This is a genomic window from Mycobacterium sp. NGS41 (assembly GCF_059812725.1).
In genome coordinates this window covers 1-57,671 of sequence record NZ_JCALDF010000001.1, presented here as the reverse complement: position 1 = coordinate 57,671, position 57,671 = coordinate 1, and the positions used below count along the sequence as shown (strand labels likewise).

General features: G+C 65.5%; 52 protein-coding genes, 2 tRNA genes and 1 pseudogene (1 of these 55 running past the window's edge). 24 read left to right on the top strand and 31 right to left on the bottom strand.

Annotated elements, in window-relative coordinates:
* Positions 1-291, bottom strand: partial view of a rhodanese-like domain-containing protein gene (locus AC5Y21_RS00275; RefSeq protein WP_499908268.1) — the 5' portion only. 120 nt of this gene lie to the left of the window's left edge; 291 of the gene's 411 nt are visible here — the first part of the coding sequence; it begins with the start codon at positions 289-291; its stop codon lies beyond the left edge, outside the window.
* Entirely contained in the window at positions 291-851 is a 561-nt protein-coding gene (locus tag AC5Y21_RS00270) for a cysteine dioxygenase (RefSeq protein ID WP_499908266.1), read from the bottom strand. The genes AC5Y21_RS00275 and AC5Y21_RS00270 overlap by 1 nt, the downstream gene beginning before the upstream one ends.
* A 110-nt stretch (positions 852-961) precedes the next feature.
* Here AC5Y21_RS00270 and AC5Y21_RS00265 point away from each other — a divergent pair, with 110 nt between their 5' ends.
* Both AC5Y21_RS00265 and AC5Y21_RS00260 read left to right on the top strand, forming a co-directional pair.
* Entirely contained in the window at positions 962-1,405 is a 444-nt protein-coding gene (locus AC5Y21_RS00265; RefSeq protein ID WP_499908264.1) for a lipoprotein LpqV, read from the top strand.
* A 108-nt stretch (positions 1,406-1,513) separates the two neighbouring features.
* Positions 1,514-2,587: a patatin-like phospholipase family protein gene (locus tag AC5Y21_RS00260; protein WP_499908262.1), complete on the top strand. Its 1,074-nt coding sequence runs from the start codon at positions 1,514-1,516 to the stop codon at positions 2,585-2,587.
* A gap of 1 nt (position 2,588) precedes the next feature.
* Here AC5Y21_RS00260 and AC5Y21_RS00255 read toward each other — a convergent pair whose 3' ends face one another.
* From AC5Y21_RS00255 to AC5Y21_RS00230, 6 genes are all read right to left on the bottom strand, one after another.
* On the bottom strand, positions 2,589-3,470 hold the full coding sequence (locus AC5Y21_RS00255) for a patatin-like phospholipase family protein (RefSeq protein ID WP_499908260.1): 882 nt from the start codon (positions 3,468-3,470) through the stop codon (positions 2,589-2,591).
* A 9-nt stretch (positions 3,471-3,479) separates the two neighbouring features.
* Positions 3,480-4,349, bottom strand: a complete 870-nt coding sequence (locus AC5Y21_RS00250; RefSeq protein ID WP_499908259.1) for a class II glutamine amidotransferase — start codon at positions 4,347-4,349, stop codon at positions 3,480-3,482.
* Positions 4,350-4,361: 12 nt separating this feature from the next.
* Positions 4,362-4,835, bottom strand: a complete 474-nt coding sequence (locus AC5Y21_RS00245) for an SRPBCC family protein (protein WP_499908257.1) — start codon at positions 4,833-4,835, stop codon at positions 4,362-4,364.
* Between the two features lie 84 nt (positions 4,836-4,919).
* Complete coding sequence (locus AC5Y21_RS00240) at positions 4,920-6,551, bottom strand: long-chain fatty acid--CoA ligase (protein WP_499908255.1); 1,632 nt, start codon at positions 6,549-6,551, stop codon at positions 4,920-4,922.
* 126 nt (positions 6,552-6,677) lie between these two features.
* Positions 6,678-7,829, bottom strand: coding sequence for a YncE family protein (locus AC5Y21_RS00235; RefSeq protein WP_499908253.1), 1,152 nt, complete (start codon positions 7,827-7,829; stop codon positions 6,678-6,680).
* A gap of 422 nt (positions 7,830-8,251) precedes the next feature.
* Positions 8,252-9,007, bottom strand: coding sequence for a DUF427 domain-containing protein (locus AC5Y21_RS00230; RefSeq protein WP_499908251.1), 756 nt, complete (start codon positions 9,005-9,007; stop codon positions 8,252-8,254).
* A 145-nt stretch (positions 9,008-9,152) separates the two neighbouring features.
* Here AC5Y21_RS00230 and AC5Y21_RS00225 point away from each other — a divergent pair, with 145 nt between their 5' ends.
* Together AC5Y21_RS00225 and AC5Y21_RS00220 are read left to right on the top strand one after the other, a co-directional pair.
* Positions 9,153-10,847: an IS200/IS605 family accessory protein TnpB-related protein gene (locus tag AC5Y21_RS00225; RefSeq protein ID WP_499908250.1), complete on the top strand. Its 1,695-nt coding sequence runs from the start codon at positions 9,153-9,155 to the stop codon at positions 10,845-10,847.
* A 16-nt stretch (positions 10,848-10,863) separates the two neighbouring features.
* Positions 10,864-11,373 (top strand): nitroreductase family deazaflavin-dependent oxidoreductase, encoded by a 510-nt coding sequence (locus tag AC5Y21_RS00220; RefSeq protein WP_499908248.1) that lies wholly within the window; start codon positions 10,864-10,866, stop codon positions 11,371-11,373.
* A gap of 72 nt (positions 11,374-11,445) precedes the next feature.
* Here the strand turns inward: AC5Y21_RS00220 and AC5Y21_RS00215 are convergent, their stop codons facing one another.
* From AC5Y21_RS00215 to AC5Y21_RS00170, 10 genes are all read right to left on the bottom strand, one after another.
* A complete protein-coding gene (locus AC5Y21_RS00215) occupies positions 11,446-13,047 on the bottom strand; it encodes an esterase-like activity of phytase family protein (protein WP_499908247.1) in 1,602 nt (533 codons plus the stop codon).
* Positions 13,048-13,059: 12 nt separating this feature from the next.
* The gene (locus AC5Y21_RS00210; RefSeq protein ID WP_499908245.1) at positions 13,060-13,842 is read right to left on the bottom strand and encodes a hypothetical protein; all 783 of its coding nucleotides are present in this window, start codon (positions 13,840-13,842) and stop codon (positions 13,060-13,062) included.
* 378 nt (positions 13,843-14,220) lie between these two features.
* Positions 14,221-14,847, bottom strand: coding sequence for a hypothetical protein (locus tag AC5Y21_RS00205; RefSeq protein ID WP_499908243.1), 627 nt, complete (start codon positions 14,845-14,847; stop codon positions 14,221-14,223).
* 74 nt (positions 14,848-14,921) lie between these two features.
* Positions 14,922-15,659 carry an alpha/beta fold hydrolase gene (locus AC5Y21_RS00200; RefSeq protein ID WP_499908242.1) on the bottom strand — a complete coding sequence of 246 codons (738 nt, stop codon included), beginning with the start codon at positions 15,657-15,659 and terminating at the stop codon, positions 14,922-14,924.
* A 5-nt stretch (positions 15,660-15,664) separates the two neighbouring features.
* Positions 15,665-16,906, bottom strand: coding sequence for a methyltransferase (locus AC5Y21_RS00195; protein WP_499908240.1), 1,242 nt, complete (start codon positions 16,904-16,906; stop codon positions 15,665-15,667).
* A 641-nt stretch (positions 16,907-17,547) separates the two neighbouring features.
* Positions 17,548-17,847 (bottom strand): PE family protein, encoded by a 300-nt coding sequence (locus AC5Y21_RS00190; protein WP_499908238.1) that lies wholly within the window; start codon positions 17,845-17,847, stop codon positions 17,548-17,550.
* 18 nt (positions 17,848-17,865) lie between these two features.
* Complete coding sequence (locus tag AC5Y21_RS00185) at positions 17,866-19,257, bottom strand: PPE family protein (RefSeq protein ID WP_499908236.1); 1,392 nt, start codon at positions 19,255-19,257, stop codon at positions 17,866-17,868.
* A gap of 82 nt (positions 19,258-19,339) precedes the next feature.
* A complete protein-coding gene (locus AC5Y21_RS00180; protein WP_499908235.1) occupies positions 19,340-19,498 on the bottom strand; it encodes a hypothetical protein in 159 nt (52 codons plus the stop codon).
* A gap of 51 nt (positions 19,499-19,549) precedes the next feature.
* On the bottom strand, positions 19,550-20,770 hold the full coding sequence (locus tag AC5Y21_RS00175; RefSeq protein WP_499908233.1) for a PPE family protein: 1,221 nt from the start codon (positions 20,768-20,770) through the stop codon (positions 19,550-19,552).
* Between the two features lie 152 nt (positions 20,771-20,922).
* Positions 20,923-21,408, bottom strand: a complete 486-nt coding sequence (locus tag AC5Y21_RS00170) for a MarR family transcriptional regulator (protein WP_499908232.1) — start codon at positions 21,406-21,408, stop codon at positions 20,923-20,925.
* 210 nt (positions 21,409-21,618) lie between these two features.
* On the opposite strand from AC5Y21_RS00170, the gene AC5Y21_RS00165 reads away from it, so the two are divergent.
* On the top strand, positions 21,619-22,443 hold the full coding sequence (locus AC5Y21_RS00165) for a class I SAM-dependent methyltransferase (protein WP_499908231.1): 825 nt from the start codon (positions 21,619-21,621) through the stop codon (positions 22,441-22,443).
* Between the two features lie 88 nt (positions 22,444-22,531).
* Positions 22,532-23,902: an MFS transporter gene (locus AC5Y21_RS00160; protein ID WP_499908229.1), complete on the top strand. Its 1,371-nt coding sequence runs from the start codon at positions 22,532-22,534 to the stop codon at positions 23,900-23,902.
* Between the two features lie 378 nt (positions 23,903-24,280).
* On the opposite strand, the gene AC5Y21_RS00155 is transcribed toward AC5Y21_RS00160, so the two are convergent.
* The 3 genes from AC5Y21_RS00155 to AC5Y21_RS00145 form a co-directional block, all read right to left on the bottom strand.
* Positions 24,281-26,314 carry a chloride channel protein gene (locus tag AC5Y21_RS00155; RefSeq protein WP_499908228.1) on the bottom strand — a complete coding sequence of 678 codons (2,034 nt, stop codon included), beginning with the start codon at positions 26,312-26,314 and terminating at the stop codon, positions 24,281-24,283.
* Between the two features lie 225 nt (positions 26,315-26,539).
* Positions 26,540-26,794 (bottom strand): SDR family NAD(P)-dependent oxidoreductase, encoded by a 255-nt coding sequence (locus AC5Y21_RS00150; protein WP_499908227.1) that lies wholly within the window; start codon positions 26,792-26,794, stop codon positions 26,540-26,542.
* A gap of 496 nt (positions 26,795-27,290) precedes the next feature.
* Positions 27,291-27,364 (bottom strand) — tRNA-Leu (locus tag AC5Y21_RS00145).
* A gap of 356 nt (positions 27,365-27,720) precedes the next feature.
* Here AC5Y21_RS00145 and AC5Y21_RS00140 point away from each other — a divergent pair.
* The 12 genes from AC5Y21_RS00140 to AC5Y21_RS00085 all read left to right on the top strand — a co-directional run bounded on the left by AC5Y21_RS00140 (position 27,721) and on the right by AC5Y21_RS00085 (position 41,505).
* Positions 27,721-28,563, top strand: coding sequence for a PPE family protein, SVP subgroup (locus tag AC5Y21_RS00140; RefSeq protein WP_499908225.1), 843 nt, complete (start codon positions 27,721-27,723; stop codon positions 28,561-28,563).
* A 70-nt stretch (positions 28,564-28,633) separates the two neighbouring features.
* Positions 28,634-29,791: a PPE family protein gene (locus AC5Y21_RS00135; protein ID WP_499908223.1), complete on the top strand. Its 1,158-nt coding sequence runs from the start codon at positions 28,634-28,636 to the stop codon at positions 29,789-29,791.
* A 50-nt stretch (positions 29,792-29,841) separates the two neighbouring features.
* Positions 29,842-30,138, top strand: coding sequence for a WXG100 family type VII secretion target (locus AC5Y21_RS00130; protein WP_499908221.1), 297 nt, complete (start codon positions 29,842-29,844; stop codon positions 30,136-30,138).
* A gap of 37 nt (positions 30,139-30,175) precedes the next feature.
* On the top strand, positions 30,176-30,460 hold the full coding sequence (locus tag AC5Y21_RS00125) for a WXG100 family type VII secretion target (protein ID WP_499908220.1): 285 nt from the start codon (positions 30,176-30,178) through the stop codon (positions 30,458-30,460).
* 298 nt (positions 30,461-30,758) lie between these two features.
* Entirely contained in the window at positions 30,759-31,532 is a 774-nt protein-coding gene (locus AC5Y21_RS00120) for a response regulator transcription factor (RefSeq protein WP_499908218.1), read from the top strand.
* An 8-nt stretch (positions 31,533-31,540) separates the two neighbouring features.
* Positions 31,541-33,109: a sensor histidine kinase gene (locus AC5Y21_RS00115; RefSeq protein WP_499908216.1), complete on the top strand. Its 1,569-nt coding sequence runs from the start codon at positions 31,541-31,543 to the stop codon at positions 33,107-33,109.
* A gap of 203 nt (positions 33,110-33,312) precedes the next feature.
* Entirely contained in the window at positions 33,313-33,402 is a 90-nt protein-coding gene (locus tag AC5Y21_RS00110) for a potassium-transporting ATPase subunit F (protein ID WP_499908215.1), read from the top strand.
* Entirely contained in the window at positions 33,402-35,072 is a 1,671-nt protein-coding gene (gene kdpA / locus AC5Y21_RS00105; RefSeq protein ID WP_499908213.1) for a potassium-transporting ATPase subunit KdpA, read from the top strand. Before AC5Y21_RS00110 ends, kdpA begins: the two co-directional genes overlap by 1 nt.
* A 28-nt stretch (positions 35,073-35,100) precedes the next feature.
* Positions 35,101-37,293 carry a potassium-transporting ATPase subunit KdpB gene (gene kdpB / locus AC5Y21_RS00100; protein ID WP_499908897.1) on the top strand — a complete coding sequence of 731 codons (2,193 nt, stop codon included), beginning with the start codon at positions 35,101-35,103 and terminating at the stop codon, positions 37,291-37,293.
* Position 37,294: 1 nt separating this feature from the next.
* On the top strand, positions 37,295-38,233 hold the full coding sequence (locus tag AC5Y21_RS00095) for a potassium-transporting ATPase subunit C (protein WP_499908211.1): 939 nt from the start codon (positions 37,295-37,297) through the stop codon (positions 38,231-38,233).
* A gap of 12 nt (positions 38,234-38,245) precedes the next feature.
* Positions 38,246-40,828 (top strand): DUF4118 domain-containing protein, encoded by a 2,583-nt coding sequence (locus AC5Y21_RS00090; RefSeq protein ID WP_499908209.1) that lies wholly within the window; start codon positions 38,246-38,248, stop codon positions 40,826-40,828.
* Positions 40,825-41,505 carry a response regulator gene (locus AC5Y21_RS00085; RefSeq protein ID WP_499908207.1) on the top strand — a complete coding sequence of 227 codons (681 nt, stop codon included), beginning with the start codon at positions 40,825-40,827 and terminating at the stop codon, positions 41,503-41,505. Before AC5Y21_RS00090 ends, AC5Y21_RS00085 begins: the two co-directional genes overlap by 4 nt.
* Before the next feature lie 78 nt (positions 41,506-41,583).
* Here AC5Y21_RS00085 and AC5Y21_RS00080 read toward each other — a convergent pair.
* The 8 genes and pseudogenes from AC5Y21_RS00080 to mfd form a co-directional block, all read right to left on the bottom strand.
* Positions 41,584-41,861: pseudogene (locus tag AC5Y21_RS00080) on the bottom strand (hypothetical protein); the annotation flags it as partial.
* A 224-nt stretch (positions 41,862-42,085) separates the two neighbouring features.
* Positions 42,086-43,033: a Ppx/GppA phosphatase family protein gene (locus AC5Y21_RS00075; protein WP_499908205.1), complete on the bottom strand. Its 948-nt coding sequence runs from the start codon at positions 43,031-43,033 to the stop codon at positions 42,086-42,088.
* A complete protein-coding gene (locus AC5Y21_RS00070; RefSeq protein WP_499908203.1) occupies positions 43,024-43,506 on the bottom strand; it encodes a DUF501 domain-containing protein in 483 nt (160 codons plus the stop codon). Before AC5Y21_RS00070 ends, AC5Y21_RS00075 begins: the two co-directional genes overlap by 10 nt.
* On the bottom strand, positions 43,499-44,161 hold the full coding sequence (locus tag AC5Y21_RS00065) for an FtsB family cell division protein (protein ID WP_499908202.1): 663 nt from the start codon (positions 44,159-44,161) through the stop codon (positions 43,499-43,501). Before AC5Y21_RS00065 ends, AC5Y21_RS00070 begins: the two co-directional genes overlap by 8 nt.
* A 20-nt stretch (positions 44,162-44,181) precedes the next feature.
* Complete coding sequence (gene eno / locus AC5Y21_RS00060; protein WP_499908201.1) at positions 44,182-45,471, bottom strand: phosphopyruvate hydratase; 1,290 nt, start codon at positions 45,469-45,471, stop codon at positions 44,182-44,184.
* 80 nt (positions 45,472-45,551) lie between these two features.
* Positions 45,552-46,280: a lytic transglycosylase domain-containing protein gene (locus tag AC5Y21_RS00055; RefSeq protein ID WP_499908199.1), complete on the bottom strand. Its 729-nt coding sequence runs from the start codon at positions 46,278-46,280 to the stop codon at positions 45,552-45,554.
* Positions 46,281-46,538: 258 nt separating this feature from the next.
* Positions 46,539-47,558 carry a nucleoside triphosphate pyrophosphohydrolase gene (locus tag AC5Y21_RS00050; RefSeq protein WP_499908197.1) on the bottom strand — a complete coding sequence of 340 codons (1,020 nt, stop codon included), beginning with the start codon at positions 47,556-47,558 and terminating at the stop codon, positions 46,539-46,541.
* 46 nt (positions 47,559-47,604) lie between these two features.
* Positions 47,605-51,297, bottom strand: a complete 3,693-nt coding sequence (gene mfd, locus AC5Y21_RS00045) for a transcription-repair coupling factor (protein WP_499908195.1) — start codon at positions 51,295-51,297, stop codon at positions 47,605-47,607.
* Positions 51,298-51,459: 162 nt separating this feature from the next.
* Between mfd and lysA the strand changes: the two genes are divergently transcribed.
* Complete coding sequence (gene lysA, locus AC5Y21_RS00040; protein ID WP_499908193.1) at positions 51,460-52,800, top strand: diaminopimelate decarboxylase; 1,341 nt, start codon at positions 51,460-51,462, stop codon at positions 52,798-52,800.
* Between the two features lie 4 nt (positions 52,801-52,804).
* Here lysA and AC5Y21_RS00035 read toward each other — a convergent pair whose 3' ends face one another.
* Both AC5Y21_RS00035 and AC5Y21_RS00030 read right to left on the bottom strand, forming a co-directional pair.
* Positions 52,805-53,398 (bottom strand): TetR/AcrR family transcriptional regulator, encoded by a 594-nt coding sequence (locus AC5Y21_RS00035; protein WP_499908895.1) that lies wholly within the window; start codon positions 53,396-53,398, stop codon positions 52,805-52,807.
* 93 nt (positions 53,399-53,491) lie between these two features.
* Positions 53,492-53,734, bottom strand: coding sequence for a hypothetical protein (locus AC5Y21_RS00030; RefSeq protein ID WP_499908192.1), 243 nt, complete (start codon positions 53,732-53,734; stop codon positions 53,492-53,494).
* A 214-nt stretch (positions 53,735-53,948) separates the two neighbouring features.
* Here AC5Y21_RS00030 and AC5Y21_RS00025 point away from each other — a divergent pair.
* The 5 genes from AC5Y21_RS00025 to AC5Y21_RS00005 all read left to right on the top strand — a co-directional run.
* Positions 53,949-54,020: transfer RNA gene (locus AC5Y21_RS00025), tRNA-Gln, on the top strand.
* 103 nt (positions 54,021-54,123) lie between these two features.
* Positions 54,124-55,599 carry a bifunctional UDP-N-acetylglucosamine diphosphorylase/glucosamine-1-phosphate N-acetyltransferase GlmU gene (gene glmU / locus AC5Y21_RS00020; RefSeq protein ID WP_499908190.1) on the top strand — a complete coding sequence of 492 codons (1,476 nt, stop codon included), beginning with the start codon at positions 54,124-54,126 and terminating at the stop codon, positions 55,597-55,599.
* A 103-nt stretch (positions 55,600-55,702) separates the two neighbouring features.
* Positions 55,703-56,683 (top strand): ribose-phosphate diphosphokinase, encoded by a 981-nt coding sequence (locus tag AC5Y21_RS00015; RefSeq protein ID WP_499908188.1) that lies wholly within the window; start codon positions 55,703-55,705, stop codon positions 56,681-56,683.
* Positions 56,684-57,040 (top strand): arsenate reductase (glutaredoxin), encoded by a 357-nt coding sequence (arsC, locus tag AC5Y21_RS00010; RefSeq protein WP_499908187.1) that lies wholly within the window; start codon positions 56,684-56,686, stop codon positions 57,038-57,040.
* Positions 57,041-57,075: 35 nt separating this feature from the next.
* Positions 57,076-57,671 (top strand): LpqN/LpqT family lipoprotein (locus tag AC5Y21_RS00005; protein ID WP_499908893.1); only part of this gene is annotated, 596 nt, incomplete at its 3' end.

Sequence of the window (57,671 nt, the reverse complement as noted above, 5' to 3'; positions counted from 1 at the left end):
CGCCGCGGCGGCCAGGCTGGAGGTGTAGCCCTCCGAGCACAGGATCACCCATTCGACGTCGTCGCCGACGGCCTCAGGCAGCCGGGCGTCGCTGGTCGGGTCGCACCGCCATTCCAGGACGTTGCGCTCGATCACCAGGGCCCCGGGCACCTCGCCCTCGCGGACTCGCTGGGCCTGCGGCCGGATGTCGACGAGCACGGCGCCACGCCGCAGCGCGTCGGGCACCTCGGCGGCGGTGACGCGGCGGTACCGGCGGCGGGCAGCGGCCAGCACCCGGTCGATCCGGCTCATCAGGGCCCTTCCGGTTGGTCGGTCAATACCGTGCGCTGACGGCGCAGCGTGTCCTGTTCGGTGACCTCGTAGTAGGACATCGCGGTCAGCGGCGGCGAGTAGGCGTGCACGCTCAGCGTCGGCTGCACGGCCGCGACGGGCCGGGGCGCCCACACCACGTCGTGCACCCAGCCCAGCGGGAACCCGGCCTGATCGCCGGCATCCAGGCGGCGACGCCGCAGCCGTCGGCCGTCCCAGCGAAATTCGTTGAGCGACCCGGACAGCACGGTCAGCGCGCCGAGCGACCCGCCGTGGTCGTGCAGCTCAGTCGAGTGGCCCGGAACCCAGCTGATCAGCCAGATGTCGAGTTCGTCGTCCCCGCGGATGCGGGTGAACCAGCGCTCGTCCACCGGCACGCCACCCGCTGGCAGCAGGTGGTCGCAGCGTCCGCTCAGCACGTCGTCGGCCGCCTGGTCGGTGGCGTTCAGCAGGTCGGGCACGCGCAGCCGGGTAGGTCCCGACGACGGGACCGAGGTGGTCAGTGCGTGCAGCGGAACTGGCGTAGCAAGGGGTAAAGACATCGGAGCTCCAGGGTGGACGGATCGGGCAAGCGGCGGCGCGTCAGGGCCGACAACACTCGCAAAATCCGAACTGCTCCATCACGCCCGACAGTGTTGCATAGATTGGCAGCGTGCGCTGGTGCCGTTACCGCCCCCTGCTGTGGGGCACGGTGGTGGTGGCTACCGGCATGGCGGTGACCATCGCGGGCTGCACGCACGACGTGAGCGGCCGGGCCGTATCGGCTCCGGCCCGGTCGTCGGCGGTGGCGGGCGGCGCGGGTTCGGTGCCGCCGGAAGCCATCGGCGTCTCCCCAGCTGGCGTGACGACCAGGGTCGACGTCCCCGCGGATTCGACCGAGGAAGAGTACTTCCAGGCCTGTCACGCCGCAAAACAGTGGATGGAGACCCGGCCCAAGAACGGCGAGTCACCATTCGAGCCGTACCTGGCGATGCTTCAGAAGTCGCCATCCGGCACCGCCGGAAGCTGGAACACGAAGTGGGCAGATCTGTCGCCGGCGCGGCAGGCGGCGGTGATCACCGCCGCGCGGGCAGCCGCCAACGACGAATGCGGATAAGGCCCGCTTGCCGGGCCCGAAGGCAGGCCCAACGCATTTGCGATCACGGCTGTGCGAAATTGCCGACCCGGGCCGATGATGGCAACTTTCGCCGCGCAAACTGAGTAGATGTCTGGCGGACCTGGCGCGGCTGTCGCCCGCACACGCGGGTCGTCGCCTATTCGGGTCGCACTGGCGCTCGGCAGCGGCGGCGCCCGCGGCTACGCCCACATCGGGGTGATCGAGGCGCTGCGGGAACGCGGCTACGACATCGTGGGGATCGCCGGCTCGTCGATGGGCGCGCTGGTTGGCGGTGTGCAGGCCGCCGGACGGCTGGACGAACTCGCCGACTGGGCGAAGTCGCTGACTCAGCGCACCATCCTGCGGCTGCTGGACCCGTCGATCACCGCCGCCGGCGTGCTGCGCGCCGAGAAGATCCTGGACGCGGTTCGCGACATCCTGGGCCCGATCAGCATCGAGGACCTCGACGTTCCCTACACCGCGGTGGCCACCGACCTGTTGGCGGGCAAATCGGTGTGGTTTCAGCGCGGCCCCCTCGACGTGGCGATCCGCGCGTCGATCGCGATACCGGGAGTCATCGCCCCGCACGAGGTCGACGGGCGACTACTCGCCGACGGCGGCATCCTGGATCCGCTGCCGATGGCGCCGATCGCGGCCGCCAACGCCGACCTGACCATCGCGGTGAGCCTCAACGGCAGCGAGCCCGGCGCCAGCCACGATGCGGAGCCCGGCGCCACCGTCGAGTGGTTGAACCGCATGATGCGCAGCACCACCGCGCTGCTCGACACCAGCGCGGTGAAGTCGCTGTTGGACCGGCCCACGGCCCGGGCGGTGCTCGGTCGGCTTGGTGCGGCGCTGCCGGAATCGGAAACGTGGTCCGCGCACTCCGACGACAAGCAAGTCCCCGAAGTTGCCGACGAGTCCGATGAGGTGCCCGAAATTCCCAAACTGGGCAGCTTCGAGGTGATGAATCGAACCATCGACATCGCCCAGTCCGCGCTGGCACGCCATACGCTGGCGGCCTATCCGCCCGACTTGCTGATCGAGGTGCCACGGTCGACCTGCCGAAGCCTGGAGTTCCATCGGGCGGTGGAGGTCATCGAGGCGGGCCGCGCGCTGGCCTCCAGTGCCCTGGACGCGCTGGAGGACGAGACCGACAGCGCGCCCGCGATCGAGGGCTGAGCTAAAGCGTGTCTAGGAACCGCGCGATCGCGGCCGCTTCTCGGCGGCCCTGCCGGCGTCCGGCCGACGCCGACCTGCCGCGGCAGCGTGGATCGAGGGCATTCGGGCCGAAAGCCGCCAACGAGTCGTCGTCGGCGAAGACGGTCAACGTCTTGCCAGGGAATTCTGCGATCTCGGCGGCCGGCCCAGGACCGAACGGCGACGGAGTGTCCACGCCGGACGGCACCAAGACCACCGCCACATCGCAATCGTCGGCGACGGGCAGATTGACCGAACTGCCCACCCCGCCGTCCATGTAGCGCCGTCCCCCGATGCTCACCGGTGGCCACGCTCCCGGCACCGCGCAACTGGCCGCGACGGCGTCCACCAGCGCGACACCGGAGTCCCGATCGAAAACGACCAGTTCGCCGGTTGCGACGTCGAGCGCGGTGATCCGCAGCTCCCGGTCCGGCCAGTCGTGTGACGGCAACCGCTGCGCGATCACCTGCAGGCGGACGGCCTCGGGAACGGTCTCGGTCGTCAGCGCCACCGACCCGATTTGCTGCATCCGGGTCCGCAGCCTGTCCTGCGGCTTGTCGCCCGAGGGTGGCGAATCGCGTAGCGCCGCAAGGAAAAGCTCCGTGATGACGTCGACGTCGACCCCCGGGTCCAATTCCGCCGAAGCCTCGGCGACTTGCCGCTCGAACAACTCGTCGAGCGCGCAACCGCTGCTGATCTGCGCGGCAACCGCCGAACCGGCCGATGTCCCGACCAGCACATCCGATTCCAGCAGCAGGTGTGCAGCCGCTGGGGCCTCGTCGGCAATGCCGAGCAAAATACCTGTCTCCCAGGCGATTCCCGCTAAACCTCCGCCGGCCAGGACGAGCGCTTGTCTGGTTGTCACCCCTCGAACCTAGTGTTGCGCCTGCTGCACCGCGTCGCTCAGATCCTCGCGGCGCAGCAGCTGCCTGGGCGGGTCGGGCAGCACCAAGGTTCGGGTGACCTGCAGCGCGGCTTGCGCTTCGGAGACATGGACCAGCTCGCCGGGGGCGAGCAGGCACCAGCCTGGGTCGTCGTCCATCCGTTCGGTGGCGAACACCACCGACTGGCGTGCATACAGATGCTCAGACCTCGCGCGGATTCGCTTGGTACGCAAGTCGAATTCGGTGTCGCGCGTAGCCGTCGGGCGGCGTTCCAGGAGGTACAGCTCGTGGGTGTCCGGGTAGCGCAGCGCCCACATGTCGGTGGCCGTGCTCAGCAATATGTTGACCGCATAGATCGGCACGTTCGCCGCCAGCCACCTCATCGCGTCGACCAAACCCGCTGTCACATCACCGGCCCGGGCGCGGATCGACCCGGTGATCAAGGCGAACACCCGCTCGGAATCGGTCTGCCCCAAGACCAGGTCGTCGGTGCCAACCTGGCGCAGCCGTTCGTCGATGGCGTCGAGGCCTTCCAGCACGCCATTGTGCGCGAAGATCCGCCCGTCCTGCAGGAACGGGTGGGTGTTGCGGACGTCGAGCGACCCCGTCGTCGCATAGCGAACGTGTGCCACGAACGTGGTGCCCGTCAGCTCGTGGGCCTCGGTAGCGAAGTCGGCGTCCTGCCATGCCGCTATCGGCTCCTTGTGCAGCTGGGGTTGGCCGCGTTCGTCGAAGATGCCAAGCCCCGTGCCGTCGGGGTTTCTGCGGCTCTGCTGGGAAAGGCTGTCCGGGGCATCCAGCAGCCAAAATGTCGCGGTACAAGCATGCCTGCCGGCGTGCAGGCCAAAGAGTCGGCACATAGGCTTCGGCGGTCAGCCGACCAGCCCCGCGGAGAGTTTTTCCAGCGTCACGCGGGCATAGCCCTTCCACATCTTGCCGAGCACCGGCAGCAGGTGCGCGGCCAGATCCGACTTGGCATGGATAGTCCATTGCCAGGTGACATTCGTTCCGGTCCCCGCGGGGGTGAAGCTCCACTGGCCGTCGATAGTGCTGACCAGCGGCGCCATCGGGCCGGTAATGCCGGACAGGGTGCAGCCGAAGGACCGCGGCGGGTCGACGCTGGTCAGCTGCTCCTGCAGGCTGCCACCACCGACCATGGTGATGACACGGGTCTGCCCTGCGGCATCCCAGTCACCGCTTTGCTCCCGGACTTCCTTGATCGGCGGGAAAAGCCCGTACCACTGCGAACAGATATCCGTCAGGGGTATGGGCATCGTTCTGGCGAACGCGTCTTCGACGGTGACCGGTATTGCCCGCGATTGCTCGACGACGACGGACCTTGCCATAAGAACCTCACCTTCCTCGTGAGCAGACACAGAGTCGCATGGTCCGGGGCGGATTTATGCGACTCTGCGTCTGCTCGCCAATACTCAGTCGCGGACTTCGGCGACGTCGTAGCCATTGTCGGCGTAGCGGGACCGGATGGTCTTCTTGTCGTACTTGCCCACGCTGGTGCGCGGAATCTCGTCGGCGAACGCCCAGCGCTCGGGCAGCCACCAGCGAACGACCTTGTCCGCGAGGAACTTTCGCAGATCGGCGGCGGTCACCGAACCGCCCTCGTTGAGCACGACGACGGCGAGCGGCCGTTCCTGCCAGCGCTCGTCGGGAACCCCGACGACGGCGGCCTCCAGCACGTCGGGATGCGCGATCAGGCAGTTCTCCAACTCGACCGACGAGATCCACTCCCCGCCGGACTTGATGACGTCCTTGGCGCGGTCGGTCAGCGTGATGAAGCCGCGTTCGTCGACCCGGCCGACGTCGCCGGTGCGCAACCAGCCCGACGCGAACTTGGACTCGTCGCGTCCCAGGTAGTAGGACCCGGCGATCCATGGGCCGCGAACCTCCACCTCGCCGACGGCTTTGCCGTCGTTAGGCAGTACCTGGCCTTCGTCGTCGACGATCCGGGCTTCCACGCCGCAGACGGGTTGGCCCTGGGTGCCGCGGTAGGCCCAGTGCTGGTCGGCCGGCGTTCCAGGCGGCGGCCAGGCCATGGTCGCCAGCGGCGACGTCTCCGTCATGCCCCACAGCTGCCGGATCTCGACGCCGTGTTTGTCCTCGAAGGTGCGCATCAGCGATACCGGCACCGCCGAGCCGCCGCAGACCACCAGCCGCAGCGACGACATGTCGTGGTCGGGGTCTTTCTCCAGGTAGTGCATGACGTCGTTCCAGATCGTCGGTACCGCGGCCGCCACCGTGGGCCGCAGCTTTTCGACCATGTCGATCAGCGATCGGGCGTCCAGGTGGGAATCCGGCAACACCAAGTCCGCGCCCGCCATCAGCGCGGCGTAGGGCACGCCCCACCCGTTGGCGTGGAACATCGGCACGATCGGCAGCGCGCTGTCGCTGGAACCGAGGCCCATGCCGTCGGCGGTACAAGCCGCCATCGTGTGCAGAAAGCTCGAACGATGGCTGTACACAACGCCTTTGGGGTTACCGGTGGTACCGCTGGTGTAGCACATCGCGGCGGCGGAATTCTCGTCGAGGTCTGGCCAGTCGAACTCGGTCGGCTCACCGCTGATCGCCTCGCTGTAGCGCAGCACGTTCTTGCCGGACTCCTGCAGTGGCGCCAGATCTCCCTCGCCGACCGCGATCACGGTGTGCACGGTGTCGAGGGTGGGCAGGATCGGTCCGAGCAATTTCGCCAGCGACATGTCGAGGAGCACCACCTGGTCCTCGGCCTCGTTGGCGACGTAGGTGATCTGCTCGGGAAAGAGCCGAATGTTGAGGGTGTGCAACACCGCGCCCATGGTGGGCACCGCCAGGTAAGCCGCCAGATGTTCGGCGTTGTTCCACATGAACGTGGCGACACGCTGGTCGCCGGTGATCCCGATGCCGCGCAAGGCATTTGCCAGCTGAGCGGCTTGCTGACCCACTTCGCGGTAGCTGGTCTCCCGGTATCCCGTGCCGGTTGCGGTGGTGACGGTGCGTGCCCCGTGCACAGTGCAGCCGTGCCGCATCACGGCGGTCAGTGTCAACGGAAAGTCCTGCATCGTGCTGTACATCGATGTACCGCCTTATGAATCTCGGCGCAGCACCGCCGCCTGATGTTCAGTCGGGCGAATGCTATCGCCGCAGCGCGCGATGAGGAACGGGTTCCCCCGAGAAGCGTGTTTTACCCAGGCAGTGGGTTAGACGAGTGCCGCCTCGTACTGCATCAGCTCGGGCATGGCCCACTCGCCCGAAGCATCGCTTGCGACGCTCGTGACAGTCGACACGACGGGCGCAACGGTGACTGCGCCCTCGTAGTCGGCGATGTACAGGTGCTTGCCGTCCGGGCTTTCCGCCAGGCACGACGGCTGCGTCGCCACTTTGACCGTGCCGATGACGTCGTGGGTGAGCGTGCACAGCACGGCGATGCCGTCGTCGCTGACCAGGTAGGCGCGGTCGCCATCGCCGCTGATGGTCAGGCCGGTGAGCAGACCGCCGATCTCGGCGATCTTGCGGGTGCCGGTGATCTTGTTGGTGCGGGTGTCGACAACATCGACCACCGAGCCGGCATCGAAACCGCAACTGGCCACATAGGCGATGGCCCCGTCGGGGCTGAGCGCGACGTCGCGCATGGGCAGACCGATCTCGACGGTGTCGATGACGCGCCAGCCGTTGGGGCTGATTCTGCTCTTGCGACGCCGGTGCGAGCCCCTTTCGGCACGGCCCGAGTCGCCGTCGGCGCGGGCGGCGAGCACCACAAGCCGGCCGCCGCGCGGGCCGTTGGTTCCGACGTAGAGGCGAGACCCGTCGGCGCTGACCCGCACGCATTGCGTGCTGGTGCCCGGAATATCAGCGACGTCGATCACCTCGACCTTGTCCGTCGTGGTGTCGATGACCGCGACGTCAGCGGCGCGAGCACCATTGCGGCTGGCGTAGAGGTACTTTCCGTCGGAACTAACCGCCAGGTCACTGACGCTCAGCGCCAGCCGATGGGTCGCGACGACGGTGTTGCTGGACATGTCGATGACAGCGATCGAGTCGTACGCCGGCGACGCGGTGCTGATGTAGGCCCGACGGCCGTGCTGGCCGCCGATGACGATTCCGTACGGCTCGTTGACGCCCTCGACGGTGTGCACGGTCCGGCAGACGTCGGCGTCGATGACAGAGACGCTGTTGCGGCCGTAGTTGCTCACCATCAGCCGGCTGCCGTCGGGGCTGACGGCGATGCCGCTGATCGGGCCGTTGCGCACCGCGATCTCGACAACGTTCGCGTCGCCTGGTGCCACCTTGAGCTCCGGTATCCGGTCATTGTGGCCATAACGGGCGACCTGTCGGTCGTTCCTGCGAGTCACGCTGGCACCGCCTTTGCTCTGTTGTCGGACGTGCACATGGGCAGTCAGACGTCGCGACAATGCCTGTGCGACATCGGTAGCCCTTGATCAACCGAATTTCAGCGCCGAAAAATGAAGCGCTGGTACGACTGCTTTGAATTACGACCCTACCGGTTGGATTTTGGCCGAAAAGAATTCAATTTCTATCGTGTAACTCGCGTCACTCGGCCAACTCAGACTCCGCTTAGAATTCAGCAATCGGGTATTTCGCAGCCAACTTGCTAGCAAGCCGAAAACACGCTGCTCAGCAGTCGCCCTGCTGGTTGTCGCTAACCAGGCCAAGGGAAGTCACGCGTCCGCGAAAATAAAGAAACTCTTAGAGTTGGCGGACGAAAGAGGCAAACATCACATTCTGCGCTTTACGGCGTGTTCCGGCAGGCCTGCTAACTGAAGTGCGTGCGCGGCCGCCGCAACGCGACATCGTCCACGATGATGTCGAGCTTCTCGTTGTAGAACGCGACCAGCCCCGCGATCGGGGCAACGGCCGGCAACGGGTAGTGGTAGGTCCACGCGAGGTCGGGATACACGGTGTCACCCACCCGCACCGACCAGTAGCCCGACGTCGTTCCCTTGTACGGGCACAGGGTCTGCGTCGACGTCGGTTCCAGATGCTGGAAGAACACGTCGGTCGGATCGATGTAGTACCTGGTGGGCAGACCCGTTTCGAAGAGCAACACCGGAGAGCGGGTGTCGGCGAGCAGCACGCCGTCGAGTTCCACGCGGACGCGCCGATGCGATCGCAGCGCATCGACGCGTGAATACGGATTGCGTGGGTGGCCGTAGATCTGCTCGTCTTCTTCGAACCAGCGCAGCGGATCCCATTCGAATCGCACATAGCCCGCCACGGGGCTGTCGCTCTCGAAGACCCGCGCCGCCGACTTATGGTTCTGGCCGGCGCCGACCACCGAGTGCAGCCGCGACGGGCCGAACTGTACTTTCTGCGGGTGGTCCTCGTCGCGCAGAAACTCCGTCCCGACATCCTGCAGAGGGATGTAATACGCTGGGTAATAAGGGATTTCCCAAACGTATCGAGCCTCGGTGGTATCGAAGACCAACTCGTGGCCCAAGAAGCCCCGCACGCGGCGCGGTGCCGGCTCGATCCTTCCCCGGGTGGCAGCTACTTCGGGATAGTCAGCCATGAGTCACGCTGTGCGGACGGCAGATGTGCTAATCGCGTACATCATTCCAGCTTGCCACCCACGCGGGTGGGGAGCTGCTAGCGGTCTTGTTGGCAGGTAGCGGTCGCCCGGGTTTTTGTCGGACCTGTCTGGGATTATCCGCGGCATGAACAGGCAGAAACTGCGGGAATGGCGCGGTGTCAAGCCGGTCGCGCCACGGTCGGGGTGTGCGATCACCACCCGGCTTCGTACGTCACCCGCCGACGAGCACGTGCTGGATGCGGTGGCAGCCCATGTTGGCCGCGTGAGACGAGCGGACTTGGCCCAGCAATCGCGGCCGACACCGACAGATGCTGCAAGCGATGCTGATGCGCGGCGGCAAGCGCGCAGGGATCGGCTCAACACCCGCAAGACGGCGTTGACGGCCCAGTCCAGTGCCCGGTGGGCCAATGCAGTCATCGCCGGCAACGATGAGCAGTACAGGCTGGCCCGGGAGGGCCAGCAGCGCCACATCATCGGGTTGCGGGAGGCGATCACCACGATCGAAAAACGCCTGGCCGCTCCCACCGGCGACACCCTCACCGCCGCCCAGTGTGCCCAACGCCGCAATGCGCGGCTACCCAAGGGCTACGCAAACGGGGCCGAGAGGTTCGCCAAACAGCAACGGCTGCAAGCTCTGCGCGCGCAACTGGCCCGGGTCACGAGCGATTTCAACGCTAAGCGGGTGCGTGTGGTCGAAGGCGGCAAACGGCTCGCTCGCACACGCCATCACCTCCAAACCGCCGGTTTGAGCGCGCACGCCTGGCGCCGGGAATGGGAGTGTGCCCGATATCGGATTCAGGCCAAGGGTTCTGGGGATGAGCCGTTCGGGAATCTGACGATCACCGTCACCGCGGCCGGGCAGGTCAGCATCCGGCTGCCGAAACCGTTGGAGTATCTGGCCAACGCCGCACGAGGCCGCTACGTGCTGTCCGGCGCGGCGGTGTTTTCCCACCGCCGCGAAGAATGGACCGCACGCACCACCGGCGGTCAGTCGGTCGCCTACACCATTACCCGCAAACCCAGTCGCGGTGGGCGATACCTGACCGCCTCCTGGGCCAACAACAGCGACCCAGCCGCCGCCGTCAGCGGCGACGATGACGGCGAGGTCCGTGGCGTTGGACCGGTCGTGGGGGTGGACCTCAACGACGGCCACCTCGCCGTGCAGTGCCTCGACGGCCACGGCAACCCGGTCGGCCGCCCGCAGCGCATCGACATCGACTGCACCGGCACCTCATCGCGCCGGGATGCCCAAGTGCGCCACGCGATTACCCGGCTGATCCACTACACCAGCCAGCATCGCATCACCGCGATCGCAGTCGAAGACCTCAAGTTCGCCGACGCCCGGGCCACCGGACGGGAAACGATGGGCCGCGGCCGGCGCGGTAAACGCTTCCGCCGCGCCGTCGCCAGGATCCCCACCGCAGTATTCCGCAACCGGCTCACCGCGCAAGCCCACCGCGCCGGTATCACCGTGTTCGCGGTCAACCCCGCCTACACCAGCACCTGGGGCGCCCAGCACTGGCAACGCCCCTACACAGACGTCACCCGACACCAGGCAGCCGCCACCGTGATCGGCAGACGCGCCCAAGGATTCAAGGCGCGGCGACGGAAAGGTGTGACACCGCGGCGACCAGAGGATCGCCCGGTGAGAGCTACCAACCAGACCGCACCCCACAACCCGCAGGCGAACACCAGTGCCCGCCACCGGCCAGGGACACGGGGAACCACATCCCGCGCGCCCAACCGGACAAGAACGCAGACATCGGGCCGGGCAACCGTTACCCCGGCGACGGCCAACAACGGCCAACAACGTCAGTAACGGTACTGTCCTACGTGTGGCGTTTCGGCGGGAAAGCCCCAGTCGCGGGCGACGGTTGCGGTTCAGCGAGGCGATCATGGAGCGCATCGCAATGAGTCAGGCCGGCTACCAGTTCGCGGTGCACCTGGCGCCGCGTATCGACAAGGTGCTGATCCCCCGTACAAATGGCCGCCTGAGCGCGATGGGGCTCGACAAGGTCGGGCTGGTCACCAGCACCGGCGCCAAGTCCGGAGAGCAGCGCACCCACCCGCTGGCCCTGATCGAGGACGGCGAAGGGCTGTTGGCAATCGGCTCCAACTACGGGCGTCCAAGCCATCCGGCGTGGAGCGCCAACCTGAAGGCACACCCTGAGTGCACGATCGAATTCAAGGGTCCGCCAAAGAAGTACCGCGCCGAACTGCTCACTGGCGACGCCCGCACCAAGGCGTGGACCACCGCCGCCGACTTCTACCCCGGATACGAGAGCTATCGGACCAGCTGCGCGCCCCGTGAGATCAGGGTCTTTCGGCTTACGCCCACCACTTGAAGTAGGCCGAGCAGACGCAAAAGCACCCGCACGCCCCGCGTGTCGGGTGCTTTTGAGTCTGCTCGCGCCCGCTCAGCCGACTTTGATCGGCACCAGCACGGTTTCCATTTTGGGCGGCAGCAACGTCGTGTCGACGGTGAGAATCTCGCCGCTGTCCTGAGTGCCGTTGGGCAGCATCTTCGGCGCGAGCGTGAACGGCGGTGTCCGCGACGCCAAGCCGGCCAAGCCGAAATCGCTGTCATTGGCGATCATCAGCGTCTTACCGCCGTCGCGGCTGATGACGCCTTCGATCTTGTCGTGCCCGAAGAAATCACCGTTGGCCGACAACGAGCGCGCCAATTCCCCGAGATCCAGCTTGAGCGTTTTGGTGGCAACGGTGATCCCGGCAACCTTGAGTTTGGCTACGGCGGCCGCGTCGGTGCTGACGCCGACCAGAGTCTCGATCGGCACGCCGTTGACCAGCAGCCCGCCGGCGTCGGCGCGATAGGACGTCCCAGGCACCGTCGAGTGGGGCCCGATATCGGTGGCCCCGGAGATGTCGGCCAGATAGATCTTTTTGTTGCCGCCGGGCGCGGCCGCGCCGTCACGCTCGTCGATCAGGAACGTGGTGGCGCTCAGTGCTGTGATATCCGAAACGCCCACCTTCGTGTCCTGCGGGTTGGCAAGCGGATATAGGTACTCGTGCACATTCGAGCGGTCGGCGATGTTGACCGTCACGATGCGGGTGACCGGGACGGACTTAGCCGAGCCCACCAGCCCCGGTGTGTTGAGAGCCGACTGCATGATGCCGACCAGCGTCGTACCGTCGGGGGTGATCGTCAGCCCCTCCATGCCTTGATTGGGGCTGCGCAGCGAAAGCTCCCGCGGCAAGGTTCCGTTGAACGGCGAAAAGCGTTCCAGCTCTCTGCCATTCGCGTCGAAATGGACGACGAAAGGCCCATAGTCGTCGGACACCCAAAAGGTCCCGTCGGCCATGGCGACCAAGCCTTCGCCGTCCAGGCCGTGATCGGATGGCGCCAGCGGGTTGCCGTTGAGGTCGACCAGCGTCTCGCCGGCGACCGCCTGCGGGTCGATGAGCCCCACCAGGGGCTCGCCGTCACGTCCGGTCAGCATGATGATCTGCTGCAGCGACGCCACCCCGCCGGCGAGTTTGAACTTGGCGATCTGCGGGTGGAAATCGGGTTGTGGCAGCACCACTTCGTTGGGCGTACGCCCTGCGACAGCAGGCCCGCGGTCGGTGAGGCCGTAGATCTCGTCGGCGCTGCCCGGTACCGCTGCGATCGCAGATCCATGTGCATTGGGCTGGATGGCAACCTCGCCGATGATGGTCGACGGCGACTGGTCCTCGGCGTAGAGGCGGACGGCGCGGCTGACGGTGACCGGAAGCTGATCGGTACCGGTGAAGCCGGCGTCGGGCGTGTAGATCATTGCCCCGTACGAGCCGTATGCGATGGTGCCGTGCGCGGGCTTGCCGAACGACACCGGCGTTACACCCTTGGTGGCGGCCAGCAGCTGGCCGGGCGAGATGGTCAGAACTGCACCAGGTTTCGTGCTCGGTTTGCCCCCGGCCTGCTTTGCCGGGTCAGCGGGCGGCACGTCCAGCGACGAGCACGCCGACGCTGCCAATAGCGCCGTTGCCGCCGCGGTTGCCGCCCAGCTCTTCGCGAATGCCAAGCCGACTTCCAATCAGTGCCGCTTGTCGCGCACTTTGTAGGTCGAGGGCCACGATTTGCGGGACTCGTCGCCGGTCAGCGGGGTCCCCATGCCGCCGACCTTGACGCTGTAGGCCTCTTTACCCGGGCCGACCTCGCGATTGGCGTGTTCCTGGGCGAGGTAGTAGAGCTCGTCGATGGTGGCTTCGTCGTAGGCGACGAACGAGGTCTCTCGGGCGACGTCGTCGATCCCGGCCATCATCCGGTCGGGCAGCAGTCGCGACGCCAGCGCCGTCGCGCCGAACAAAGAGAACGGGATGATCCAGTAGCAGACGTACGAGAGCGGCGTGCCGGCGTCCAGGAGGCTGGCATGACTGTGCACGATCGGTGGAATCGACGACGAGACCGTCATGAGGGCGAACGTGGCCACCCAGATCCAGGTCAATACCCTGGTCAGCCGGCCGAACAGCTCGGTTTTGACCACGTCGGCGGGCTGTTCGGCCGCAGCGAACTCGTGTACGAACGGTTTGCCGATCAGCACGCTGACGAGTGCGACGATGAAGATCCCAGCGTTGCTGATCGGCAGTAACCAGGGCGCCATCGCTGATTCGCTGGTCACCATCACCAATTCGGCTAGCACCACAAACGCTGCGACGGAACCTATTTCGAGCGCACCCGACGGCTTTCCGGCGGCACGCCCGATCACGAACGCGACGACGGCGACCACCAGCGCGATCAGCACAGCGGCACGGAACGGAACGTTACCGACAAGCACCCAATAAACGATCCACGGCGTCAAGCCGAACAGCATGCCCACGATGGGCCAGTGTATGAGTCGCGGTTTGCCGTGCTGTCGGCGGTAACCGACAGCGCATCGGTCGTTTGCGCACGGTCGCAAGCTGGATCGCGACACACGGGGTCCTAGGCGCAGCCGTCACAGCAGTCACGCGTGTCCCTGCAAGGGCGCGGTCATTGTTTTCCGCAATGCGATATCACCGGTTTCCCGGTGCCCAAGTGGCCCGTGTGACGAGAGTGCCGGCTGCCATCGGCTGGTCGCCCGACGCTGCCGGATTGACCGTCTCGCCGAGATCTGTCGATCTGATCGCATAGATCGAACGCGATGATGTCGGACCCTCTTCGCGGTATTTGCTCAAAGCCGCTTTGCGGGACGTATCGGGGGCGTTCCCGAGGAGCGTTACAACGCAGCCAGCGCCTTCGCGACATTCATGGCGACGACGTTGTAGTCGCGGTCGGTGAAGATCCCGAAATTACCGGAGTACCAGACGTCTCGGGTACCGGCCAGGACAAAGCCGCCCACCCCGTTCGTGACCAGCCCGGCGCCGATATCGGGATACCGTTCGAATCCGCGTTCTCCGCCGCCGGCTTGTGCGACGGTTTGGAACGCGGTACCCGCCGAGGTGAAAACTTGCTGCGCTGACGTGCCACCGTATTCCACCTTCGTGGTAGTGACGACGATGGTCGCCTTACGGTTGGCCGCATACGGCGCGACCCTGATGTGCAGCCATCGATTGTCGTCGACCTGATAGTTGCACTCGACCGCACCGGGGATGTTGTCGAGCTTGACCGGCCCACGGAAGACCGTGCCGATAGCGGCCTGAACAGCGTCGACCGTCAGCGGGCAGATCGGGTCGGCGGGGTTGGCTGGGGCGGTGGATGCGCCGCTGGAGGTAGCGGCAGCGGCGCAAGAGGTCGTGCCGGCGACGCTCGATGTCGTCGAGTGCGTCGTCGTATTGCTGCCGCAAGCGGCGACCGGCAGCATCGCGACCGCGAGGGCAACCGCCGTGGACAGGCTCAATCTCACAGCGACACCATGAAGCAAGATTCCGTGTAACACAAGAATTTTCAGTGCATTCATAGAATCGCGACGATTTTGGATCAGGCGTGCCGGCGGCAGCGGTCGACGAGGATCTCAGCCAGCCGTTCGGGCTCGCTGACCATCAGACAGTGGCAGGTGTCGATTGTGAACAGCGTCTGCACACCGCCGATCGCTTCGATGCCCCTGAGCTGAGCCTGCATCGAGAGAGCGCGATCACGCAGGGCGAGTATCCACGTTCGGGGGATGTCGTCGGGCACTCCCCGCCGGGACGCTTTTTCCGCGAGAATTCGCGCGGATTCCGGATATAGCCTGTCGGCCATGAATTTTCGCTTCGCTTTGGGGACGCCATTGAGGTAGCCCAACCTGATGCCCACCGCCGGCGTCTGACTTAGTCCGCCTCGCTTGGCATTACGCCGATCAACCATTGCTAACGGCCCAGTCAGGTTGTCCACCAACGACTTTCCCTCGGGGGGCACGAACGCTGTCGCGAGCACCAACTCGCGCACCCTGGACGGGCCAAGTTTGGCCGCGACACCGGGAACCGTGAGCCCCGCCATCGAATGTCCGACCAGCACGATGTCGTCCAGTCCGGCGTCCTCGACGTCGGCGACGACGGACTCCACAAAGTCGGCGATGGTGACCGTGCGCAGGTTCCCCGGCTTGCCACGCCGCCCTGGCAGGTCGACCGCCAGCACTGTCAGCTCCGGCTCCAGCCGGCGGATCTCGTCGATAGTCAGATCCCACGAGTCGGCCGCCAGCCCGCCGCCGTGTACGAGAACCAATGCGGGCAATGCCATCCGATTCACCGGTCCCGCTGAGGAGTGGACGAGTCGGTGTTCAGCGCCATCGCCAGAAAATCGAGGTGCCACAGCGACTGGAAGAGGTTGCGGCCGAACTCTAGCAAGCCAGCGTGACTTTCCTGGGTCACATCGCTGCGCTGCGCGAGACATTCGGCGATCTGTCGAATCGTGCGACTGCCGTCGACGTGCTGAACAAAGGGCAGCTGAGTCGGGTTGAGCTTGAATTTGGCCCCAGGCGAAAGGATTTCGTCGCCGGATAGCAGACACGCGGTACGCATTACCGGAACATAGTCGAGCGATCCGGCCGTCGAAAAATCGATCGTGTAATCCGCTTTGCGACGTTCCGGGCGGCACGCGATGAAGAAGTGCGTAGCGTTCGACGTTTGGAGACGCTCCATCACCGACCACTTTCGGGTGTCGGGTAGCTGGTCCAAAATTGATTTGAATCCGCTTACCGGCATCAAAAGATCGTTCGGGTAGTACGGCGTTTTATGAAACCAGCCCTGGAAAGTGAGCCCCGCCGAACTGACCAGGTCCAGACACTCGTGAGCGGTGTAACTTCGCTGTCGGCTGTGGAGGAAGGTGTCGACCAGGGCGCCGTCGTTCAGCAAATCGTGCGCCCGCTTGAGGTAGTTCAGGACGGGGTGGTCCGCCGGTAGCAGCGCAATCGCGTCTTTGACCAGTTGGACTGACGCCGCGTCCTGGGAAAGGCCGAGGTCGCGAAAGACCGATTCGAGTATGTCGACACCGAGCCGGCCGTACTTCGCGTAGAGCATGACACCTAATGCCCCGTCGGTGCGCAAACAGTCGGCCAGAGCTTTGAGTCCGGCCTTCGGGTCTGCTAAGTGGTGCAGTACGCCGCTGGAAACGATGAGGTCGAAGTCGCGTCCGAGCGATGACACCTCTTCGATCGGAAGCAGATGCAACTCCAAATTATCCAGCCCGTGCTTATCTTTCAGATATTGATGGTGGTTCAGGGCAGAACGGCTGACATCGATCGCCACTACTTTCGCGCCGGGGTTCATAAACGCGAAAACGGCCGCCTGGTAGGTGCCGCAGCCCGCGATCAGAATGTCGAGGTCCGGTCTATATTCCCGGTTCGGCCACAACACCCGATGAGCCCAGAACGGATCGAACCAATCCCAGTGGTTTTTGGTCCACACTTCGAGGTCGGTTACCGCAGGTGGATACTCCCGCTGATCGTATTGGCGGGAGACAGCATCAACCCGCGGATCGTCGGTCACTTCGGCGCCGGCTCCCTAGCAGTGGCGTATCGGGCAGCGATCGCGACCAACTTACTGCGGTTGGCGAGTTTTTGGACGGAGCCGAACGATGTCAAGCCATTTGGTTATCGCCTTACGTCGGCGCTAACTCATGTCGCAGAGTTCGCCCTGACGACGGGCTTCGCAAGCGCCCATAGCTGTGGGGGTGTGGTCGGAGTCGAAGGTCGAGAATGGAAATACGTTGCGGCAAAGATGATTTGCGGTCAGAAGGGGCGATGGAGTTGTTTCAGCGAGAGCAAAAATCGGCGCGCAAAACCTCACCACCGTTGGCTAAATTTTTGGCAGAAGTCCGGTGTTTGCGTGATTCAGCGTGACTCAGAGGGTCCCTGGTGTTCCTACTGGCACACGCGGGATATCGGCACCGGGCGCGGCGCCCAATTGCAGGGCGTCCAGTGCTGCCACGCGTACAGGGCACAGCGCTGTGGCGACTGCCGCCGTGACTGACCCCTCGCAGGCTGCGCATCGGCTGCGTAAGGGAACTTGTCCACCTAGCGGACCTAACAACCGTAAATCCCTTTGACGTGCGGTAATACGGTGTGGCTGACACCGTCAAAAGCCGTCACCCGGCCGGGCTACTCGATTGATTGTGTGAGCCGCCGGTGCTAGCTTGCCGCGAGCGCGTTAGCGGCCTCAGTTGCCGCGTACGACCCGGCGCTAGTGCTCAGGGCGTTGACGAACATCTCGTGGATCGTGGCGGCTTGGGCGCTTATTGCCTGGTAGTTGGCGGCGTGGGCGGTGAACTGTGCGGCTGTTAGCGCTGAGACCTCGTCGGCTGCAGCGGGAACCACCCCTGTGGTGGGAGCTGCTGCGATCGCGTTCTCGGCCGACAGTGCCAAGCCGACACCTTGCAAGTCGGCGGCCGCGGCGGCCAGCAGCTCCGGTTGTGCTGTTACGAAAGACATTTCGCTTTTCCTTTCTTGCTATCCCCACTTGGGTTTAGGTGGTGAGGGCTTGGGATTGTTGGTGGACGACAAGTGCACGGCGTGGACGCCCGGCTTCGTCGACAGTTCCTCTAAGAGGCCTTCCAGATGCGCCTTATCGGTGTGCCAGTGCTGCACCGACTCCGGCTTTTGCGACAGTTCAGCCAAGACGCGTTCGAGTTTTTCCGGATTTTTGCCGTCCTTAGCCGACATGGGACGACCCAGTCCGCGGGCGGGCTGTCCGGCCATCGCGCGGGGAACGGTACCGCCCACGGCGCTTCCGGCCAGGCTTGCCAGAGCCATCTGACCGCAAAGGCCTCCGGCGGTATCCATGACCACCGGCGCGGCAACCGTGCTGGTACCCTGCAAGACGCTGGCGGCCAACCTGATCGTCGGAGTGGCCGTGGCCCAGCTCGGCGGCACCGACAATGCCCCCACCAAGCCCGCGCTCCCGACACCCGCCGATACCCCGGACCCGCCCGCCAGGGCGGCTGCTCCCAATGCCTGCGTGCCCGAACCAAGCTCCGCGAACAGCGGACCCTCTAGTTCGACCGCCCTGTCATTGATGGTCCGTGCCGCGGCCACCAAGACCACGCTGTTACTGACCATTGCGTCGCTAGCCGGGGTGGCTCCTTTGGCGATGAACTCAATATTCCCGGCGGCGAGCGCCAAGGGAGATGAATTCAGGCCGCTCAGCAAATTCGTCAATGATTGCGGCGACGGCGGATCAGCCGCCGCCGGTGTCGCGAGGCTTTGCAGCGCTTGCGGCGTCGCCGACATCAGCTGCGGCAACGTCGATTGTGCGTTAGTGCCGGCGGACGTCCCAGTGGCTTGGGCGACCGCAGCGGCCTGGCCGGGAAGCCCGTCCGCGTTGGTGGTCTGCGGCGGGGGGCTAAACGGTGTCAACCGGGTGACGGTCGCCGAGGAACCGGCATAGCCGTACATTGCGGCCGCGTCTTGGGCCCACATGGCCCCGTACTGCGCCTCGGTGGCCGCAATCGCCGACGTATTCTGGCCCAAAATGTTGGTCGCCACCAACGACGACAGCTGACTGCGGTTTGCCGCGATCACCGGCGGGGGCACGGTCGCTGCGAATGCGGTCTCATAGGCAGCCGCTGCCGTCCTGGCTTGGGTGGCTGCCTGCTCGGCCTGCGCCGCGGTGGTACTCATCCACGCCGCGTACGGTGCGGCCGCAGCCGTCATCGTCGTCGATGACGGACCCTGCCACCCAGCAGTCAGCCCTGAAATCACCGAGGAGTAGGAGGCGGCGGTCGAGCGCAACTGGGCGGCCAACCCATCCCACGCCGCCGCCGCGGCAACCATGGACCCTGACCCGGGACCGGTGTACATCCGGCCCGAGTTGACCTCGGGCGGCAACGCCCCAAAATCCATCACGACCCCGTAGCCCTCCGCACGCGTGTCGGCGGCCTCGGTGCACGCCTGGTCGCGGCCGCCAACATTTCCCGCTGCATAGTCACCACAGACATCTGTCCTCCTTGTTTTGATCGAGCACCGTCTGTAAAGCCTGAGCGACAAGCACTTTGCGCACGATCGCCGTGCTTTCAGTCGTCGACGCCATGGCCACCGAGCCAATCGTGGCGGGGTAGAAGTCGATCTTGCGGTCGAAGGTCATCGAAGGTCTCCAACAATTCAGGTCCGGGCCGGTAGGGCGATGCAACGGCGGCTATTCCTCTGCGTCGTCGGCGGGTATCACGATGATGGTGGCCGTCGTGGCAGCCCCTCCAACAGCAGCGCCGCCCCCTACGCCGAAGGACCGGGCAGGGCTACCACCGGTGCCGACCATGGCGCGTCCGGCCATGCCGGACCAGGCCATATTGCTGAACAGGCTTCCCGGGCCGTCTGCCGCGAGCGCCGCCGGAGCGGCACCGAGACTGGTTTCGGGCAACACTGCGGCGAGCGGTCTGACCGCTGGCGCGGCCGCGGCCCAACTTTGCGGCACCGAAAGGCTTCCGACCAAGCCGGCGCGGCCCATGCCCGCCGAGACTCCAGCCCCACCTGCTGAGCCCACCACTCGCGTCCCCAAACCAAACTCGGGACCCAGCCCCGACTTCAACCGGTCCCTTTCGAGCCTTCCGGCCGCGCTGGTCAGGTTCGCCCCGTTTTGGGGCAGCAGATAACCTGCTAGACCTAATAGATACGGGCCGCCGCCAGTGCCGTACAACGAAAGGGGCCCTAACGGACCAATGAGAAACTGGTCGAGTGAGAGCAGCGACGGCGGATCAGCCGCGACCGGTGTTGCGAGGCTTTGTAGTGACTGCGGCACCGCAGACATCAGCTGCGGCAACGTCGATTGTGCGTTAGTGCCGGCGGACGTCCCGGTGGCTTGGGCGACCGCAGCGGCCTGGCCGGCAAGCCCGTCCGCGTTGGCGGTCTGCGGCGGCTGGCTAAATGGCGTCACCTGTGCGGCGGTTGCCGAAAAGCCGGCGTAGCCGTACATCACTGCAGCATCTTGGGCCCACATCTCGGCGTACTGGGCTTCGGTGGCCATGATCGCAGGCGTGTTTTGACCGAAAATGTTGGTTGCGATCAGGGCCATCAACTGTGCGCGGTTGGCCGCGATCATCGGCGGTGGCACCGTTGCGGCGAACGCGGCTTCATAGGCGGCTGCCGCCGACCGGGCCTGGTTGGCGGTCTGCTCGGCCTGGGCGCCGGTCGCACTCATCCACGCTGTGTAAGGCGCGGCCGCCGCTGCCATCGTGGCCGACGATGGACCCCGCCACCAGCCGGTCAAGTTAGAGACTATCGACGCGTAGGAGGCCGCCGCCGAGTGCAGTTGGGCGGCCAACCCATCCCAGGCTGCCGCGGCGGCCAACATCGAACCCGACCCTGCACCGGCATACATGCGACCGGAGTTGACCTCTGGCGGCAACATTCCGAAATCCATTGCTAAACCACGCAACTAAACCGCGAGGTGATCGGACTCACGGTGACCCGCCCCGACCGGCCGTATCCGGCACTGATGATCCACACTGTGCTGTTTCTCCTCTGCGGCTACATAACCTGACCCCACGACGGTCGCCAGGTGATCGGCTCGGCCTACGTGTCGAGGTCTTCCAGGTAAGCGGCGGGCTCACCGCCGGCGGCGGTAAACGCTGTGAGGGCACGGACCAGCCCCCGGCGTTCTGGCGCTGGCATCTTTTCGACGATGCCGGCGATTTCAGCCCGTCGGTGCGAGGTGACCTGGCGCACTACCTTGCGGCCCCGCGTGGTGAGCGCGGCCAGCAGTTCGCGCCGCGAGGTGGGATGCGGCAGCCGGTCGATGAGTCCGGCGCCAACAAGCCGGTCCACCATCCGGCCGGTGGCCGATGGTTTCCCACCCAGCAGTCCCGCCAGCGTGGCGAGGTTCATCGGGCCTCGGTTGGACAAGATCACCAGGGTACGAAACTGCGGAATCGTAATGGTCTCGTCGACCGAAGCAATCGAGTGAGCCGAAATAGCCACCAGCAGTCGTGATGCGGTCAGCAACCCGTCGGTGATCGCATCGAGTGACTCATCAATTACCGTCGCGTGTTTGGTGGGCATCGGTGCTCCCCTTGTCCGAGCCGGTCAACGTGCTCTTCGCGCCCCGCACGCGCGTATAAGGCAATATTAGCAGGATTCTACTATCAGAGCTATAAATAATTTCTTAGTGCTACTATCAGCGGCGGCATCATTCACTGTGGGCGTGCAGTCCGCCGCCCCGCCGACGAGGACGTCGCAGCAGACTCCCTCTTCTCTTCTTTGGAGGCCCCGATGGACATCGACACCACTACAGGCGAAGATCACACCTTGGCGAGCGACCACCGGGCGGTGTGGGCGCTCGGCGACTACGCGCTGATGGCCGAGCAGGTGATGGCCCCCCTAGGCCCGGTGCTGGTGGGCGCTACCGGTATTGGCCCGGGCGATCGGGTGCTCGACGTCGCTGCCGGATCAGGCAATATCTCGATCCCCGCCGCCATGACGGGTGCCACAGTCGTTTCCAGCGATCTCACGCCAGAGCTGCTGTACCGCTCCCAAAAGCGGGCTGCCGAGCGCGGTCTCACGCTTGAGTGGCGCGAAGCCAATGCCGAAGCCCTGCCGTTCTCCGACGGCGAGTTCGACGCCGTGATATCCGCGATCGGCGTGATGTTCGCACCGCATCATCAGCTTGCGGCCAACGAGCTGGTGCGGGTCACTCGATCCGGGGGCACGATCGGGCTGATCAGCTGGACGCATGAAGGATTCTTCGGCCAAATGCTGGCCACGATCAGGCCGTATAGGCCGATTATGTTGCCGGGCGTGCCGCCGGCAGCGTTGTGGGGGCGCGAGGACTATGTCAGCGGGTTGCTGGGAGACGGAGTCAGGAAAATCAGTACCCAGCGTAAAACGCTAAGGGTGGACCGCTTCCGCAGCGCCGAGACGATCCACGAATACTTCAAGACCCATTACGGCCCGACGATCAACGCCTACCGCAACATCGGCGACAATCCCGTGCTTAGCGCCGCACTCGATGCCCAACTCACTGAACTCGCCCAACGCCACCTCCACAACGACGTCATGGAGTGGGAATACCTGCTCGTCACTGCAGAAAAACGATGAGCCGGACCATTCGGCACGTGCTGCGTATGCAACCGAAAGCGCGATGTCCTCCTCGTTGAGGACACGCTGCAGGAAAGGTGAAGAGGGCATGGCCGGCTCGCATAGCATCCGAAACTGGGATCCCGAAGACACCGCCGCGTGGGAGAGCGGTAACAAGGCCATCGCTCGTCGAAATCTGCTCTGGGTCGTCGCATGCGACCACATCGCCTTCGGGATCTGGACCCTGTGGCCGGTGATGGTGCTGTTCATGCCGCAGAACGTGTACGGCTTTTCCGCGGCCGACAAATTTTTGCTTGGCGCCACCGCCACTTTCGTCGCTGCCTGCCTGCGCCTCCCCTATTCCTTTGGCATCGCGACCTTCGGCGGCCGCAACTGGACCGTGTTTTCGATACTGGTGCTGCTGTTGCCCACCGTCGGCACAATCTTGTTGCTAGCTAACCCTGGCCTGCCGCTGTGGCCATATCTGGTGTGTGCGGCGGTGACCGGCGGCGGCGGCGCCAACTACGCCGCATCGCTGACCAATACCAACGCCTTCTACCCGCAGCGACTCAAAGGCTCGGCGCTGGGGTTTAACGCTGGGGTCGGCAATCTTGGAGTGCCGGTGATCCAGTTGGTGGGATTGCTGGTGATCGTGGTGGCCGGCCATCGCCAGCCATTCTGGGTGTGTGGGCTTTATTTGACGCTGCTGACGATCGTCGCCCTCGGCGCGGCTCATTTCATGGATAACCTGGATCATCCGACCGAGGTTAGCCACCTACGCGCGATCCTCACCGAGCGCGACACGTGGCTACTCGCGCTGCTCTACCTCGGCACTTTCGGATCATGGATTGGGTTCTCGTTCGCCTTCGGCCTGGTGCTGCAGTACAACTTCATGGCCGGCGGGCAAAGCGCTGCGGCAGCCTCTCGGCACGCCGCCGAATTCGCGTTCATCGGGCCGGCGCTAGGGTCGCTGGCAAGAATTTACGGCGGCAGGCTGGCCGACCGCCTCGGCGGCAGCCGCGTCACCCTGGCGGTGCTGGCCGCCATGGCGTTGACCACCGGACTGCTGGTCACTATCAGCACCCTCGATGACCGCACTCAAGGCCCAATGGCCGCGGCGACCCTGGTCGGCTACGTCGTCAGCTTCATGGTCCTGTTCTTCCTGGCCGGATTGGGCAACGGGTCGGTATACAAGATGATCCCGTCGGTTTTCGAAGCACGCAGCCACCAACTCGACATCGACGAATCCGAACGCCGCCGCTGGTCTCAAGCCATTTCCGGGGCGGTGATCGGCTTCGTTGCGGCGTTCGGAGCGCTCGGCGGTGTGGGAATCAATCTGGCATTGCGGCAGTCCTACCTGGCCACCGGCACCGAGACGTCGGCGTTTTGGATTTTCCTGGTGTTCTACGTCATCGCCGCCATCGTGGCGTGGACAAGGTATGTACGTCGGAGCGCCCCAACGGCGACCGAGCAGCCATAGGCGCTCACGCAGAAACGAGTCTCACATCAGGTTTGAGCCGCCGTCGCGCCGCTTGTGGCCGGGCTAGCTGCCGCCACCAAGGCTGCTTCCTCGTGGACGATATGCGAGTACCAGGGGCGCACTATGCATCAGCGAGCGACTTTGGTTTGAAGAGACGTTAGATTCGATCGCGAGTCTTACAACGTCGTCTCGCTTCTTCAGCAGGCCGGCGTCGAGTTCAGACGATAGCGCCGCCGGGCCGGGTTGACCCTGATCGCGTTTCTGGATTGAGGGCGGTCCAGTAGTCCTGGTCGAGTGCCCGACACAACACAGGTACCGCGGATGAACTATCCGAACCCGATGTGACGGCTCTCCTCCGTCGGGATCCCACAGCGTCTGTTACCTGCGGCTATCCGAATCCTGACTTCCCGGTGACGATCTCGGCCTCGAGCGGCTCGCCTCTACGGCGGGGACGAGGATGTTGATGCGGTCCCCCGTGGTGAGCCGGACCGTAGGGTCGGCCTCGACGAGCTGGCGGTCGTGGAGGATCGACACGGGGAGGTGTCCGGCTGGCCAGTCGAGTTCACCGAGGGTACGGCCGACGGCGGCCGAGTCGGGCCCGAGCGTGCGCTCGACGATGTGGTACCCGGCGAGTTGGCTGCGCAGATCGTGTTCGGCGGCTACCGCGTGCGGGTCGGCCCAGCTGGCGGCGGTGCGGCTGGCGGCTATCTCCGGTTCCGCGTCGGCGAGGTAGGCACTTACCGCGCGCAGCACGTTCTGGTTGGTCAGCCAACCCTGAACGCGGCGCGCGTCTGTGTCGATGACCGGGAGCCCATCACGGCCATAGAGAACGAGCTGTCGCAGGGATTGGGCTAGGTTGTCGTTGGCGAACAACGCCTGGGGTTCGCGCACCCGGCTGACGGGGCCGAGCAGAGCCGTCCAGTCCCGGTCACCATCTCCCGCCCGGCGGGCGATATCCAGCGGGGTGGTGAACCGGTGCATGGCGTCGGCGGCGGTGAGGGCGACGAACGCTTGGGCGGGGGCGGGACGGTCGATGTCAGTGCCGCGACGCAGAAGTTTGGTGGTGTATATCGTGCCGTAGGACAGCGCGCGGGACACGGTCGTGGCGACGGCGACGGCCAACATGACGGGCAGGGTGAGTGTGAAGTCCCCGGTCATCTCGACAGTGCTGGCCAGCGCAGTGAGCGGAGCCCGCGCGGCAGACGCGAACACCGCGCCCATCCCGATAATCGCATATAGGGCGGGTTCCCCGACCCCTGGGCCGATCAGCTGGTGGACGGCTAGCCCGAAGGCCATACCGGAAGTGGCCCCGATGAACAGCGAGGGTGCGAACACACCGCCGGACCCGCCGATCCCGATGGTCAGGCTGCAGGCCAACATCTTGCCCGCGGCGAGAATTACCAGGAACCACAGCGCATAGTGGCCGGCGAAGGCGGCGTACAGCACGGGGTAGCCCACTCCGTACAGTTGTGGAACCGCCAGCAGCAACAGGCCGAACACGATGCCGCCAACTGCCGGCCGTGCCCATTCCGGACGGCGACGCCACACCCGATCGCATAAATCCTCGGTCTTGTACAAGACCTTCGTAAAGAAAATCCCGATCAATCCGGCGATCGCTGCGAGGAGTGCCACCAAAAGGTAGTTAGCGATGTGGTCCAGCCCAATGCCTGCGGGGATCTGGGTGAGGAAAGGTGCCGAGCCGAAGAAAACCCGGGCGATCACGTCCGCAACCATCGCCGAAATCATGACGGCGAAGATGGCCTCGACGGCGAGGTCCCGCAGGATCAGTTCGATGGCGAAGAACACCCCAGTAATGGGGGCATTGAACGTGGCGGAGATACCGCCGGCTGCCCCGCAAGCCACCAACACCCGCAGCCGGTTCTCCGGCATACGTACCCACTGGCCAAGGCTGGACGCCAGCGCCGCGCCGATCTGGACGATCGGACCTTCCCGACCGACCGAGCCTCCCGCGCCGATGCATAGTGCCGAGGCGAGCGCCTTCACCACGGTCACCTGGGGACGGATGCGACCACCGTTCTCCGCCACTGCGATCATCACTTCTGGCACACCGTGGCCGCGGGCCTCGCCCGCGAATCGTGAGATCAACGGCCCGTACAGTAATCCGCCGACGACCGGGATGACCACAAAGAACCCGACGCCGAGCCAGGGCAGGTTGTCGCTACCCACCCAGCCCTGCTGCCCGAACTCGGTGTGTCCGGTGGCCAGCCAGGTGAATCCAAAAATCAGGTAGCGGAACGCCACCGCACCAAGCCCGGCACTCACCCCCACCACGATCGCGACGCAGAACAGTCCGAGGCGATTTGCGCGCAACCAGCCGGCCACTCGTCGCACCGCGTCGGGCACCGATCGCGAGATCCGCGCCGGATCAGTAGCCGCCTTTTCCTGCTCCAATCGCCTTCACCCTTTCCGCTATCGGACCATCTCATTTTCCGCTATCGGACCATCTCAAGATCGGCCATTCCGCGGTGCTGCTCTACCCTCGGCAACATTCCACGATGAGGCGTCCGGCCGGGGGCCTGTCGATGGCGCGGCCAATGTGGTTAAGGAGTAGTTGGCGGCGTCCGAACACCACCGCGGCATCTGCTGGCTCCGTCTCCTCGGCGAATCCCTCGTGCATCACCCGGCGTTGTTGTCCAGAACGTCGAGATGGCCTGCGCGGGACGCGATCTCGTCGATGCACCGCCAAACGGACTCGTCGGAGCCGACGTTGAGCCGGACCATCGTCACCCCGTCGGGACCGGCGCAATCACGTCGCGATGTGCCGAAGACTCTGGCTGCACCGTCGGCAAACAACCGGGCCGTCGCCAATCCGATCCCCGACGACGCACGGGTCACCAGGATCGTGCGGTCGATGCGGGTCGTGCGTGACATCTCCTCACCCTACCGGCGGGTCGGCCTCGATTCCCGGGCGGAAGGCCACGATCGGAAGCTGGCGCACCAACCATTCTCGCGCCTCCTGACTGCCCGTATCAGGAACCACTTTTCGATTCGCTTCAGCCAGACGGGCACCATGATCGGCTTTTCGTTGAGTTCGGAGTGCGGTTCGGGTGCGCGACCGGCGAACGAGACGACGGCACCTTTGGCTTGCTTACGAGGTAGATGGGGCTCGGCGCCGTGGGGGCGCACCGTGCTCCAGGGTCGATGGCAATCCAGAACGGTGGCCGGTCGCCGGCTTGGGCCCAAGCGCTCGCGGCATCTCCGCTGAGGTAGAACTCCGCCTTGCTTGGGCAGCTTCGTGAATTGGCCGAGTCGTTTCGTCCGGTGATCGAACTCTGTTGGGCCACAAGACGGCAACCATCACCCCGGACCGCTACAGGCATCTATTCCCTGATGACTTAGCGCGGGTTGCCGACGCTCTCGAACACCGTGCCCCCAGTCGGACTCGAACCGACACTGGACGGATTTTAAGTCCGCTGCCTCTGCCAATTGGGCTATGGGGGCCCGGCGGCGAATCTAACCCGCCGAGTCTGGATCCGTGGCGCCGCATCCCTCAATAACACGCCAAATCAGCGATGTGCGTCACAGGCCCGCTTCTAGTAGGATCCGCGCGCCGCGCGTGTCTTCTCGGTTTGCTGTCCCAACGCAGATGACACCCCTGTGTCGCCCGTCCGGAGCTTGTTAAAACTGCGAGCCTCTTCGTTAAGAAGCCGTAAACGGCTGTCACCCTAGCCATTTCGATCGGGAATGTGGAGTCATGGGTCATTAGCCTTACGCCAACGCACAGGGGCCGTTATGAGAACACACAGAGTCCGATTCACCGCCTGGGATCGGCACTTTCGAACAACTAGGAGCAATCGATGTCGTTTCTGACAGCACTGCCTGAAGAGTTGCTGGCCGCACAGGCGCTGCTAGAGGGAATCACCACCAACCTGACGGCGCAGAACCTGGGCTCCGCAGCCCCGACCACGGCCATCCTGCCCGCAGCCGCCGACCCCGTGTCGGCTCAGCAGGCGGGAATCTTTGCGGCGTACGGCACCCTGTACCAGCAGATCGCCGGGGAAGCTCAGACTATTCAAGAGCAGTACGTAAGCACCCTGGGCACCAGCTCGACCACCTACAGCGCCACCGAGGCCGCCAACGCGGCCCAGGCCGCCGCATCTTCCGCCGGCGGGCAAAATATCATCGACATCATTTCCGGGCTCCTCGGCGGCCCCTCCGGAAGCCTCAATGGCACACCGTTCAGCCTGTCAGGCAACCTGGCCAACATATTCAACATCGGCGGCGGCAACTGGGCTTCCGCCGGGTCTGACCTGCTCGGTCTTGGTGGTCTGGTAAATGCACCTGCTGCCGACGCCGCCGCAGACGCTGCCGGCGCAGCCGGCGCTGCCGATGTCGTGGGCGCGACGAGTCCGGTCGGCGCCGGCATGGGCGCGATGCCGGTGGCCGCCGTGGGCCAAGCAAGCATGGTGGGCAACAAGTTGTCGGTGCCGCCCAGCTGGGCCGGCGCGGCAACTTCGGCAACCAGCTCTGCCACTGCCGTCGAGACAGTCGGCTTGACCGCCGCCGTGCCACAGGCCGGCGCCGGGGGGATCGTGCCCGGGATGCCCGGGATGGTTACGGGCGGACGAAACAGCGCGGGCTTCGGCGCACCGCGCTACGGCGTGAAGCCCATCGTCATGCCCAAGCCGACGGCCGTTTAAGGATCCGCGCCGATGCGGCCGCACGTAGTCAACAACCAGCCGAATTCAGTTAACAAAGGGATACAGAACAATGGTGTTTGAATTCGCAGCCATACCACCTGAAATCACGTCGGCCCTGATGTACGCCGGCGCGGGCGCAGGGCCGCTGATGGCCGCCGCGACGGCTTGGCACAACCTGGCCGCCGAGCTGAGCACCACGGCGACTCAATGGGAATCGATCATCACGGCACTGACCACCGAGCAATGGACGGGAGCCGGGTCGGCCGCAGCGGGAGTTGCCGCCCAGCCCATCGTGACCTGGCTGACCACCTCGGCGGCGGCGGCCGAGCAGGCGGGCGCCCAGGCCACGGCATCGGCGGCAGCTTATGAAGCGGCGTTTGCGGCTACCGTCCCCCCGCCGGTTATCGCCGCCAACAGGTCTTTGCTGGCAACGCTCGTCGCTACGAACTTCCTGGGCGTGAATACGGCCGCGATCATGGCGTGCGAAGCCCAATATGCCGAAATGTGGGTCCAAGACGCCACGATGATGTCCACCTACCAGGCCGCCTCGCTGGCGGCCGGGGTCCTTCAGCCGATGACGCCGATGGCGCCGGCCACCAATCCAGCCGGACCGGCCCTGCAGGCAGCGTCGGTCGCCCAGGCCACGGCGTCGACCCCTGTCCAGGCGTTGACGAACGTGGTGTCGTCGGCTACCCCGGCGCTGAGTCTCGGCAGCGGTGGCGGCCTCATCACTTCGCTTGACGGCTTCCTCGGAACCCCGTTCGTCTTCAATGGCATAAATGGCGCGGTGAACACCGCGGCATGGTTCACGATGAACGCCATCCCGAACGCGGCAATGCTGGGTAAAACCATGGGCGTCGTGCCAGGGATCGACGTCGCGGCTGCAGCGCCCGCCGCCGCCAATGCGGCCGCGGCGGCGGAAGGAGCCGCGGTGGGCGCGGTGGCGCCGACGGGCTTGGGCGCAGCGGCCGCTGCGGGCATGGGCGAGGCCGCCACGGTCGGTGGACTGTCGGTGCCGGCCGGCTGGTCTAGCGCCGTCCCCGCGACCACCGTCGGCGCGACGGTTGCCGAAGGGACCGGCTGGACCGTCGCCGCCGAGGAAGCCGCGCCGATCGCCGCCATGCCCGGAATGCCAGGCATGGTCGCGGGCGCCAAGGGTGCCGGTGCCTTCGCCGGACCGCGGTACGGCTTCAAGCCGATCGTCATGCCCAAACAGGTCGTCGTCTGATCGGGAAACGGCTTTCGCAACCGAAAACTTCGAGATAAGGAGAGATTCATATGGCAACGCGCTTTATGACTGACCCGCACGCGATGCGGGCGATGGCGGGGCGTTTTGAGACCCACGCCCAGACCGTTGAGGACGAGGCCCGCCGCATGTGGGCGTCGTCGCAGAACATCTCGGGTGCGGGCTGGAGTGGCGCCGCCGAGGCGACCTCCTACGACACCATGGGTCAGATGAATACGGCGTTTCGCAACATCGTGAACATGCTGCACGGGGTACGCGATGGCTTGATCCGTGACGCCAACAACTACGAGCAGCAAGAGCAGGCCTCTCAGCACATCCTGAGCAGCTAGCTGCCGACCCCTTTTCTGACGATAGGAGAACACCGAGATGACCATTAACTACCAGTTCGGCGACGTCGACGCGCATGGCGCATTGATCCGTGCCCAGGCTGCCTCGTTAGAGTCCGAGCACCAGGCCATCGTCAGCGATGTGCTTGCTGCCGGTGACTTCTGGGGTGGTGCCGGTTCGGTGGCCTGCCAGGAGTTCATCACCCAGTTGGGACGCAACTTCCAGGTGATTTACGAGCAGGCCAACGCCCACGGCCAGAAGGTCCAAGCGGCCGGCAGCAACATGGCCAGCACGGACAGCGCGGTCGGGTCCAGCTGGGCCTAGTGCCGAGCAGACGCAAAGCCCCCAAATCCCACCGGATTTGGGGGCTTTGCGTCTGCTCGCGCAATCCATAGCGTCCCGTCGAGAATGAAAGCTATTCGCGGATTGACGATTTTGCGCTCTACTCGCGAATCGCCATGCATCACAGTCTCTTCGGGTCGCGAGTCACCTTGAACCGACTGTATACGGCACATATGAGGCGCAAACATGCCGCGCGAACCGCCAGCCGCCGGACCCGCTTACATTTGAGTACTCTATGAAGTCGGTGACAACCGCATATGGCCCAGGAAGAATGAAACCGATGACCGCAATAACGGGTTACGCGAGCAACCAGCGGCCACGCCAGGCCATCCTCGGGCAGTTGCCACGCATCTATCGAGCCGACGGGTCACCGATCCGTGTTTTGCTGGTGGATGACGAACCGGCGCTGACCAATCTGGTCAAGATGGCGCTGCACTACGAAGGCTGGGACGTCGAAATCGCCCACAACGGACGCGACGCCATAGCCAAGTTCGACAAAGTCTCTCCGGACGTCCTGGTCCTCGACATCATGCTGCCTGACGTGGATGGACTGCACATTCTGCGGCGGGTGCGCGAATCCGACGCCTACACACCCACCCTGTTCCTCACCGCGCGCGACTCCGTCATGGACCGGGTCACCGGGCTCACCGCCGGCGCCGACGACTACATGACCAAGCCGTTCAGCCTGGAGGAGCTGGTCGCCCGGCTTCGGGGTTTGCTACGACGGTCCAGCCAGCAGAGCCCGCCGGCCGGCGAGTCGCTCAAAGTCGGCGATCTGAAAGTCGACACCGCCAGCCGGGAAGTCACGCGCGGGGGGCAGGCCATATCGCTTTCCTCGACCGAGTTCGAGCTGCTTCGCTTCCTGATGCGTAATCCCCGCCGGGCGCTGAGCCGCACCGAGATCCTCGACCGGGTCTGGAACTATGACTTCGCCGGCCGCACCAGCATCGTCGATCTGTACATCTCGTACCTGCGAAAGAAGATCGACTCGGGTAGGGACCCGATGATCCACACCGTGCGTGGTGTTGGATACATGCTGCGACCACCAGAATAATTTCTTCAATGAGCGACGACCGGAACACCCCCAGGTGGCTTCCGCGTTCGCTGCGCCGCCAGTTGCTGCTGGGTGTATTGCTCGTAGTCACCGTGGTACTGGTCGCCGTCGGCGTCGTCTCGGTGCTGACCCTGCGCAGCTATGTCACCACGATGAACGACGCGGAGGTCGCCAAGTCCCTGCATGCGTTCACCCACTCGTACGACCGGTACCGCAAGGGCGAACACACTCCGGCACGCGCCACCCCTCCCACCGTCGCCCAGGCACTGCTCGAATTTCCGGGGCAAACGCCGGGCAATCTCATCGCCGTGCTGCACGACGGCGTCGTGGTCGGCTCCGCGGTCTTCACCGAGGATGGATCACGACCGGCGCCGCCCGACGTCGTCCGCGCAATCAAGGCGCAGAAGTGGGTCGACGGACCACCGCATACCCAAAAACTCGGCAGCCTGGGCACCTACCGCGTCGACTGCAGCATCGAGGGGTCCGACGTGCTGGTCGTCGGGGTGTCGCTCAGCCTTGCCCACCAGATCATCGAGCGCAAAAACATCACCACCACGATCCTGGTGACCGTCGCGCTGCTGGTCACGGCGGCACTCACGATCTGGGTGGTCGGACTCACCCTTCGCCCGCTGCGCCGCGTCGCCGCGACCGCCGCCGAGGTCGCCGTGATGCCGCTCGCCGGCGACGACCACCGCATCAGTATCAGAGTCCGACCAGAGGACACCGACCCGGGCAACGAAGTCGGAATCGTCGGCCACACCCTAAACCGCTTGCTGGACAACGTAGATAGCGCGCTGGCGCATCGCGCCGATTCCGACCTGCGGACGCGGCAATTCATCACCGACGCCAGTCACGAGCTGCGCACCCCACTGGCGTCGATTCAGGGGTACGCCGAACTCACCCGTCAAGACAGTGAAGCGTTGCCGCCGACCACCGAATACGCGCTGGCCCGCATCGAGTCCGAGGCGCGGCGGATGACGACGCTGGTCGACCAACTGCTGCTGCTTTCGCGTCTGGGCGAGGGCGAAGACCTGCAGACCGAAGACGTCGACCTGGCTGACGTCACCATCAACGCCGTGAACGACGCAGCGGTCGCGGCAACGACACACAATTGGGTCAAAAACCTGCCCGACGTGCCGGTGTGGGTCCGCGGCGATCAGGCCCGGCTGCACCAACTCGTCAGCAACCTGCTCACCAACGCTCGGGTACACACCCCGCCCGGCGTCACGGTGACCACCGGGATCACCCGCTACTACCCCGGCGCCGACCCGCCGTTCGTGGAACTGACGGTCGAGGACAACGGACCCGACATCGACGCCGAGATCCTCCCCCGGCTGTTCCAGCGCTTCGTTCGCGCCGACAAGTCCCGTACCAACGGGGCAGGCAACGGCCTCGGCCTTGCCATCGTCAGCTCGATTGTCAAAGCTCACCATGGCTCGGTCACCGCCGAGTCCGCCAACGGCCGAACCGTCTTTCGGGTGCGAATTCCCATGATCGACGATCCGGTCACGGAGTCGCGTAGCGAACCGCGGCCGGAAAACCCCGAGATTTCGCAAAAGCCGCGGGGCAAGCCGTAAAGAAACCGTTAACGCCGACTGCGCCGTGCGGGTGTCGGGCCTAGCCTCATTCGTGTCCTGCTTTTCGGGTCGGTGTTGCCCCCAATCGATCGACGATCGCATTGACGAAAGACAGCTATGTCCGTGGTGATCTATCTCCTGCTGACCGTGGCGGCCTTTGCCGCGCTCGGCGCCATGCTGAATCTTGGATTGAAGTAGGAACTGTGAGTGCCGCCAACCTGATCGGCCTGACGCTGGCTGTCCTGATTGCCGTGCTGCTTGCTGCGGCCCTGATCTTCCCGGAACGGTTCTAGTGAGCGCCACCGCGGGCGGTGTGGTATTCCTCGCGCTGCTGGTAGTCGCGCTGGCCGCTGTGCACGTGCCGCTGGGCGACTACATGTTTCGTGTCTACAGCTCCCAAAAGCATTCGCGGACCGAACGTCTCATCTATCGCATGATCGGCGCCAACCCGGAGTCCGAGCAGACGTGGGCCACGTATGGCCGTAGCGTGCTGGCGTTTTCGGCGGTCAGCATCATCTTCCTGTTCGTCTTGCAGCTGGTACAGGACAAGCTGCCGCTGCATCTTTGGAACCCGGCGACGAAGATGACGCCCGCGTTGGCCTGGAACACGGCCGTCAGCTTCGTCACAAACACCAACTGGCAGGCCTACTCCGGCGAATCCACGCAAGGCCATCTGGTGCAAATGGCCGGTTTGGCGGTGCAGAATTTCGTGTCCGCCGCTGTCGGCATGGCCGTCGCGGTCGCACTGGTACGCGGGTTTGCCCGCCACCACACCAACGAGCTCGGCAACTTCTGGGTGGACCTGGTCCGCGGCACCCTGCGTATCCTGCTGCCAATCTCGATCGTCGGCGCGATTGTTCTGGTCGCCGGCGGGGTCATCCAGAACTTTCACCTCGACAATCAGATCGTCACCACGCTGGCCGGTGGCCACCAAACCATCACCGGCGGCCCGGTCGCCAGCCAAGAGGCGATCAAGCTGTTGGGCACCAACGGCGGTGGCTTCTACAACGCCAACTCCGCGCATCCGTTCGAGAACCCGACCGCATGGACGAACTGGATCGAGATCTTCCTGCTGCTGGTGATCAGCTTCTCGCTGCCTCGCACGTTTGGCCGCATGGTGGGCAGCAAGAAGCAGGGCTATGCGATCGCCGCGATCGTCAGCGTCATCGCCGCTTTCAGCGTCACGTTCATGATGCTGTTCCAGTTGCAGCACCACGGCACCGTTCCGACCGCAGCGGGCGCAGCGATGGAGGGTGTCGAGCAGCGATTCGGGGTTGCCGAATCCGCCGTCTTCGCCGACGCGACCACGCTGACCTCCACCGGCGCAGTCGATTCCGCGCACGACTCCCTGACCGGCCTGGGCGGCCTGATGGCGATGTTCAACATGCAGCTCGGTGAGGTGGCGCCGGGCGGTACCGGCTCGGGCCTGTACGGCATTCTGATCCTGGCCGTCATCACGGTGTTCGTCGCCGGGTTGATGGTGGGCCGGACTCCGGAATACCTCGGCAAGAAGATCACACCGCTCGAAATGAAGCTGGCCGCAGGTTATTTCCTGGTCACCCCGCTCATCGTCCTGCTCGGGACGGCTACCGCGATGGCCCTGCCGGGGCAGCGGGCCGGCATGGCCAACACCGGACCGCACGGCTTGTCCGAAGTGCTCTACGCGTTCACCTCGGCCGCCAACAACAACGGCTCTGCTTTCGCGGGCTTGTCGGCCAATACGGTTTGGTATGACACGGCTTTGGGCTTGGCGATGCTGTTCGGCCGCTTTCTGCCGATGATTCTGGTTCTGGCGCTGGCCGGATCGCTCGCCCGTCAGGGCGCCACGCCGGAATCCAGTGGCACCCTGCCCACCCACAAGCCTCAGTTCGTCGGCCTGGTGGCGGGTGTGACGGTCATTCTGGTCGCCCTCACCTTCTTGCCCGCGCTGGCACTTGGGCCACTCGCCGAAGGGATCCACTGAAACCGTGCCCGCCACAACGTTTTCCGCCATACCGAATACCGCTGCGCCACGACCTGTCGGCCACGCACCGGGCGAAAAGCTTCAGGGCGGCAAGCTCGACCCGGGCTTGCTGCTGAAGTCGCTACCCGACGCACTGCGCAAGCTCGATCCGCGCACCCTGTGGCGCAACCCGGTGATGTTCATCGTGGAAATCGGCGCTGTGTGGTCGACGATCCTCGCGTTCCGCGACGATACGTGGTTCAGCTGGCTGACCGTTTTCTGGCTCTGGCTGACAGTGCTTTTCGCCAACCTGGCCGAAGCGGTCGCCGAGGGACGCGGCAAGGCCCAGGCCGACACCCTGCGCAAGTCGAAGGCCGATACCATCGCACACCGTCTCACGGACTGGTTTCCCGGCTTTCTGGAAAGAACCAGCGGCGCAATGGAAGACATCGCCGCACCGCTGCTACAGCAGGGCGACATCGTTGTGGTCGCCGCGGGTGAGGTTATTCCTGGCGACGGTGATGTGGTGGAAGGCATTGCCTCAGTGGATGAGTCGGCCATCACCGGTGAGTCGGCGCCGGTGATCCGCGAATCCGGCGGCGACCGCTCAGCGGTGACCGGCGGCACCACGGTGCTGTCGGACCGCATCGTGGTCAAGATCACCCAGAAGCCGGGCCAGAGTTTCGTCGACCGGATGATCGCATTGGTCGAAGGCGCCAATCGGCAGAAGACACCAAACGAGATAGCGCTCAACATCCTGCTGGCCGCCCTGACCATCATCTTCGTGTTCGCGGTGGCGACCCTGCAGCCACTGGCGATTTACGCCAAGGCCAACAATCCCGGTGTGCCAGACACCGAAGCCCTCAACGGTGACGGCATCAGCGGCATCGTGCTGGTGGCCCTGCTGGTGTGCTTGATTCCCACCACAATTGGCGCGCTGTTGTCGGCAATCGGCATCGCCGGCATGGACCGGCTAGTGCAGCGCAACGTGCTGGCCATGTCCGGCCGCGCGGTCGAGGCGGCCGGTGACGTCAACACTCTGTTGCTGGACAAGACCGGAACGATCACGTTGGGCAATCGGCAAGCGTCGGAATTCATTCCGATGATCCGGGTGACTTTTGGCGAACTGGCCGACGCCGCGCAGCTGTCCAGCCTCGCCGACGAAACTCCCGAGGGCCGTTCGGTCGTCGTCTACGCCAAGGAGGTCTACGGGCTGCGCGCGCGCACCCCCGGAGAGCTCGCCAACGCGTCCTGGGTCGAGTTCAGCGCCGCGACCCGGATGTCGGGCGTGGACCTCGACGGACGCCAGTTGCGCAAGGGCGCGGCCAATTCGGTAGCCGAGTGGGTGCGCAGTCATGGAGGCACTGTTCCGGCCGAGCTCGGGGAGATTGTCGACGGCATCGCCGCGGCCGGCGGTACCCCGCTGGTTGTCGGGCAGGTCATCTCGGCTGGAACCGCCGACGGTGATCCGGCCGAAGGGGCCGAAACGGCTGAATTAGGCAAAGTGCTCGGCGTCATCCACCTCAAAGATGTGGTCAAGCAGGGCATGCGTGATCGGTTCGACGCGATGCGTCTGATGGGGATCCGGACCGTGATGATCACCGGCGACAATCCGTTGACCGCCAAGGCGATCGCCGACGAGGCCGGGGTCGACGACTTCCTCGCCGAGGCGACGCCCGAAGACAAGCTGATGCTGATCAAGCGTGAGCAGCAGGGCGGACGCTTGGTCGCGATGACCGGTGACGGCACCAACGATGCCCCGGCGCTTGCTCAGGCCGACGTGGGCGTGGCGATGAACACCGGTACCTCCGCGGCCAAAGAGGCCGGCAACATGGTGGATTTGGACTCCGACCCGACCAAGCTCATCGAAATTGTGGAAATCGGTAAGCAGCTGTTGATCACCCGCGGCGCGCTGACCACGTTCTCCATCGCCAACGACATCGCCAAGTATTTCGCGATCGTCCCGGCCATGTTCGTGGCGCTGTTTCCCGGGCTGGACCTGCTCAACGTCATGCGGTTGCACAGCCCGCAGTCGGCGATCCTGTCGGCGGTGATTTTCAACGCGATCGTCATCGTCGCGCTAATTCCGTTGGCGCTCAGGGGTGTTCGGTATACGCCCAGCCGGGCATCGAAACTGCTTAGTCGTAACCTCTACATCTACGGCCTGGGCGGCATCGTCGCCCCATTCGTCGGGATCAAGCTCATCGACCTGCTGGTTCAACTGCTGCCGGGGATGGCCTGAGATGAACGTCACCAACACGATTCGTCAACACTGGGCCGCGCTGCGCGCGCTGCTCGTGCTGACCGTGATACTCGGTTTCGGCTATCCGCTACTTGTTTGGCTTGTGACTTTAATTCCCGGGCTTCCCGGGCTGCCCGGCTTACACGACAAGGCCGAGGGGTCAATCGTCACGGCCGGCGGTAAACCGGTCGGCAGCAAGCTGATCGGCCAGTCCTTCACCGATGCGTCCGGCAACCCGCTGCCGCAGTACTTCCAGAGCCGGCCGTCGGCGGCGGGCAATGGATATGACCCGTTGTCGAGCGGCGGCAGCAACCTGGGGCCCGAAAGCGTCGTCGACATCCCTGCGGATCCGACCAAGCTGGCGGGCGGCGCCAGCGCGACGGACGCCGGCTTCAAGCCGAGCCTGCTGACACAGGTGTGTTCGCGCAACGCGGCCGTCGCGCAAGCAGAAGGTCTGGGCAAGGACGGCGGGGCGCGTCCGTTCTGTACCGGCGGCGGAGTCGGCGCGGTGTTGTCGGTGATCGGGATACGCGATTCGCGTGGTTACGTTGTCAACCCGAGCAGGGTGGTCAGCGTCAACGAACCGTGCGCAACGACACGCCAGACGTTTCTGGACATCTATCGAGGCGTGCGCGTCGAGTGCGCAACTTACGGCGAGGACTATGCGAGCGGCCAGCTGGTGCCGATTCGCGGGGCTGCGCCGGACAATCCGCGGGTCCCGCCGGACGCGGTGACGGCCAGCGCCAGCGGCCTGGACCCGGATATCTCACCGGCCTACGCCGACATACAGGTCGCCCGGGTGGCCAGGGCCCGCCATGCCACGCCGGATCAGATCCGTGCGGTGGTTCAGGCCAACCTAGGAGGGTTCTTCGGCGAGCCGACCATCAATGTCCTGCAACTCAACCTGCAACTCGACCACCGGTATCCGGTCGCGAGCTAGCGCCGCGGAGGGATGATGGTTGGCGTGACCGACGACGTCAGCCTCAGGGACCAGCATCCCAAGCGCGGAGAGCTGCGCATCTACCTCGGTGCGGCTCCGGGTGTCGGCAAGACGTACGCGATGCTCGGAGAGGCGCACCGGCGCCTGGAACGCGGCACCGATGTGGTGGCCGCCGTCGTCGAGTCCCACGGCCGCCGCAAGACCGCTGAGCTGCTCGAAGGCATCGAGCTCATTCCGCCGAGGTATATCGAATACCGCGGTGGCACCTTCCCCGAACTCGACGTCCCGGCCGTGCTGGCGCGCCATCCGCAGGTGGTGCTGGTCGACGAACTCGCCCACACCAACACGCCGGGCAGCAAGAACCAGAAGCGGTGGCAGGATGTGGAGGAACTGCTCGACGCCGGGATCGCGGTGATCTCCACGGTGAACATTCAACATCTGGAAAGCCTCAACGACGTCGTCGCCCAGATCACCGGCATCGAGCAGCAGGAGACGATGCCGGATTCGATCGTGCGCGAGGCCGCGCAGGTCGAACTCATCGATATCACACCGGAGGCGTTGCGGCGACGGCTATCCCACGGCAACGTCTATGCTCCGGAGCGGGTCGACGCGGCACTGTCGAACTACTTCCGTCGCGGAAATCTCACTGCGCTAAGAGAATTGGCGCTGCTGTGGCTGGCCGACCAGGTCGATACCGCGCTGGCTAAATACCGCGCGGAGAACAAGATCACCGATCTGTGGGAGGCACGCGAACGGGTCGTGGTGGCGGTCACCGGTGGTCCTGAGTCGGAGACGCTGGTACGCCGCGCATCTCGCATAGCGTCGAAGTCCAGTGCCGAACTGATGGTGGTGCACGTGATACGCGGTGACGGCCTCGCCGGGCTGTCCGAGGCTCGGATGAGCAAGATCCGTGAGCTGGCGAACAGCCTCGACGCGTCCCTGCATACCGTCGTCGGCGACGACATACCCAGTGCCTTACTCGATTTCGCCCGCGAGATCAATGCCACCCAACTTGTGATCGGCACCTCTCGGCGGTCGCGGTGGGCGCGCGTGTTCGACGAAGCCATCGGCCCGACGATTGTGCAGCTGTCCGGAAAGATCGACGTGCACATCGTCACGCACGAGGAATCGGGACGAGGCTTTCGGATGGCGTCGCTCGCGCCCCGCGAGCGACGCGTCGCGTCCTGGCTTGCGGCCTTCGCCGTCCCGACCGTCATCTGCGCGGTCGCGGTGACATTGCTGGATCCGTATTTGAACACTGGCGGTGAAAGCGCGTTGTTCTTCGTCGGGGTGTTGCTGGTAGGTCTGTTGGGAGGCGTTGCCCCGGCGGCGCTTTCGGCCGTGCTGTCCGGGCTGCTGCTGAACTACTATTTGATTGCCCCGCGGCACAGCTTCACCATCGCCGAACCCAACAACGCCGTAACCGAATTGGTGTTGCTGCTGATCGCGGTCGCGGTCGCGGTCCTCGTCGACCACGCGGCCAACCGCACCCGCGAAGCCAGACGCGCGTCGCAGGAGGCCGAATTGCTGACGCTGTTCGCGGGCTCGGTGCTGCGCGGCGCCGATCTCGAGACGCTGCTGGAAAGGGTGCGAGAGACCTACTCGCAGCGCGCGGTCAGCATGCTGCGGGAGCCTGGCGATGGGCGCGGGAAGCATAAGGGCTACCTGGTTGCGAGCGTGGGCAAAGACCCTTGTGTGGTGGTCGATTCCGCCGACACCGCGATCGAGGTCGGCGACCAAGGGTCCTGGGAGTACTGGCTGCTGATGGCCGGCAAGAAGTTGTCCGCCCGGGACCGCCGGGTGCTCAGCGCGGTGGCCAGGCAAGCCGCCGGCCTGGTCAGACAGCGCGAACTGGCCGAAGACGCCAGCCGGGCCGAGGCGATCGTGCAAGCCGACGAGCTGCGGCGCTCCCTGCTGTCGGCGGTCAGTCACGACCTGCGCACGCCGCTGGCGGCCGCCAAGGTCGCCGTTTCCAGCTTGCGTGCCGAGGACATCGCCTTCTCTGCCGAGGACACCGCCGAATTGCTAGCCACCATAGAGGAATCCATCGACCAGCTCACCGCGCTCGTCGGCAACCTGCTGGATTCGTCGCGCCTGGCCGCCGGTGTGATTCGCCCCGATCTGCAGCGGGTGTATCTAGAGGAAACGGTGCAACGCGCGTTGGTCAGCATCGGCAAGGGCGCCACCGGTTTCTACCGACCCGCCATCGACCGCGTCAAGGTGGACGTCGGTGATGCCGTCGCGATGGCCGATGCCGGTCTGCTCGAGCGGGTCTTCGCCAACCTGATCGACAACGCGTTGCGATACGCGCCCAACTGCGTGGTCCGGGTCAATGCCGGACGAGTAGGCGATCGCGTATTGATCAACGTCATCGACGAAGGCCCCGGAATCCCGCACGGGGCCGAGGATCAGATCTTTGAGGCCTTCCAGCGTCTGGGCGATCACGACAACACGATGGGCGTCGGCCTGGGAATGTCTGTCGCGCGTGGTTTCGTAGAGGCCATGGGCGGCACTATTCAGGCCGGCGATACGCCTGGGGGTGGACTCACCGTGGTGGTGGATCTGGCCGCGCCGCATCGAGGCGGTGGACGATGACACGGGTTTTGGTGATCGACGACGAGCCGCACATCTTGCGGGCGCTGAAAATTAATCTTTCGGTGCGGGGCTACGAGGTGGTGACCGCTTCGACGGGCGCGGGCGCCTTGCGCGCCGCCGCCGAACACCGCCCCGACGTAGTGGTTCTTGACCTCGGTCTGCCCGACATCTCGGGTATCGAGGTACTCGGTGGGTTGCGCGGCTGGCTGACTTCACCGGTCATCGTGTTGTCGGCGCGTACCGATTCGTCAGACAAGGTCGAGGCTCTGGACGCCGGCGCCGACGACTACGTGACGAAACCTTTTGGTATGGACGAGTTTCTGGCCCGGCTGCGTGCCGCCGTCCGCCGCAACGCCGCGGCGTCCGAGCTCGAGCAGCCGGTTGTCGAAACCGACGCGTTCACAGTCGATCTCGCCGCTAAGAAAGTCACCAAAGATGGAGCCGAGGTGCACCTCACGCCGACCGAATGGGGCATGCTCGAGGTGCTGGTGCGCAACCGGGGCAAGCTCGTCGGCCGCGAGGAACTCCTCAAGGAGGTGTGGGGTCCGGCGTATGCGACCGAGACCCATTACCTGCGCGTGTATCTGGCGCAGTTGCGGCGCAAACTCGAGGACGACCCGTCGCACCCCAAACACCTGCTGACCGAATCGGGTATGGGGTATCGGTTCGAGGGGTAATTGGCTGTGTGAGTCACATCCGTCACACGCGTCCCTGGAAAGACGTCGCACACCTTTTTGTCCACCCCACAGCGACAACTTCGCTGACTGCCGTAATGCCCGCACTCGGTTGATGATTCGGTATTCAGTTGCGTGCGGTATGTATGCCGTACGTACAGACCAGGGTTCAACCGCTTGACCCGACCGCGTCCGATCTCCCAACGCAATGCGTCCGATATAGCCTCCGATGGCCTGCCACGGACGCAAAAGCGATGCCGGGCAAGCGCATCGATCATTTCGGGGATGGTCGCCGGTCCATTCTGGGACAGATGCATCGTCAGCACGTACCGAAGCTCGATTCCGTGAAGTTGCTTCATGGTCGAACCCTCGCATACTGGTACGACATCTGCGCCCGGGTGTGATTCTAGGGCTTTCAGCGTGAGTTCAGGGCGGCCTCGAGGACGAAATTTCACCCTGACTACACACCGAAAGCCGTAGATTCACAATCGAATACCACGACACAGCGGCACCGAAGTTGTCGCTCTGAGGTGGACAAATAGGTGCACGACTTTTTCCCAGAGGCGCGTGTGGCGGATGTGACTCAGCCGGTGATCGATAGCGCGATGCCGTCCAGGATGTCGTGCTCACTGACGGTCAGCTCGTCGATGCTGGCCCGCTCACCCAGTTCGCGCGCCAATTCTTGGACCACGATGGCACCACCGCCGATCACGTCGGCCCGGCCCTCGTGCATGGGCGGCAGCGCGGCACGCTGCGACCGCGTCATGCCGATCAGCCTGTCACAGACGGCAAGCAGATCCCTGTTGGCGACCCGCGAAAGATGGATGGCCGCAGCGTCATACGCGGTCATATTGTGGGCCAGCGCCGACAGCGTGGTCATGGTGCCGGCGAGCCCGACCCAGGTTCGGGCTCCTTCGACCGGCACCACCCGCAGTGCGATTTCGAGCTGTTCGCGAACCACCCGACGAGCCGCTGTCACTTCCTGCGGTGTCGGCGGGTCCGAATGCAAACACCGCTCGGTCAGTCGGACGCAGCCAATGTCGGCCGAATAGCTTGCTATCGCCCGAGATTCGCCGAAGACGATTTCGGTCGAGCCGCCGCCAAGGTCCACGACCACGAAAGGCGCACCCGCGCTGTCTAATTCGCCGACGGCTCCGCTGAACGACAACGAAGCTTCCTCACCGCCACTGATTACTTCCGCGATCGCCCCAGGGATTACAGCCCCGAGTACCTCGGCCGTCATAGCGAAGAAATCATCACGATTGGCGACATCGCGGGCGGCAGACGTCGCGACCATCCGTACCTTCCCGACATCGTGCACTTTGAGCAGCGCGGCATAGTCGGCCAAAGCGGATCGGGTCCGCGCAATCGCTTCCGGCGCGAACTGACCCGTCGCGTCGACTCCCTGCCCCAACCGAACGATCCGCGTCTCGCGATGCACATCGCGCAGCCGGCCGTCAACTGAGTCGGCGATCAGCAGACGAATCGAGTTGGTACCGCAATCAACTGCGGCGACCCTGTTCATGGCCATGAAAGCACCGCTCCCACTCCTGGCTCAGCTGTCAGCAGGGCCAGGGCCTCGTCCCCGAGCGGGTTCAGTCCCGGACCCTTGGCCAGCGAGTGCGCGATCAGCACGTGCAGGCACTTGACCCGGTAGGGCATGCCGCCGGCGGAGAACGTGGTTCCCAACGACTCGATCGCGTCACGCTCGGCCAGATACGACGCGTGAGCACGCCGATACGCGGCGGCCAGTTCGGGGTCCTGGCGCAGCCGTTCGGTCATCTCGCGCATCAGGCCGGTGTTCTCCAGCCGGCTAGCGGCCGCGGTGAGGACGGGATGCGTCAGGTAGTACAGCGTCGGAAATGGCGTGCCGTCAGGGAGTTTCGGCGCGGTCTTCACCACGCCGGGTTGACCGTCGGCGCATCGGTAAGCGATCTCGAGTACCCCGCGAGGCTCGCGACCGAGCTGACGCGCCACCGCTTCCAGGTCGGCCCGATCAACCACCGGGCAACGCGGGCTTAGGGAGTCCCGGTGGCCCAGGCTCCGTGGAGGGGGCCGCCGGGGCGGCGGTGGGTGGCAAGTGTGGCGCGTCGGCGATGGTGTGCCACAACGAGGTGTACCAGGGGTCGCTGCTGGCCGGTTTCGCCGCGTCGACGCCCGGCTGCGGAGCTACCGTCGCCGTCGCGGGCAGCTGAACTTGGAACGGGATGTCCCCCGGCTTCACGAAGCCGAGACGTTGGCGGGCCTGTGCCGCGACGTAGGCCGGGTCAGCGAGCTTGTCCTTGCGCTGTTGCAGCTCGGTGATCTGCTGGCGCAGCGCGGCTTCGGTCGCGGCCAGCTGAGTCATCTCGGTTCGCTGCTGAAAGTAGGTGCGTACCGGGCCGGCGATGGTCAGCGTCAGCACACAGACGACGATGGCCAGGATCGCGGCCCGCCGCGCGGTGAAACCCAGCCGCTGCTCGGACCGCTGTTCCACTGATTCGGCAATCGACTGCTTGATGGGTTCGATGACCTGTTCGCGCAACGTCGCGCTACCGTGCGGGGACTGTGCGGCTTTGGCCGGCTTGGCGGAAGGCTTGGCGGAGCGACGGGCCCGAGCAGGGTCGCCGGCTTTCCCCGGACGCGAGGCCGGAGAACGACGTTTCCCGTTGGCTGCCAACCTAAGTCAACCTATTCGATCTATTTCGAGTCCAGGGCGAACCGCGGAAAGGCGAGATCACCAGCGTAGCGGGCGGCGTCGCCCAGTGCCTCTTCGATCCGCAGCAGCTGATTGTATTTCGCGACGCGCTCGCTGCGGGCCGGCGCCCCAGTCTTGATCTGCCCGCTGCCGACCGCCACCGCCAGGTCGGCGATCAGGGTGTCCTCCGTCTCCCCGCTGCGATGACTGATCATCGTGCGGTATCCGCTGTGGTGTGCCAGTGCGACAGCGTCCAGTGTCTCGGTCAGCGTGCCGATCTGATTCACCTTGACCAGCAACGCGTTTGCCACACCCTTTTCGATGCCGTCTTCGAGGCGTTCGGGATTGGTGACGAAGATGTCGTCGCCGACGATCTGCACCCGCTCGCCGACCGACGCCGTCAGAGCGGCCCAGCCGTCCCAATCGTCTTCGGCCAGTGGATCTTCGAGAGACACCAGCGGGTAGGAGCCGAGCAGGCCGGCGTAGAACTCGGCCATCTGCTCAGCGGTACGCGTCTCGCCCTCGAACTTGTAACCGGTGCCTTCGGTGAAGAACTCGGTGGCCGCGGCGTCAAGGGCCATCGCCACATCGACGCCTGGTTTGAAGCCGGCCGACTCGATGGCCCGGCCGATCAGATCCAGTGCAGCGGTGGTGCCCGCGACATCCGGGGCGAAGCCACCTTCGTCACCCAGCCCGGTGGACAGCCCCTCCTTCTTGAGGACCGACTTCAGCGCGTGGTAGACCTCGGCACCCCAGCGCAGCGCCTCCGCGAAGCTGGGCGCACCGATCGGTGCCACCATGAACTCCTGGATGTCGACGGCTGTGTCGGCGTGTGCGCCGCCGTTAAGGATGTTCATCATCGGTACCGGCAGGATGTGCGCGTTCGGCCCGCCGATGTAGCGGAACAGCGGCAGTTCGGCGGAATCCGCGGCCGCCTTGGCGACCGCCAGCGAAACCCCGAGAATCGCGTTGCCGCCCAGCCGGGACTTGTCCGGAGTGCCATCGAGATCCACCAGCGCCTGGTCGACGAGGCGCTGGTCGTCGGCGTTCAGTCCGATCACCGCCGGGGCGATCTCATCGAGAACAGCTTGCACGGCTTTCTTCACGCCCTTGCCGCCGAATCGATCGCCGCCGTCGCGCAACTCGACGGCCTCGTGCTCCCCGGTCGACGCGCCGGACGGCACAGCGGCGCGGGCGAACGTTCCGTCGATCAGGGCGACCTCGACCTCGACCGTCGGGTTGCCACGGGAATCGAGGATCTCGCGGGCACCGACCTGCTCGATAATCGGCACTGGGCTCTCCTTTGCGCTCTAGCTCTCTGAAAGGTTCCCGGCAGCCTTTAGGGTAAGGCCTGGGTCAGCGCTCTATCCTTCTACAGCGGATGACCCGCCGCGTAGGCGGTCGCCCAGTCCCGGACGGCCCGCGCGTAGACGCCCGAGTTGTTGTAGGCCCGCAGCGCGGTTATCCATCCTCGTGGGGTTGCGAGATCCTTTCCACGCCAACACAAATAGCCCGCCGCCGAGAGCGCCGCGTCGTCGATGTTGTCCGCGCTGATCGCGCCGTCGTTGTTGGCGTCGACGCCGTACAACCGCCAAGTCTCCGGAATGAACTGCATCGGCCCCATCGCGCGGACCACCCCGCTGCCGTCCGAAGCGCCGTCGTCTTCGTCGACGATGCGCAGGGTGCCGCCGGTCCCGTCCAGATGCACACCCCGGATCGGCGGAGTCACATCGCCGTTGAGCGCCACCATCGCGCCCCGGTAGGTGCCGTGGTGGCTTTCCACTTGCCCGATGCCGGCCAGGGTCGTCCACGCAATATGGCACTTGGGGTTTTCGACTTCGGCGACGCGGGCGGCGTAGGCATACGCCTCAAGTGCGATGACCGGTATTTCCAGTGCCGCGGAGCGTTTCTCCGCCCACTCACGCAACTGGTCCGCGGGCCGGCCACTGGCATGTGTGTCCACCGGCGGCACCGGGTCCCCGGCCGGTGGCGGCACGCCGTCGGGGATAAAAAGACTGAGCTGCCAGGTACAACTTGACGCCAAAAGCATGGCGGTCGCACCGATGACGGCGACCGCCCGCAACCAACGTCTCGGCGACACAGTGCTTCCTTTGGGTTCCTCGACTTCTTGCATCTCCTCTTATCCCGCCAGACCACCACATCGTCCCATGGGATCGCCGCCCACCCCGTTTGTGGTGGCCGTCAAAGCACCGATTCCGGCCAATTTTCGATTAGCTGTAAATACTCCTGGCAAGGTAAATCAGAGGCATATCTTCGATTCATGTGATAGCAGCAAATATTCAAAAGATTACTGACACGAAGATGCCGCAGAACCGACGCGCCCGGCCCAGCGTGAGTATTATCGGCGGCCTTTACGCTTCTTGGAGCCGCCGCCGGAAGCTTTGGCTGAAGGCACCGCGTCGACGGCCTCCGCGTCGACCGCCGGCTCTCCGGGCGGCCAGTAAGCGCGCCACTCCGCCTCGGTGGCCTCGCCCAGCGGAGCCACATCGAACTCCTCGGCGACATCGTCTCCGCGACGCGCGGCGGCAATCGCTCTCTCGACGCGACGAACCGTGTCAGCGAATTCCAAAACGGCTGTGCGCAGCGAGTTTTCCGCATCGACATCGAGCGACAGCGAGATAGAGGTTATGTCCGCAGGGATCAGGTCGGCGGGTAACCCGGCGTTGCTGACCCGTTCAATCACCTTCTGCGCCAGCGCCAACGCCGGCTGCCCGGTATGAACGTCGTCGATCACCGAGAGCCGCGGTTTTTCGGCGGCCTTGCGCTGCTCCCACTGCGCCAACTGGTCTTCGAGCGAAATCGGGTTCCCGGCAAGCACTTCCGGCACCCGATTGCCCAGCTTTCGGATCAGAGTGGCGGCGACGTCGTCAATGGTGAAGGGAAGCTGCGGCGCGTCCTCGGCGATACGGGCATGAAACAGCACCTGCAGCAGCACATCGCCCAGCTCTTCGCGCAGCTGGTCGGCGTTGCCGCTGCGCACCGCGTCCAAAACCTCGTAGGTCTCCTCCAGCAGATAGCGCCGCAACGAATCGTGGGTCTGCTCGCTTTCCCACGGCCCGGCGGTGCGCAGCTTGTCCATCATCGCGACCGCGTCGACGAGTCGTTCGCCCCGCGGCGACTCCGGTGCCGCAATCAGCCGCGCGCCGGCGGCCAGTCGCGCGATGACGGCTGGGTGGTTGCGGTCGGAGGACAACAACACCGGCGCGTCGTCGCCGAAGTGCACCGGACGCGCCGCGGGCAGCGACCAGGGCACCGCGACGGGCATCTCCTCGGTGTATTGCACTTCGCCGCTGAGCAACTCGATGGCTTCGATGGGCACCAGCGACGGGCGGCGTGGGTCGAACAAGACGACAATCAAGCGCCGCTCCTCCTCATCGCTCGTTCTGCATCGTCGCTGGCGCGGATCAAGCGCCGCTCCTCCCCATCCCCTGTCGCTCCTCACTCGAATTGGTTGCCGCGCCCGTTATACCAACTTCCTGCTGCGCTTTGCCCTGAAGGGCGGTTATCAAGTCGGCGACCAGCTGCAACAATTCGACATCGCGGATTCGGGGCGCACCGACACCGCCGGCCCGCGGAATGGGAACCTGCACCGTCGAGGTGGTAGCGCGATAGCTGGCTCCCGGATGAATGCGCTTCAGCCGCACCTGGGCGGAATCCGGCAAGGTCATCGGCGACAACCGCACCGTGGCCGCCGACGGCGCCGATACCTCTGCGATGCCCGCGTCGCGGCACAGCAGCCGCAACCGCGCCACCGCGACCAGCCGCCGGGCGGGTTCGGGCAACGGCCCATAGCGGTCGGTGAGCTCGTCAACAACCGCGGCCACGGCCGCGTCGTCAGCAGCGGCGGCCAGACGACGGTAGCCCTCGAGGCGCAGCCGGTCGCTGGCAATGTAGTCCGGCGGCAGGTGCGCATCGACCGGCAGGTCGATCCGCACATCCTTGGGCTCCTCGGCGGTGGTCACCGTGTGACCGTCGGCCGCCAGCCGGTAGGCCTCGACGGCCTCGCCCACCAACCGCACGTACAGGTCGAAGCCCACCCCGGCCACGTGTCCGGACTGCTCGACGCCGAGCACGTTGCCCGCGCCGCGGATTTCGAGGTCCTTCAAAGCCACCGCCATGCCCGCGCCCAGCTCGTTGTTCTGCGCGATGGTCGCCAGCCGGTCGTAGGCCGTCTCGGTCAGCGGCACGTGCGGCGGATAGAGGAAATAGGCGTAGCCGCGTTCGCGACTGCGCCCGACCCGGCCACGCAGCTGATGCAGCTGAGACAGCCCGAAGGTGTCGGCACGCTCGACGATGAGCGTGTTTGCGTTCGAGATGTCCAGGCCGGTCTCAACGATGGTGGTGCACACCAAGATGTCGTATTCGCGGTTCCAGAAACCCTGAACGGTGCGTTCCAGCAGCTCCTCAGGCATTTGCCCGTGCGCGACGACCACTCGCGCCTCGGGTACCAGGTCGCGCACCCGGGCGGCGGTCTGGTCGATCGAGCTGACCCGGTTGTGCACGTAGAACGCCTGCCCGTCGCGCAGCAGTTCGCGTCTTAAGGCCGCCGCGATCTGCTTGTCGTCGTGCGGACCGACGTAGGTCAGTACGGGGTAGCGGTCCTCGGGCGGCGTCAGGATCGTCGACATCTCGCGGATCCCGGCCAGGCTCATTTCCAGCGTGCGCGGAATCGGTGTGGCACTCATGGTCAGCACATCGACATGGGTGCGCAGCGACTTGATGTGCTCCTTGTGCTCGACGCCGAAGCGCTGCTCCTCGTCGACCACGACCAGGCCCAGATTCTTCCAGCGCACCCCGGTCTGCAGCAGGCGGTGGGTGCCGATCACGATGTCCACCGACCCGTCGGCCATGCCCTCGATCACTGCGCGGGACTCCGTGGTGTCGGTGAACCGGGACAGCCCCTTGACGACCACGGGGAAGCCGGCCATCCGCTCGCGGAACGTTTCCAAATGCTGGTCGGCCAACAGCGTGGTGGGTACCAGCACTGCGACCTGTTTGCCGTCCTGGACCGCCTTGAACGCCGCGCGCACCGCGATCTCGGTCTTGCCGTAACCGACGTCGCCGCAGACCACCCGGTCCATCGGCACCGGCTTCTCCATGTCGGCCTTGACTTCGGTGATGGCGGTGAGCTGGTCGACGGTCTCGGTGAAGCCGAAGGCGTCTTCCATCTCGGCCTGCCACGGGGTGTCCGGCCCGAACGCGTGTCCTGGGCTGGCCTGACGTTTGGCGTACAACGAGACCAGCTCGCCGGCGATCTCTCGGACAGCGCGGCGCGCCTTGGTCTTGGTGTTGGTCCAGTCGCTGCCGCCGAGCCGGCTCAGCGCGGGCGCCTGCCCGCCGACGTAGCGCGACAGCTGGTCCAGGGAATCCATCGGTACGTAGAGCTTGTCGGAACCCCCGCCGCGCCGGTTCGACGCGTACTCCAGCACCAGATACTCGCGGCGCGCGCCGCCGACGGTGCGCTCGACCATCTCCACGAACCGCCCGATGCCGTGCTGGTCGTGCACCACCAGGTCACCGGCGGTGAGCGCCAGCGGGTCAACGGTGTTGCGCCGCTTGGCCGCCAGCCGCTTGCCGTCGACATTCGTGGCCCGGCTGCCGGTCAGGTCGGTCTCGGTGATGATCACCAGGCTGGCGGTATCGTTCGGGACGATCAGGCCGTCGTGCAGCGGGCCCTTGAGCACCCCGACGACACCTTGTTTCGGTGCGGCACCGCACTCCAGCATGGTGGCGGGGGTATCGCATTCGGCCAGCCGCTCCACGACCCGGTGCGCCGTTCCGGTCCCGGGCGCGACGACTGCGGCGTAGCCGCCGGTCGAGACGTGGGCACGCAGCATCGTGAAGATGGCGTCGATGTCGTGCTGATGCCCGCGCGCAGACGGCGCCGCGCGGACGTCGAGTTCCATTGCCGACTCGGCGGACAGCTGGCTCAGCGTCCACCACGGATGACCGGAGCGGCCCGCCGCAGCTTCTATCTGGTCCAGCTCGGCGAACCCCGATCCGCCCAACTGCCCGACGTCTACCGGCGCTTGACTGTCTCGGGTACTCATCGCCGCGACGGACCAGGATGCCTCCAGGAATTCGCGGCCGGTCTTGATCAGGTCGGCGGCGCGGGCGCGCACCTTTTCCTGGTCGCACACCAGCACCGGTGTGCCCGCGGCCAGCTGATCGGTCAGCAGCGCATGGTCGTCAGGACGGAGCACCGGCAGCAGAGCTTCCATGCCGTCGACCGGGATGCCCTCGGCCAGCTTGGTCAGCATGTCGGTGAGGGTGCCGGTGATGGCGCCTTCCTCTGCCGGCCGTCGGCCGGCGACTTGTGCGGCCAGTGCGGCGGCCCGAGCCCGCACGTCGTCGGTGAGCAGCAGTTCCCGGCAGGCGACCGCGACCAGCGAGTCGACGGCGATCTCGGGAATGGAGCGCTGGTCCGCGACGGAGAACATCCGCATTTCGCTGACTTCGTCGCCCCAGAACTCGACGCGCACCGGGTGTTCGGCGGTCGGGGCGAAAACGTCGAGGATGCCGCCGCGGACGGCGAACTCCCCACGTCGGCCCACCATGTCCACCCGGGTGTAGGCCAGGTCGACCAGCCGGGCGATCACCTGCTCGAAGTCGGTGTCCTGGCCGACGCTCAACGTGACCGGTTCGACCAGGCCCAGCTGCGGCGTCATCGGCTGCAGCAGTGATCGCACCGGCGTGACCACCACCTGCAACGACGGACCCAGCCGCGCGTCATCGGGATGGGCGAGCCGGCGAAGCACCATGAGGCGCGCGCCGACGGTGTCGACGCCGGGTGAAAGCCGTTCGTGCGGCAGCGTCTCCCAGGAGGGAAACAGCGCCACCGCGTCACCGAACACGCCGCGCAGCTCCGCCGTCAGGTCGTCGGCCTCCCGACCGGTGGCGGTGACCACCAGCAACGGGCCCTGCCGCGCCAGCGCACTGGCGACGAAAAGACGAGCGCTGGCCGGGCCGACCAGCGCCAATTCGTCGGGTCGATCGGAGGCGCGCGCGATGAGCTGTTGGAATGTCGGCGCGGTCAACGCCAATTCGACGAGCCCCGCGATCGGGGTATCTGGGCTAGCAGGCCCCGGTGCGGTCATGATCCCGCCATTCTAAGGCGGGACCCGATTGCCCAACTTTCCACTCGCGCCGCCTGGCGCTCGCCGTTCGTCGGTCGTGAACCTTGTCAATATTTGGCCCGGGCCCGTCAAGGGATCGTAAGGAAAGCACCGCCGGGGCCGGGCCGAGAGCACGTTGGAAACATGACATTGCTGGACATGCTGCCTTCCATTGGCAAGGCCGCTCCACGGCGGTTCGACCCCGCCATCTGGCCGATGACTACCTGCTCCGACGAGGAGGGCCGGCTCTGCCTCGGCGACATGCCGGTTACCGACATCGCCGACGAGTTCGGCACTCCGACCTATGTGATCGACGAGAACGACTTCCGGCACCGCGCACGCCGCTATCGCAAGGTGCTGCGCGATGTCGAGGTCGTTTACGCCGGCAAGTCACTGCTGACCACCGCGGTGGCGCGCTGGGCGCACGAAGAAGGACTCGGCATCGACGTCTGCTCACCCGGCGAGCTGGCTGTCGCCCTGGCCGGCGGTATGGATCCGGCCCGGATCATCATGCATGGCAACGCGAAGTCGCCCGAGGAGCTGCGAGACGCGGTGGCCGTCGACGTAGGACGCGTTGTCGTCGACTCCGACATCGAGATCGCCTACCTCGCCGGCCTGGCACGACGGCGCCAGCGGGTGCTCGTCCGGGTGACCCCGGATATCGACATCCATGGCCACCGCGCGGTGACCACCGGGATCAGCGACCAGAAGTTCGGGTTCACCCTCGATGGCGACCAGGCCGCCGACGCGGTCAAACGCGTACTGGCGCACCCCGTCCTCGACTTGATCGGGTTGCACTGCCACATCGGATCGCAGGTCACCGACCCCGCGCTGTACGGCGAAACGATTCATCGGGTGATCGCCGCCATGGCCGACATCCGCGCCCACCACGGCGTCATCCTCACCGAGCTCAACATCGGCGGCGGCCACGGCGTGCCCTACGTCCGTGGCGATGCGGAGCTTGACCTCGTCCAGCTGGCCGCGGTCATCGAGGACGCCCTCGACGAGGCCTGTGCCGCAGAGCATTTCCCCCGGCCGCACGTCGTGGTCGAACCCGGTCGCGGCATCGGCGCCCGGGCCGGCGTCACCCTGTACCGGGTGCGATCGGTGAAGACGCGGCCCGGTGGCCGCACCTTCGTCGCGGTGGATGGCGGCATGAGCGACAACCCGCGCGTCGCGCTGTACGGCGCGCAGTACACGGTCGCGCTGGCGAACCGGCACGCTCTCGGCGTGAAGCAGGTCGTCACCGTGGCGGGCCGGCACTGTGAAGCCGGAGACGAGATCGCCCGCGATATCGAGCTGCCGGCCGACGTCCACCCCGGCGACCTGCTGGCCGTCGCCTGCACTGGCTCCTACCACCACAGCATGGCGTCGAACTACAACTTGGTCGGCCGGCCGCCGCTGGTGGCCGTCAAGGACGGCCGGGTTCGCGAGTTGGTGCGCCGCGAGACGACGGCCGACCTGTTCGCGCGAGACTGCGGCTAACCCGTTACTCGTCCTGCAGGTGGGGATCGGCCTCGAGGTGGGTCAGGCCGTTCCACATCAGGTTCACCAGATGCGCGGCCACCACTTCTTTCTTGGGCTCCCGTGTGTCGAGCCACCATTGCGCGGTCATGGATACCGAGCCGACCAGTGCCTGCGCGTACAGCGGAGCCAGGTCGGGATCCAGGCCGCGACGGGCGAAGTCACCGGCCAGGATGGAGCTGACCTGGCTGACGGCGTCGTTGAGCAGGCTGGAATAGGTGCCCGAGCTGATCGAGGCCGGCGAGTCGCGGATCATGATCCGGAAGCCGTCGGTGCGCTCTTCGACGTAGGTGAGCAACGCCAGCGCGACCCGCTCGACCCGCACCCGGGACCTGTTGTTGGTCAACGACGACGTGATGCCGTCCAGCAGCGCCGACATCTCCCGGTCGACGACGACGGCGTACAGGCCCTCTTTGCCGCCGAAATGCTCGTAGACGACCGGCTTGGACACATTGGCCCGCTGTGCGATCTCTTCGATCGAGGTCCCGTCGTAGCCCCGTTCGGCAAACAGGGAGCGGGCGATGCCGATGAGCTGGAGCCGGCGCTCGCTGCCCGTCATCCGCGCACGCGGAGCCCGCACTTCCTTGTCCGGTGCAGCCACGTCAATCAGGGTATCGGCTTGCGGGCTACGCGTTGGCGGACTTTCGCCTGATCAGCTGGCGGGAGCGTCCCGCTTTTGCCGCGGCTTCTCAGCCCGGCGGCGTGCCGGCAGCAGGGCGATGATCAGGACACCGATCAAATTGAGCAGGATGCCCAGCGCGACCGCCCCGCCCACACCGCGGTTTTTCTCCCGCGCGATCCTGGCTGCGAAGTATGCGCAGACGGCCATGCTGATGACGCCGATGACAATGGCGCCCACCATAGGCACCACCGTGTCCAGGTCCGCGTTACTCATCCGGACATTCTGCCTTGTCCTGCGCTGATGGCGTACCGCCAGCGGTCCGCATCGTCGTCAGACTGTGCCCGATTGTCCGACTCCTCCTCGGACCGCCAGCGGTCCGCATCGTCGTCAGACTGTGCCCAATTGTCCGACTCCTCCTCGGACCGCCAGCGGTCCGCATCGTCGTCAGACTAAAGTCTTGGTGGCGCGGCCCGCCGTTAGTAGACAATCCGTCGTGGTGTAATCGGCAGCACCTCTGATTTTGGTTCAGAAAGTTCAGGTTCGAGTCCTGGCGACGGAGCCCGTTACGGATCCGTTCTTTGCGGCGAGCGTGCGTGAAATGCCACGCTTAACGGCGTGTCGGCGTACAGACACGCGCGCTCGCCAGCCGAGAAGGAGAGTCGATGACGTTTCGTGGTGATACCGCGGTCCTGGTGTTAGCGGCCGGGCCCGGCACCCGGATGCGCTCGGACACTCCCAAGGTGCTGCACACCCTCGGCGGGCGCAGCATGTTGTCGCACTCGTTGCATGCGATGACCAAGCTGGCACCCCAGCATCTGGTGGTGGTGCTCGGTCACGACCACCAGCGGATCTCTCCGCTGGTGGCCGAGCTGGCAGACACCCTCGGCCGCAGTATCGACGTCGCGCTGCAGGAGCAGCCGCTCGGCACCGGCCACGCCGTGTTGTGCGGGCTGTCGGCGCTACCCGAAGATTACGCGGGCATCGTCGTCGTCGCCGCCGGGGACACCCCGCTGCTGGACGCCGACACCCTGGCAGATCTCATCGCCACCCACAGCGCGGCCCACCCCGAAGGCAAAGCCGGCGTCACGGTGCTGACCACGACGCTCAGCGATCCGCACGGCTACGGCCGCATCCTGCGGACCCAGGACAACGAGGTGATGGCGATCGTCGAACAAACCGACGCCACACCCTCGCAACGCGAGATCCGCGAGGTCAACACCGGGGTCTACGCCTTCGACATCGCCGCCCTCCGGTCCGCATTGAGCCGGCTGAGCTCCAATAATGCTCAACAGGAGCTATACCTGACCGACGTCGTCGCTATCCTGCGTCGGGACGGGCAGACGGTCAGCGCCCGTCACATCGACGACAGCGCACTGGTGGCCGGCGTCAACAACCGCGTCCAGCTGGCCGAGCTGGGCGCCGAGCTCAACCGCCGGATCGTGGCCGCCCACCAGCTGGCCGGCGTCACCGTCGTCGATCCCGCCACCACCTGGATCGACGTCGACGTGACGATCGGCCGCGACACCGTCATCCAGCCCGGAACCCAGCTGCTCGGCCGTACCCGGATCGGCGGCGGGTGCGCCGTCGGTCCCGACACCACCCTGACCGACGTCACCGTGGGCGACGGCGCGTCGGTCTGCCGCACCCACGGCAGCCAGTCCGCGATCGGCGACGGCGCGACGGTCGGTCCGTTCACCTACCTGCGGCCGGGCACCGTGCTGGGAGCCGACGGCAAGCTGGGTGCATTCGTCGAGGTCAAGAACTCCGCCATCGGCACCGGCACCAAGGTGCCGCACTTGACCTACGTCGGCGACGCCGACATCGGCGAGCACAGCAACATCGGTGCATCCAGCGTGTTCGTCAACTACGACGGCACCACCAAGCGGCGCACCACCATCGGCTCGCACGTGCGCACCGGCTCGGACACCATGTTCGTGGCGCCGGTGACCATTGGCGACGGCGCCTACACCGGGGCCGGCACCGTGGTCCGCGAGGACGTCCCGCCGGGGGCGCTGGCGGTTTCGGCGGGCCCGCAACGCAACATCGAGAACTGGGTCCAGCGCAAGCGACCGGGAACTGCGGCCGCGGAGGCCGCGGAGCGCGCTGCTCAGGCGTCCGAATCCGATCAGACACCTTGAGTTATTTTCCCCGCTACCCGGCCATTTGTCGGTACCCTTCGCTACGTACCATGGGGCCCGTTCCTTTTCTCAATCTCGATCCCGATACGGCGAGGGCAGCGCGTTGAGCCACGACTGGACCGATAATCGCAAAAATCTGATGCTGTTCAGCGGCCGCGCCCATCCGGAGCTGGCCGAGCAGGTGGCCAAAGAGCTCGATGTCCATGTCACCGCGCAGACCGCTCGCGAATTCGCCAACGGCGAGATCTTCGTTCGCTTCCACGAATCGGTGCGCGGCTGCGACGCGTTCGTCCTGCAGTCGTACCCGGCGCCGGTGAACAGATGGATGATGGAACAGCTGATCATGATCGACGCCCTCAAGCGGGGCAGCGCCAAGCGGATCACCGCGGTCATGCCGTTCTACCCCTACGCCCGGCAGGACAAGAAGCACCGCGGCCGCGAGCCGATCTCGGCGCGGCTGGTCGCCGACCTGCTCAAGACCGCCGGCGCCGACCGGATCGTGACCGTCGACCTGCACACCGATCAGATCCAGGGTTTCTTCGACGGGCCCGTCGACCACATGCGTGGACAGAACCTGCTGACCGGCTACATCCGGGACAACTACCCGGACGGTGACATGGTGGTGGTCTCCCCCGACTCCGGCCGGGTGCGCATCGCCGAGAAGTGGGCCGACGCGTTGGGCGGCGTGCCGCTGGCCTTCATCCACAAGACGCGTGATCCGCGGGTGCCCAACCAGGTGGTGTCGAACCGCGTGGTCGGTGAGGTCGCCGGCCGCACCTGCGTGCTGATCGACGACATGATCGACACCGGCGGCACGATTGCCGGCGCGGTGAAGCTGCTGCACGACGACGGCGCCGGCGACGTGATCATCGCAGCCACCCACGGGGTGCTGTCCGAGCCGGCCGCCGAGCGACTGGCCGGGTGCGGCGCCCGAGAGGTGATCGTGACCAACACGCTGCCGATCGGCGAAGAGAAGCGTTTCCCCCAACTGACGGTGTTGTCCATCGCGCCGCTGCTGGCCAGCACCATTCGTGCCGTCTTCGAAAACGGCTCAGTCACAGGGCTTTTCGACGGAGACGCCTAGATGGGGTCCGGTTCGGGCGACACCGTCATCTACCACAATCCCAAATGCAGCACGTCGCGAAAAACACTGGACTTGTTGCGGGACAACGGTATTGAACCTGAGGTTGTCCAGTATTTGAAGACGCCGCCGTCGCGCAGCGAGCTGGTTCGCATGATCCGCGACGCCGGTGTCGACGTGCGCACCGCGGTACGCAAGCGTGAGGCGCTGTACGCCGAACTCGGCCTCGCCGAGGCTACCGACGACGAGCTGCTCGACGCCATGGCCGAGCATCCGATATTGATCGAACGACCGTTCGTCGTCACACCGAAAGGCACTCGGCTGGCCCGGCCGATCGATGCTGTCCGCGAGATTCTGTGAAACGCTTTGCTTTTGCGGTTGCGATCACCGTGGTGATGGCGTCGGCGGTCGGGTGCGGCCCGAAAACACCTGACTACCGAGCGATCTGGACGACGAGTTCGACCACCAGCGCGTCACCGACCCCGACCGAAGCGCCTGTCCCGCTGTCGAAGTATCTGGAAAGCCAAGGTGTCACCGGAGCCCCGGTGCCGCCCGGTGACCTTCCCGACCTCACCGTGTCCATCCCCACGCCGCCGGGCTGGGCACCACATGGTGATCCGAAGGCCCACCCGAACGCGGTGATGCTCGCCAAGGGCGACAATCTCCCGGCGGCCATGCTGGTGGCGTTCAAGCTGCGCGGCAACTTCAATCCCGCCGAAGCGATCAAGCACGCTAATGCCGACCTGCCCCAAGGCTTTCACAAATTGGATTCCTCAACCGCAGACTTCAATGGCTTTCCCTCGTCGATGATTCAGGGCAGCTACGACACCCGCAGCGGGCGGATGCACAGCTTTAACCGGATCGTCCTGCCCACCGGTTCGCCGCCCGACAAGCAGCCATACCTGGTTCAGCTCACCATCACCAGCAAGGCCGACCAGGCCGTCGCGGAGAGCAACGACATCGAGGCGATCATTCACGGATTCGTAGTCGC

What these genes read in the sequence shown, in the direction of transcription:
- AC5Y21_RS00185 (WP_499908236.1), bottom strand. Translation starts at nt 19,257, where the DNA reads ATGGATTTTGGGGCGTTGCCGCCCGAGGTCAACTCGGGCCGGATGTAC.
- AC5Y21_RS00170 (WP_499908232.1), bottom strand. Translation starts at nt 21,408, where the DNA reads ATGCCCACCAAACACGCGACGGTAATTGATGAGTCACTCGATGCGATC.
- AC5Y21_RS00270 (WP_499908266.1), bottom strand. Translation starts at nt 851, where the DNA reads ATGTCTTTACCCCTTGCTACGCCAGTTCCGCTGCACGCACTGACCACC.
- AC5Y21_RS00085 (WP_499908207.1), top strand. Translation starts at nt 40,825, where the DNA reads ATGACACGGGTTTTGGTGATCGACGACGAGCCGCACATCTTGCGGGCG.
- AC5Y21_RS00240 (WP_499908255.1), bottom strand. Translation starts at nt 6,551, where the DNA reads ATGTACAGCACGATGCAGGACTTTCCGTTGACACTGACCGCCGTGATG.
- AC5Y21_RS00260 (WP_499908262.1), top strand. Translation starts at nt 1,514, where the DNA reads ATGTCTGGCGGACCTGGCGCGGCTGTCGCCCGCACACGCGGGTCGTCG.
- AC5Y21_RS00200 (WP_499908242.1), bottom strand. Translation starts at nt 15,659, where the DNA reads ATGGCATTGCCCGCATTGGTTCTCGTACACGGCGGCGGGCTGGCGGCC.
- AC5Y21_RS00230 (WP_499908251.1), bottom strand. Translation starts at nt 9,007, where the DNA reads ATGGCTGACTATCCCGAAGTAGCTGCCACCCGGGGAAGGATCGAGCCG.
- AC5Y21_RS00165 (WP_499908231.1), top strand. Translation starts at nt 21,619, where the DNA reads ATGGACATCGACACCACTACAGGCGAAGATCACACCTTGGCGAGCGAC.
- AC5Y21_RS00095 (WP_499908211.1), top strand. Translation starts at nt 37,295, where the DNA reads ATGAACGTCACCAACACGATTCGTCAACACTGGGCCGCGCTGCGCGCG.
- AC5Y21_RS00135 (WP_499908223.1), top strand. Translation starts at nt 28,634, where the DNA reads ATGGTGTTTGAATTCGCAGCCATACCACCTGAAATCACGTCGGCCCTG.
- AC5Y21_RS00190 (WP_499908238.1), bottom strand. Translation starts at nt 17,847, where the DNA reads ATGTCTTTCGTAACAGCACAACCGGAGCTGCTGGCCGCCGCGGCCGCC.
- AC5Y21_RS00115 (WP_499908216.1), top strand. Translation starts at nt 31,541, where the DNA reads ATGAGCGACGACCGGAACACCCCCAGGTGGCTTCCGCGTTCGCTGCGC.
- AC5Y21_RS00180 (WP_499908235.1), bottom strand. Translation starts at nt 19,498, where the DNA reads ATGACCTTCGACCGCAAGATCGACTTCTACCCCGCCACGATTGGCTCG.
- lysA (WP_499908193.1), top strand. Translation starts at nt 51,460, where the DNA reads ATGACATTGCTGGACATGCTGCCTTCCATTGGCAAGGCCGCTCCACGG.
- AC5Y21_RS00150 (WP_499908227.1), bottom strand. Translation starts at nt 26,794, where the DNA reads ATGTCACGCACGACCCGCATCGACCGCACGATCCTGGTGACCCGTGCG.
- AC5Y21_RS00125 (WP_499908220.1), top strand. Translation starts at nt 30,176, where the DNA reads ATGACCATTAACTACCAGTTCGGCGACGTCGACGCGCATGGCGCATTG.
- AC5Y21_RS00140 (WP_499908225.1), top strand. Translation starts at nt 27,721, where the DNA reads ATGTCGTTTCTGACAGCACTGCCTGAAGAGTTGCTGGCCGCACAGGCG.
- AC5Y21_RS00175 (WP_499908233.1), bottom strand. Translation starts at nt 20,770, where the DNA reads ATGGATTTCGGAATGTTGCCGCCAGAGGTCAACTCCGGTCGCATGTAT.
- AC5Y21_RS00090 (WP_499908209.1), top strand. Translation starts at nt 38,246, where the DNA reads ATGATGGTTGGCGTGACCGACGACGTCAGCCTCAGGGACCAGCATCCC.
- AC5Y21_RS00225 (WP_499908250.1), top strand. Translation starts at nt 9,153, where the DNA reads ATGAACAGGCAGAAACTGCGGGAATGGCGCGGTGTCAAGCCGGTCGCG.
- AC5Y21_RS00130 (WP_499908221.1), top strand. Translation starts at nt 29,842, where the DNA reads ATGGCAACGCGCTTTATGACTGACCCGCACGCGATGCGGGCGATGGCG.
- glmU (WP_499908190.1), top strand. Translation starts at nt 54,124, where the DNA reads ATGACGTTTCGTGGTGATACCGCGGTCCTGGTGTTAGCGGCCGGGCCC.
- AC5Y21_RS00075 (WP_499908205.1), bottom strand. Translation starts at nt 43,033, where the DNA reads ATGGCCATGAACAGGGTCGCCGCAGTTGATTGCGGTACCAACTCGATT.
- AC5Y21_RS00030 (WP_499908192.1), bottom strand. Translation starts at nt 53,734, where the DNA reads ATGAGTAACGCGGACCTGGACACGGTGGTGCCTATGGTGGGCGCCATT.
- AC5Y21_RS00250 (WP_499908259.1), bottom strand. Translation starts at nt 4,349, where the DNA reads ATGTGCCGACTCTTTGGCCTGCACGCCGGCAGGCATGCTTGTACCGCG.
- mfd (WP_499908195.1), bottom strand. Translation starts at nt 51,297, where the DNA reads ATGACCGCACCGGGGCCTGCTAGCCCAGATACCCCGATCGCGGGGCTC.
- AC5Y21_RS00035 (WP_499908895.1), bottom strand. Translation starts at nt 53,398, where the DNA reads ATGACGGGCAGCGAGCGCCGGCTCCAGCTCATCGGCATCGCCCGCTCC.
- AC5Y21_RS00120 (WP_499908218.1), top strand. Translation starts at nt 30,759, where the DNA reads ATGACCGCAATAACGGGTTACGCGAGCAACCAGCGGCCACGCCAGGCC.
- AC5Y21_RS00245 (WP_499908257.1), bottom strand. Translation starts at nt 4,835, where the DNA reads ATGGCAAGGTCCGTCGTCGTCGAGCAATCGCGGGCAATACCGGTCACC.
- AC5Y21_RS00160 (WP_499908229.1), top strand. Translation starts at nt 22,532, where the DNA reads ATGGCCGGCTCGCATAGCATCCGAAACTGGGATCCCGAAGACACCGCC.
- arsC (WP_499908187.1), top strand. Translation starts at nt 56,684, where the DNA reads ATGGGGTCCGGTTCGGGCGACACCGTCATCTACCACAATCCCAAATGC.